Origin of the sequence: Aquimarina sp. RZ0 (assembly GCF_008370685.1) — a bacterium.
In the GTDB taxonomy this organism is placed as follows: domain Bacteria; phylum Bacteroidota; class Bacteroidia; order Flavobacteriales; family Flavobacteriaceae; genus Aquimarina.
In genome coordinates, this window is sequence record NZ_VTZU01000051.1 from 1 (window position 1) to 50,999 (window position 50,999).

Annotated in this window: 40 protein-coding genes; 21 read left to right on the plus strand and 19 right to left on the minus strand. The window is 32.8% G+C overall.

The features are described 5' to 3' along the window. Positions 1 to 158: 158 nt before the first annotated feature. The 3 genes from F0000_RS18335 to F0000_RS18345 form a co-directional block, all read right to left on the minus strand. Positions 159 to 584 (minus strand): response regulator, encoded by a 426-nt coding sequence (locus F0000_RS18335; protein WP_149626182.1) that lies wholly within the window; start codon positions 582 to 584, stop codon positions 159 to 161. A 39-nt stretch (positions 585 to 623) separates the two neighbouring features. Further along, positions 624 to 1,049, minus strand: coding sequence for a response regulator (locus F0000_RS18340; RefSeq protein ID WP_149626183.1), 426 nt, complete (start codon positions 1,047 to 1,049; stop codon positions 624 to 626). A gap of 238 nt (positions 1,050 to 1,287) precedes the next feature. Further along, entirely contained in the window at positions 1,288 to 1,740 is a 453-nt protein-coding gene (locus F0000_RS18345) for a hypothetical protein (RefSeq protein ID WP_149626184.1), read from the minus strand. A gap of 526 nt (positions 1,741 to 2,266) precedes the next feature. Between F0000_RS18345 and murQ the strand changes: the two genes are divergently transcribed. Both murQ and F0000_RS18355 read left to right on the plus strand, forming a co-directional pair. After that, positions 2,267 to 3,079: an N-acetylmuramic acid 6-phosphate etherase gene (gene murQ, locus F0000_RS18350; protein WP_149626185.1), complete on the plus strand. Its 813-nt coding sequence runs from the start codon at positions 2,267 to 2,269 to the stop codon at positions 3,077 to 3,079. After that, entirely contained in the window at positions 3,069 to 3,302 is a 234-nt protein-coding gene (locus F0000_RS18355) for a DUF6095 family protein (protein ID WP_149626186.1), read from the plus strand. Before murQ ends, F0000_RS18355 begins: the two co-directional genes overlap by 11 nt. A gap of 19 nt (positions 3,303 to 3,321) precedes the next feature. Here the strand turns inward: F0000_RS18355 and F0000_RS18360 are convergent, their stop codons facing one another. The 8 genes from F0000_RS18360 to F0000_RS18395 all read right to left on the minus strand — a co-directional run bounded on the left by F0000_RS18360 (position 3,322) and on the right by F0000_RS18395 (position 14,141). After that, on the minus strand, positions 3,322 to 4,392 hold the full coding sequence (locus F0000_RS18360) for a T9SS type A sorting domain-containing protein (RefSeq protein ID WP_149626187.1): 1,071 nt from the start codon (positions 4,390 to 4,392) through the stop codon (positions 3,322 to 3,324). Between the two features lie 100 nt (positions 4,393 to 4,492). Continuing rightward, a complete protein-coding gene (locus F0000_RS18365; RefSeq protein ID WP_149626188.1) occupies positions 4,493 to 5,539 on the minus strand; it encodes a DUF6340 family protein in 1,047 nt (348 codons plus the stop codon). 275 nt (positions 5,540 to 5,814) lie between these two features. Next, on the minus strand, positions 5,815 to 6,240 hold the full coding sequence (locus tag F0000_RS18370) for a hypothetical protein (RefSeq protein WP_149626189.1): 426 nt from the start codon (positions 6,238 to 6,240) through the stop codon (positions 5,815 to 5,817). A 137-nt stretch (positions 6,241 to 6,377) separates the two neighbouring features. Continuing rightward, positions 6,378 to 7,082, minus strand: coding sequence for a LytTR family DNA-binding domain-containing protein (locus tag F0000_RS18375; protein ID WP_188112183.1), 705 nt, complete (start codon positions 7,080 to 7,082; stop codon positions 6,378 to 6,380). A gap of 12 nt (positions 7,083 to 7,094) precedes the next feature. Continuing rightward, positions 7,095 to 9,344 carry an ATP-binding protein gene (locus F0000_RS18380; RefSeq protein ID WP_149626191.1) on the minus strand — a complete coding sequence of 750 codons (2,250 nt, stop codon included), beginning with the start codon at positions 9,342 to 9,344 and terminating at the stop codon, positions 7,095 to 7,097. 230 nt (positions 9,345 to 9,574) lie between these two features. Continuing rightward, entirely contained in the window at positions 9,575 to 10,009 is a 435-nt protein-coding gene (locus F0000_RS18385; RefSeq protein WP_149626192.1) for an Rrf2 family transcriptional regulator, read from the minus strand. A gap of 680 nt (positions 10,010 to 10,689) precedes the next feature. Continuing rightward, positions 10,690 to 12,903 carry an ATP-binding protein gene (locus F0000_RS18390; RefSeq protein ID WP_149626193.1) on the minus strand — a complete coding sequence of 738 codons (2,214 nt, stop codon included), beginning with the start codon at positions 12,901 to 12,903 and terminating at the stop codon, positions 10,690 to 10,692. Positions 12,904 to 13,631: 728 nt separating this feature from the next. Further along, positions 13,632 to 14,141, minus strand: coding sequence for a DinB family protein (locus F0000_RS18395; protein WP_149626194.1), 510 nt, complete (start codon positions 14,139 to 14,141; stop codon positions 13,632 to 13,634). Between the two features lie 286 nt (positions 14,142 to 14,427). On the opposite strand from F0000_RS18395, the gene F0000_RS18400 reads away from it, so the two are divergent. Then, positions 14,428 to 15,228, plus strand: coding sequence for a hypothetical protein (locus tag F0000_RS18400; RefSeq protein WP_149626195.1), 801 nt, complete (start codon positions 14,428 to 14,430; stop codon positions 15,226 to 15,228). A 557-nt stretch (positions 15,229 to 15,785) separates the two neighbouring features. On the opposite strand, the gene F0000_RS18405 is transcribed toward F0000_RS18400, so the two are convergent. After that, positions 15,786 to 16,208 carry a response regulator gene (locus F0000_RS18405; RefSeq protein ID WP_149626196.1) on the minus strand — a complete coding sequence of 141 codons (423 nt, stop codon included), beginning with the start codon at positions 16,206 to 16,208 and terminating at the stop codon, positions 15,786 to 15,788. Positions 16,209 to 16,469: 261 nt separating this feature from the next. On the opposite strand from F0000_RS18405, the gene F0000_RS18410 reads away from it, so the two are divergent. After that, positions 16,470 to 17,657: a hypothetical protein gene (locus F0000_RS18410; protein WP_149626197.1), complete on the plus strand. Its 1,188-nt coding sequence runs from the start codon at positions 16,470 to 16,472 to the stop codon at positions 17,655 to 17,657. Between the two features lie 2 nt (positions 17,658 to 17,659). Beyond that, positions 17,660 to 18,673 (plus strand): metal-dependent hydrolase, encoded by a 1,014-nt coding sequence (locus F0000_RS18415; RefSeq protein ID WP_149626198.1) that lies wholly within the window; start codon positions 17,660 to 17,662, stop codon positions 18,671 to 18,673. A 47-nt stretch (positions 18,674 to 18,720) separates the two neighbouring features. Here the strand turns inward: F0000_RS18415 and F0000_RS18420 are convergent, their stop codons facing one another. The 3 genes from F0000_RS18420 to F0000_RS18430 form a co-directional block, all read right to left on the minus strand. Continuing rightward, positions 18,721 to 19,221, minus strand: coding sequence for a DUF1761 domain-containing protein (locus F0000_RS18420; RefSeq protein ID WP_149626199.1), 501 nt, complete (start codon positions 19,219 to 19,221; stop codon positions 18,721 to 18,723). Positions 19,222 to 19,273: 52 nt separating this feature from the next. Further along, positions 19,274 to 19,873 (minus strand): LysE family translocator, encoded by a 600-nt coding sequence (locus F0000_RS18425; protein WP_149626200.1) that lies wholly within the window; start codon positions 19,871 to 19,873, stop codon positions 19,274 to 19,276. Between the two features lie 116 nt (positions 19,874 to 19,989). Then, positions 19,990 to 20,427 carry a carboxypeptidase regulatory-like domain-containing protein gene (locus F0000_RS18430; RefSeq protein ID WP_149626201.1) on the minus strand — a complete coding sequence of 146 codons (438 nt, stop codon included), beginning with the start codon at positions 20,425 to 20,427 and terminating at the stop codon, positions 19,990 to 19,992. Between the two features lie 763 nt (positions 20,428 to 21,190). Here F0000_RS18430 and F0000_RS18435 point away from each other — a divergent pair. The 4 genes from F0000_RS18435 to F0000_RS18450 all read left to right on the plus strand — a co-directional run bounded on the left by F0000_RS18435 (position 21,191) and on the right by F0000_RS18450 (position 26,471). Beyond that, positions 21,191 to 21,676 carry an acetyl-CoA carboxylase biotin carboxyl carrier protein subunit gene (locus F0000_RS18435; RefSeq protein WP_149626202.1) on the plus strand — a complete coding sequence of 162 codons (486 nt, stop codon included), beginning with the start codon at positions 21,191 to 21,193 and terminating at the stop codon, positions 21,674 to 21,676. 307 nt (positions 21,677 to 21,983) lie between these two features. Continuing rightward, a complete protein-coding gene (gene accC, locus F0000_RS18440; RefSeq protein ID WP_149626203.1) occupies positions 21,984 to 23,426 on the plus strand; it encodes an acetyl-CoA carboxylase biotin carboxylase subunit in 1,443 nt (480 codons plus the stop codon). A 4-nt stretch (positions 23,427 to 23,430) separates the two neighbouring features. Further along, on the plus strand, positions 23,431 to 24,972 hold the full coding sequence (locus tag F0000_RS18445) for an acyl-CoA carboxylase subunit beta (protein ID WP_149626204.1): 1,542 nt from the start codon (positions 23,431 to 23,433) through the stop codon (positions 24,970 to 24,972). A gap of 1,142 nt (positions 24,973 to 26,114) precedes the next feature. Then, positions 26,115 to 26,471 (plus strand): hypothetical protein, encoded by a 357-nt coding sequence (locus F0000_RS18450; protein ID WP_149626205.1) that lies wholly within the window; start codon positions 26,115 to 26,117, stop codon positions 26,469 to 26,471. Between the two features lie 87 nt (positions 26,472 to 26,558). Here the strand turns inward: F0000_RS18450 and F0000_RS18455 are convergent, their stop codons facing one another. Beyond that, positions 26,559 to 27,464 carry a hydroxypyruvate isomerase family protein gene (locus F0000_RS18455; RefSeq protein WP_149626206.1) on the minus strand — a complete coding sequence of 302 codons (906 nt, stop codon included), beginning with the start codon at positions 27,462 to 27,464 and terminating at the stop codon, positions 26,559 to 26,561. Between the two features lie 835 nt (positions 27,465 to 28,299). Here F0000_RS18455 and F0000_RS18460 point away from each other — a divergent pair. The 7 genes from F0000_RS18460 to F0000_RS18490 all read left to right on the plus strand — a co-directional run bounded on the left by F0000_RS18460 (position 28,300) and on the right by F0000_RS18490 (position 36,202). Then, positions 28,300 to 29,991 carry a GMC oxidoreductase gene (locus F0000_RS18460; protein ID WP_149626207.1) on the plus strand — a complete coding sequence of 564 codons (1,692 nt, stop codon included), beginning with the start codon at positions 28,300 to 28,302 and terminating at the stop codon, positions 29,989 to 29,991. Between the two features lie 11 nt (positions 29,992 to 30,002). Next, positions 30,003 to 30,638, plus strand: a complete 636-nt coding sequence (locus F0000_RS18465) for a gluconate 2-dehydrogenase subunit 3 family protein (protein ID WP_188112184.1) — start codon at positions 30,003 to 30,005, stop codon at positions 30,636 to 30,638. Between the two features lie 27 nt (positions 30,639 to 30,665). Beyond that, positions 30,666 to 31,661 carry a sugar phosphate isomerase/epimerase gene (locus tag F0000_RS18470; protein ID WP_149626209.1) on the plus strand — a complete coding sequence of 332 codons (996 nt, stop codon included), beginning with the start codon at positions 30,666 to 30,668 and terminating at the stop codon, positions 31,659 to 31,661. Positions 31,662 to 31,680: 19 nt separating this feature from the next. Next, on the plus strand, positions 31,681 to 32,910 hold the full coding sequence (locus tag F0000_RS18475; RefSeq protein WP_149626210.1) for a nucleoside permease: 1,230 nt from the start codon (positions 31,681 to 31,683) through the stop codon (positions 32,908 to 32,910). A 2-nt stretch (positions 32,911 to 32,912) separates the two neighbouring features. Then, on the plus strand, positions 32,913 to 34,058 hold the full coding sequence (locus F0000_RS18480; RefSeq protein WP_149626211.1) for a Gfo/Idh/MocA family protein: 1,146 nt from the start codon (positions 32,913 to 32,915) through the stop codon (positions 34,056 to 34,058). 95 nt (positions 34,059 to 34,153) lie between these two features. After that, a complete protein-coding gene (locus F0000_RS18485; RefSeq protein WP_149626212.1) occupies positions 34,154 to 35,206 on the plus strand; it encodes a sugar phosphate isomerase/epimerase in 1,053 nt (350 codons plus the stop codon). A 186-nt stretch (positions 35,207 to 35,392) separates the two neighbouring features. Further along, positions 35,393 to 36,202 carry a DUF1080 domain-containing protein gene (locus F0000_RS18490; protein WP_149626213.1) on the plus strand — a complete coding sequence of 270 codons (810 nt, stop codon included), beginning with the start codon at positions 35,393 to 35,395 and terminating at the stop codon, positions 36,200 to 36,202. 22 nt (positions 36,203 to 36,224) lie between these two features. Here F0000_RS18490 and F0000_RS18495 read toward each other — a convergent pair whose 3' ends face one another. The 3 genes from F0000_RS18495 to F0000_RS18505 form a co-directional block, all read right to left on the minus strand. Next, the gene (locus F0000_RS18495) at positions 36,225 to 37,337 is read right to left on the minus strand and encodes a hypothetical protein (protein WP_149626214.1); all 1,113 of its coding nucleotides are present in this window, start codon (positions 37,335 to 37,337) and stop codon (positions 36,225 to 36,227) included. Between the two features lie 137 nt (positions 37,338 to 37,474). Beyond that, entirely contained in the window at positions 37,475 to 38,581 is a 1,107-nt protein-coding gene (locus F0000_RS18500) for a T9SS type A sorting domain-containing protein (protein WP_149626215.1), read from the minus strand. 802 nt (positions 38,582 to 39,383) lie between these two features. Next, positions 39,384 to 41,090, minus strand: a complete 1,707-nt coding sequence (locus F0000_RS18505) for a BspA family leucine-rich repeat surface protein (protein ID WP_149626216.1) — start codon at positions 41,088 to 41,090, stop codon at positions 39,384 to 39,386. 660 nt (positions 41,091 to 41,750) lie between these two features. On the opposite strand from F0000_RS18505, the gene F0000_RS18510 reads away from it, so the two are divergent. The 5 genes from F0000_RS18510 to F0000_RS18530 all read left to right on the plus strand — a co-directional run bounded on the left by F0000_RS18510 (position 41,751) and on the right by F0000_RS18530 (position 50,739). Then, positions 41,751 to 43,583 carry a type VI secretion system Vgr family protein gene (locus F0000_RS18510; RefSeq protein WP_149626217.1) on the plus strand — a complete coding sequence of 611 codons (1,833 nt, stop codon included), beginning with the start codon at positions 41,751 to 41,753 and terminating at the stop codon, positions 43,581 to 43,583. A gap of 2 nt (positions 43,584 to 43,585) precedes the next feature. After that, positions 43,586 to 44,065 carry a PAAR domain-containing protein gene (locus F0000_RS18515; protein ID WP_149626218.1) on the plus strand — a complete coding sequence of 160 codons (480 nt, stop codon included), beginning with the start codon at positions 43,586 to 43,588 and terminating at the stop codon, positions 44,063 to 44,065. 12 nt (positions 44,066 to 44,077) lie between these two features. Beyond that, complete coding sequence (locus F0000_RS18520; RefSeq protein ID WP_149626219.1) at positions 44,078 to 48,751, plus strand: CHAP domain-containing protein; 4,674 nt, start codon at positions 44,078 to 44,080, stop codon at positions 48,749 to 48,751. Positions 48,752 to 48,758: 7 nt separating this feature from the next. Further along, positions 48,759 to 49,589, plus strand: a complete 831-nt coding sequence (locus F0000_RS18525) for a YARHG domain-containing protein (protein WP_149626220.1) — start codon at positions 48,759 to 48,761, stop codon at positions 49,587 to 49,589. A gap of 100 nt (positions 49,590 to 49,689) precedes the next feature. Next, positions 49,690 to 50,739 (plus strand): hypothetical protein, encoded by a 1,050-nt coding sequence (locus F0000_RS18530; protein ID WP_149626221.1) that lies wholly within the window; start codon positions 49,690 to 49,692, stop codon positions 50,737 to 50,739. Positions 50,740 to 50,999: the final 260 nt, after the last annotated feature.

The window sequence follows — 50,999 nt, forward strand, 5'->3', positions numbered from 1 at the left end:
TCTTGCCAGTCATAAACTGTTCTAGAGCTTTCTTTTCTAATTCTTGCTGTTCTGTCTTTGTCATCTTATCTGAATAATGTATAAATTAAAAATTTAGTATTCAGACAAGGTTATATTTACACTCTCATGAAAAATTAAGACAGAAAAATAACTCTCAATTAAATTTCACCCAAAACTGATTCGCATTTATTCAATAAAATGTTTTCATGAAACTTTGCTACAAAATCTGTAATTGCCTCCTGTGTTAGCATTTTCTCTGCACATCCTTTTATATAAGGAATGGTTTTTATTAATTCCTTCTTGTTTTCAGATAACTCCGCTCCAAGCATTAAAATGATCATAACATCTTTAAATCTGGCATCTGACTTTTGAAATTCTTCTAAAAATTCCCATCCATCCATTACTGGCATATTAATATCTAATAAAATAAGATCAGGGACGTAAGAATTTAAAACTTGAAGAGCTTCTGCTCCATTCTCCACATTTTGTATTTCTTCTGATACGGATATTTTTTCTATCATAACTTTATTAAAAAAGTTGGTAGAAGGGCTGTCATCAATGAGTAAAAATTTTAATTTTTTCATAAGTAGTAAGGTTATATAATCTAAACGTAAAAACTAAGTTTACTTTGTTATTTCATACGAAAAATGTTCTTGTATAATTTTGTCAATAATTGAGTACGTTAATGGTTTGTTTATGAAGTCATTTACATATTTATTATTAGAAGCTTTTTTAAGGTCATTTGGGTCGTTAGAAGTAGATAACATAACAACTTTAATGTTATCAATGATTTCTTCTTTTAACTTTGCAAATTCCTCTAAAAAATCCCATCCATTCATACACGGCATATTAATGTCTAAAAAAATCAATTCAGGCTTTAAGTTTAATTGATTATCTAAACTCTGAAGATACTCCAGAGCATCCTTGACTCCTTGAACTACTGTTACATTTTTAAACGCATCATGTTTCATTAACAAATACTTATTAAAAAAGTTAGTCGCTTTATCATCATCAATTAATAGTGAACAGGTTACTATGTTTTTTTTCATTCATATATAGTTTTAAGAGGATGAGTGAGATGTTTTAATTGTTTCTTTAGTAAATTAAGCACACTACTTGCATAAAATTTGATAAGATTATTTCAGCTTGAAAAACACTGGTTAACTAACAGTTTACTATATAAAAACCACCTGTATTTATCGGATTTTAATATTTGTTTGAATCAACAGAAATGGTTAAAGAGTACATTCTGGAAATCATATCAAACTTGCCTAGTTGAATTATCTATTAGAGACTGGCATATCGGGACGTATTTGTTACTATTTTTAAAAAGTCGTGATAACTGCTAAGTGCTTCTAAATTAAAACATTTCAGTAGAGGGTAATTTTGTTTTTGATACATTTTAGTAAAATCATCTACTCTGTAATATAAAAATTTTGCTGCTACCAAATCTTTTTTTGACTCTGTAACTCGTATTTTTGTGATTGATTTGTTTTGGATTCTTTCCTTCTGCTCTATTAATTTACCAGTAAACTCAATGTGTCTCCTAATCATAGCTTCATATTCTGCCAAAGAGCAAGGCTGTGTATATGTTTTAGATATACTCATCTCTTTATACGAATAATGTATTTTTACTTCAACTTGTTTCATAGTTGTTATCGGTGATGTATAAATTTCATCCTGCTGAGAGTATAGCCCTATAAAATTAAGAAACAATAAAATCATTAATATGCTTTTCATAGTTTTTAAGTTATTTAGTTAATCTGTATCAAACTTAAATAGGTCTTAAAGAAAAGTTATGGTCACTTAATAAATTAATCGCTGATTTTCGCTGAAAACCTATTTTTCAGGATCAAATACATTTTCATGTACCCAAACATAACTACATTATTACCAACTATTTAACTCATTAAATCATTGATTATGGTTTTACCATATGATACCTGGTAATTAGCCATATATTTTTCGGATTATAGTAATTAAAATTGAAAAATCGTTCTTAATATGGGATGATTATACTAAACTTATTTAAGAAACTTACAGTTGAAAAAACAGAGTAGAAAGACTATTCTCTAATTATTTCTAAAAATTTTGATGTTGTCTATTATAAAAGATTTCCTGATGTTTGTAAAGAAGATGTTTAAAAATTATTGGTGTTTTTTTACTCCTCATTGATACTAATTAAGTTATTCAATCTCTAATTCATTAGTACACTGATATTCTCATCTTATTTTAGAATTGCTCTTAAAAGTCGTATTTTTGAAGCATGGAATTCAACAAAACTACAGAGCAAGCTTCTAGCTATAATCATCTGGAAAAAATGACTATTCAGGAAGTATTGACCAATATCAATCAGGAAGATAAAACAGTCCCTCTAGCAGTAGAGAAATCCATCCCTCAGGTAGAAATATTAGTAGCACAAATTGTTGAAAAATTAAAAAATGACGGGCGCCTTTTTTATATGGGTGCAGGTACGAGTGGTAGGTTGGGTATTGTAGATGCCAGCGAATGTCCTCCTACCTTTGGCGTTTCTCATGACCTGGTTATCGGATTAATTGCAGGGGGAGATACAGCTATCAGAAAAGCCGTAGAGTTTGCAGAAGATAGTATTGATCAAGGCTGGGAAGACCTCAGTACCTATAATATTTCTGAAAAAGATGTTGTTATTGGCATTGCAGCATCTGGTACAACGCCTTATGTGATTGCTGCATTACAAAAATGTAAGGATCACAATATCATTACAGGATGTATTACCTGTAATGAAGGAAGTCCTTTGGCAAACACGGCACAATTTCCTGTTGTCGTCAATGTTGGTCCTGAATTCGTTACTGGCAGTTCCAGAATGAAAGCCGGAACTGCTCAAAAATTAGTCTTGAATATGATTTCTACCGCTGCTATGATTCAACTTGGCAAAGTAAAAGGCAACAAGATGGTCGATATGCAATTAAGTAATAATAAATTGGTAGATCGTGGTATTCGTATGCTTATGGATGAATTAAAAATCGAAAGAGTATTAGCTACAGAATTATTAGAAAAATTTGGTAGTGTACGTACTGCAATAAATCAGTATGGAGCCTAAAAGAACAGACAAAGAATTATTAGGTAAAGGTGTACAGCGAATGGCTATCGCACTCATCTTTATGTTTATTAGTCCCATAGTTATACATTCTGCTTTCAAAAATCAAGAGCATCCTTATTATATTCCTATCCTAAGTTTAGGGTTACTCGGAGCTGCATTTGCTATATTCATGGTTTTTAAAGGGTTAAAGACCATTATGGATGCTTTATTTGGTAAAAAATAGTCTCTTTTTTATACCTGGACTATCTTTTAACAAATCTTGCTGTACCCATATCTGTAAGTAAAAAATAGATTCCGGGAACTAAATCTGAGACATCCAAAGATTCTTTATTATTCATTTTTTTGATCAGTCTTCCCGAAAGTCCATAGATTTTATATACATCTACAACCAGATTCCCATGGATTTTTATACTATTAATAACTGGATTAGGATAAATAGTTATAGGTTCTGAAAGACTATGATCAGAGACTGATAATGTAGTCTCATCTATAACTTTTAACTCATAAGGAAAAGGAGCAGCCCGCACACTTCCTTCATTAAGAACTCTTACTCTGTAGGTTCTGCCTTCTGGTAAATCTTTACTCAAAACTGAAGGTGCTGTTATAGTAATATCCTGATCAATAATTCCTGAAGTTATAAAGATGGACTCACTCTGACTTACAAATACTTGAGAACCTACATCACCAATTTTAAGGATATCTGATTCATCTACCTCATGTATCTGAAAACGAATTTGTCCAAACTCATCTATATCCAGAGGTTCGGTATCAATTCTGGTTTTGATAATGAAATCCTCACTTTGCAATACCTGTTCTGATCTTTCCAGAATTGTTAGATCAATTTTGGATTCATAAATATTGGTACTAACTTTTATCTCCATTGGATCACCAGCATCCATATTTCCTAATTGTTCATTGGTATTTACATCAGTTATAATTCCACCTTGTGCATATATTCTATATATCCGTCCGGATGGCAATTGATCGCTGAAACTTTCTCCTTGATTAAGAGGAATCGCCTCTGTAAAATCAATAGCACCTTCTCCTAAAACAAAATTAAAGAAGCCCAGTTCAGTTCCTATAGGACCAAAAACATTTAAATCCTCTTCATCAATTTCTTCAATATAAAAAAATATAGACCCTACAGCCTCATTATTAGGAAAATCATCAATTATGCTGCTAAAATTTATAGTAACACTGGTAGCCCCAGGAGGAACGTTTTCTGGTTGATAATTAATAAATCCATATCCATCACTTTGTGCAAAAGTAGACTGGATTAATACCGAAAGTAATAATGTAAATATAAGTTTCATTTGTCAACTGTATTATGAAAGTTAAAATTCCCCTTTTCATTATAAAAACAACACATAATCAATAATTTATAGTACTCTACTTAAGTTCTAATGTATACGATCAATTTTCATTAATCATTTTTTGAGCATCTGTCCTTTCTCTAAGATCATCAATATATCGTAATGCATTTTTATTTTCATAGTCTGTATATGATTTGGTTGCCCATTCGATTGCTTTCGTATAATCTCCTTTAATTTCATTATAAAAAGCCATATTAAAACAAGCTTGTCCGGCAATCTCTGGGTCAGGATTAGATGTTTCTTTCTTCCATAACTCGGCTGCACCTTCCCATTGACCAGTTTCTACTTTTCGTTTTGCAATTTCAAAACTTGATGTTGCTTTTACGTAGTAATCTCTATATACATTATCTTTGTATGGTAATAATCTCAATGCGTAATCTTCTCCTATTTTCCTGCTTATTTGCAAAACAGATTGCTTTCTATTTTTAGCAGCTTCAATAGCTTTTATAGGATTAACACCTTTACCCGTTGATTTGGTTTTTTTATTTACAGTCAGTTGATCGCTTATTTTTTTTCTCATCGGATCATAAATGCGCCACCCTGTTTTTATTTTAGTATCTATACTTACATTATGAGAAATAGCAGGCACTTCCAGACCTAAAGGACCTTTAATCTTAGTGTTTTCTACTGTATAAGCGGCTTTAGCATCAGTATCGTATAATGCCAAGCTAAAAATAGCATCTACACTATGCTGTTTACATAACTCCCCTATTTTATCCCAACTCAGCGGTGACGGAAAAATTCCTCCTCCAAGGTTTTCATCCAATTTAACCGGTAATACGATACACTTTGTAAATTTTGGATTTTGTAAAACAGCTGTTTTTAATGCTAGTATAGCTTGTTCTGCACCTTCTTTGTCTAGTTTTGTTCCTTCTATAGATAGTATTTTATCAGCTTGATCTAATCCAGTATTTTCTGAAGAAGGTATACTTCTATCCAGAATACCCACCCTTTTAATCAAAGGATCAAGAGAAACTATGGGAGGTTTTACAACTTCTGTCCTTATTGATTTTTTACTTCCGCAACTAAGTAGCAGTATACAAAAAATAGAATGTATTATAAATTTATGTGCAGCTGTCGTTTTCATATATATACCAGAACTAATATTGATAAAAGTAATATTACATTTTTGATACCATTTCTATTCTAAATATACTGCAATGGCGTGCATCATTTTTTTGTTTAGGCAAAAAAGAAAATTAAAACATCATAAGAGCTCAGCTTATTTTATTTTGAAAATCAACAAAAAAACACAAATTTGAATGTGTAATTTTAAAACGAAAATGGTCGTATCGTAGATAATACAGAAATGATTTAATTAAATCATTTCTGTATTATCAAATTTTGCTTTTACTGATTAGATTAGTTTGGAACAAATGCCCAGGCATTACCATCAATTGCTGCTCCAACAGTGAGCTCATCATCATCTATAGAAATACCTGTTGCAGATCCATCAGTTCCTACAGATGCATAATTTCCATCGTCTTCGCCAATAAATCTTAGCCCCGTAATTGCAGGCACTTCATTACTAAAGCTAATTGTATAAGTTTCTCCCGAACGAGAGATTGTAGCTGTACCCTCTACTCCAGCCACAATTCCCATACCATCAGCGGGTGTATATGTTAACTCTCCATCATACGTGTCTAGTACATCGGCAGGAAGTGTTGCAAATACGTTTGCTATCACTGTTCCACCATCATCATCACTACCACAGGATGATATAAATAAAACTGATAATACTAATGTAACTTTCCCTAAATTTCTAAAAAATTTGCTTTTTGTTTTCATTGCTTAAAATTTAATATTCCTAAATTAATGTAAGCAAATGTATAAGGAATTCTTAGGGTAAGTTATAATTGTGGACTTACTACAGTATTTTGTGGATCTATTGTACTTATTTGAGGAAAAGGAGCTCTTGTAACGTGCTATATTACCTTAAGCCTATTGTATACTTCTTCTTTAAAAGTCCTGCCCAGAGGAATATGATGCCCTTGCACTTCTATAACTTGATCCGATTCATGAAAAAAATCGATCTTTTGCCAATTAACAATATAGGAACGATGTGTCTGAATAAAAATAGAACTACCCAATAACTTATGCAATCCTAATATAGAGTATCTTACTGATAATTTTTTATTATCAGATGTCACTATAGAACAATAATTTTTAGAATCCGTATGAGCAAAGAGAATCGTATTAATAACTACTTTTACCAGTTTGTTTCCGCTTTTCACAAAAATATCTGATAGTTCTTCTTTCTCTTCCTCTCTAATATTATTTTGAGCAAGTATCATTGCTGCTTTGAGATCATTTTTATTTATTGGTTTTGTTAGATAACCAATTGGGTTTATATCTACAGCTTCAGACATAATACCTGTATCCGTATTTGATGATGTAAACAGAATAGGAATACCATATAATGATTTGATTTTCTTTGCTAATGCAATTCCTGATTGTCTCCCTTGTAAATGAATATCCATCAGAACAATATCAGGTCTAATCGTTTCTATCTCTTCTTGTGCCTCAAAAGGGTCATCAGAACTATTCAACATATCATATCCCAATTCTTCTAAGGTTATCTTAATATCTTCTAAATGAAATAAATCATCTTCTACTATATATATATTCATTATTTCCATTTTTTATGTAGACAAAGGTTCTGAATCCTTGGTTCTATCTTTTGTTAATAATTCTAGAATAGGAAAACTTAAATCAAAACGTGTACCTGTACGTTTATTTGAAGAAACTTCAATAAGCCCCTGGTTCATTTTCACAAAACGATATACCAGATTGAGACCGAGTCCAATCCCTTTTTCTCCTCGAGTTCCTGTAGTAGATTGCTTTTTTTCTAATTTAAAAATAGTATTCAACTGATTTTCAGACATGCCTATTCCGGTATCAATAACTGAGCACAATAACCTATTAAAATCTTTTTTGAATTCTACTCTTATATTTCCGTTTTCGGTATATTTTAGGGCATTACCAATAAGATTTCTAAATATAACATGAAAAGCTCCTTTATCAAATAATAGACAGACTTCCTCATGCTTCATTATTTCAATTTTTGTGTTTTTATAGACCGCGTGTTGATTAAAACTACTACTAATTTCTTTGAGTTGTTTTCCAACTAAAATTTGCTCACGATTAATAGTATATCCATTCATTTGATCCAATGACCAGTTTAATAAATTATCCAACATACTGGATAAGCTATCCGAATTTTTTTCTATTTCCTGAGCCAACTCAATGGTGCGCTGATGATTTCCATTATCTATATGATATTTTAATATTTTACCTGACCGTTGAAAAGGGATAAGCATCCCTCTTAGATCGTGAGCTATAATTGAAAAAAGATGATTTTTAACATTGTTTAGCTCCGTTAGATTACTATGCGCTTTTATCAGTTTTTGTTTTTGTTTTTGCAACTTATAAAACCCCCAGCTGCCCGATAACAAAAACAATATTAAAACAATAGAAAAACCAAGAAACAAGTTTTGTTTAAGAGTCGTTTTTACTATCACTTTTTCTTGCTTCTCTTTTTCTTTACTAAGCGTTACAATCTCTAATTCCTTTTTTTTGGTATCGTATTTTTTTTCCAGATCAGCTACTTTCGTTTTTACCTCACTATTAGCTATAGAATCTTTTATGGAATGGTATTTTTTAAGATTTTTCAAGGCCAATTCAGATTGTCCTATATTCTCATAATATTCACTTTTATATTTATGCAAAGCTTCTTTAAAAATCAAGACATTAGACTCATCCACTTTTTCTTCTAATAAATCTATATATTTTTTTGCTTCAGTATACTTCTTTTTGTGAAGGTTAATTTTTGCCATCCCATCAATTGCCGAGATCAACATCATATCATCCATTCTCTTTACGGAGTGTGCATTTAGTACATTTTTATAAGCTTGCTTAAAATAAATTTCTGCATTCTCATAATCTTCTAAATTTTCAAAATAAATGGTCGCTCTGGTGTGAAGTCCGTCTGATATAAATGTTTGATCTCCTAACTCTCTGGCTATTGCTAATGTAGAATCTACAGATTCAAGAGCTTCTGTATGTAAATCATTTTTTCTTTGAGCATCTGCATACCGGGAATACGTGATCATACGTATATAGGTATTACCACTTTTATAAGTCTCTGTAATAGCTTTATTGAAATACTTTATTGCTGTATCATATTGACTAAATCTTTCATATGAGGTCGCCAACATACAATAATACAAATCCAAATCAGAAGGATTACTCTCTTTTTCCAGAACTGCAATTGCTTTTAAGAAACTGTCTGCTGCTTTTTCATATTGTGATACCCTAATAGAATAGGTTCCTAGGTTTCCATAGCAAGAGGGTAAATAATCACTAAAATTGTTGCGCTCTGATAAAATAATTGTAGAATCTGTATGTTTTAATGCTTTTTCATAATCTGCATCGATATCTGCCAGATGGGCTTGACTCTGATGATACAAAATCCAATGTTCACTTTTTGGATACTGAGTAAGTAGTTCCCTTGTTTTCTTCAATAGTCCCTCAGCCTTTTCTATTTCATTGTTCATTGCATATACATATGCTTTTTTTCCATACGCCGATGACAAAAGTTCTGTATTATCTATTTCTTTTGCTAACGTTATTCCTTTATCTAGATAATAAAAAGAAGAATCTATTTTTCTCTGATTTAAAAACATGTACCCTTGAGAGATCAATATTTCTGTTTTACATGTTGTATCTACTTTAGGAAGTATTTTTTTACAAAGCTTTAACGCTTTTTCATAATTCTGAATGGTATCCATTTGCCTATGCCACTGTTCACAATACTCTTTTTTGTCCTGAGCAGAAATATTAAAAATTGTTAAAAAGATAAAAATCAAAGAAGTAATTTTATAAGCCCCCATATACTTTTTTTTGTTAGTTACATCTGTTTATTTTTGTTATTTTTTGATTGTCTGATAGAATTCGCCATTGAACATTTTCGATCCGTATCAATTTAGCTGCTTTGGCTCATTTCTAATTATTTTTTCATTACGATAATAGAGATTCATCACAATATTCACTGAGTAAAATTCTCTAATATTCTCACAACTAAGTCAAAACATGTGCCAATTCTTTTTTATATCATTACTTCTCACCTATTCAGATAGGAAATTCCTACTTCCAGATCGTTGGTTAACTCATATAAATTGGTGTTTTCTAATATATTTTTTAAATTTTTTCTTACATCCAGAAATTTAGTGTGTAATGGACAAGGTTTCTGAGCATTACATTGTTTAAGACCCAATCCACAACCTTTATAAATAGAATCCCCATCAATTGTATATACAATCTCACTAAGCATTATTGTATACACGCTTTTGGGCTCAATTAAAAATCCCCCTTTAGAACCTTTTTTTGATTTTAAAATATTATTCTTTACTAATTCCTGTAGTATTTTGGCCGTAAATGCTTCTGGAGAACCTATTTCTTTTGCAATAGTTTTTAGGTTAACACATTTACCCTGTAATGATTGTTGTGCAATATAAATCGAAGCTTTAATAGCATATTCGCAGGCTTTAGAGAACATATTTTGCTTTTAAAAAACAATCAAATATATTGTATTATTTTTAATTCGGATAAATTCATCCGAATTAAAGCATTCTTTTTAAACCTTTTTTAAAATGGATTCTCCTTAATCAAAAGTTTACAAGACCATTAAAAAAAGCCAACTAATCTATAGATTGTCTAATACTATTGCCTACTTTACTCTCTTTGTAATACCTTTTCTGATATAAAACTATATCTCTTCACCTGATACTTTTTAGAGTATGTTTAAAAAGAATACAAATTGAAAATCAATAGTTTGAGGTTCTGAGGACACTTCAAATGATGAGAATATCGAGATATTTTAATTATTTGAAGTAAGTTCACGGCTCTTAAAATATTTGTTTTCAGGAAGTAAGGTTTTTAAACAAGCTCTTATACGATTTATAACTAAAAATTTCGCATATTCATCGTTTCTTTTTCCTTTCTACTTCGTTTAAAAAATAAACCGTAGCTATAGCTATGCTTGATTTTTTTGCCTTGCATAAAGAAAAAATAATTCAATGAATTTATACGAATTTTTTAATCACAAATCGTATTAGACAAAAGTTAATCGCAGTTTTGGCTACGTTAAATTTTTGCTTTTTTATAAGCAAATTCAACTCAAAACTAAATAAGTGAATGTTCTTTCTGAAAAACTAAAAACATTAGATCCTATCAAATTTAGGCAGATAATGATTCTGAATCATCTGTTTGATCTTTTGTAAAGGATTCAGATATAGGAAAACTTAGATCAAAACGAGTACCTATCCTTTTCTTTGAAGATACATTAATAACCCCTTTATTCATTTTCACAAAACGATATATCAAGTTAAGTCCCAGACCTGTACCTTTCTCTCCATATGTGCCTGCGGTTGTTTTCCCTTCTTTTAAAGTAAAAATATCCCTGAGCTGATCCTCAGACATTCCTACTCCTGTATCAATTACTGAGCATAGTAGCGTATTAAAATCTTTTTTAAACTCAATTCTTATCGTACCATTTTCAGTATATTTCAGGGCATTACCAATAAGGTTTCTAAATATGACATGAAAAGCTCCTTTATCAAATTTTATAGGTATATCCTCTTTATATTTTATCCTTATTTTTGTGTTTTTATAGGTTGCCTGTTGGTCAAAACCTTCACTAATTTCATTAAGTTCTTTACCTACAAAAATTTTTTCTGGATTCACAACATAGCCCTTCATTTGGTCTAGTGACCAATTTAATAAGTTATCCAACATATTAGAAAGACCCTCTGAGTTTTTTTCTAAAGCTTTGGATATTTCTATTGTTTTTTCATAATTCTCCCTATCTATATGATGCTTGAGGATTTTACCTGATCGTTGGAATGGAATGATCATACCGCGTAAATCGTGAGCAATGATAGAAAATAACCTGTTCTTGACCTGATTGGTCATTGTCAATTCCTTTTGTTGTTTTCTTAATTTTCGGAAAGCCAAAACACCTACAACTAACAGAAAAAACAAAAGCATCGCTATCAATAAATACAAATTCTGTTTTGCCTCAGCTTTTTGTGTGATCAATTTTTGTTCCTGCTTTTCTTTATTGAGATTAGCAATCTTTAATTCTTTTTTTTGGGTATCATATTTTTTTTCTAAAGCGGCAACTTTACCAGAAACTTCCGTATTTACTATAGAATCCTGAAGTGTATAATATGCTTTTAAATGCTTCAGAGCTTCGTACGGACGATTAATTATCTCATTGTATTTGCTATAGACCTTCTGCAAGTATGCTTTATTATGTGGGTCTTGCGTGTTTTTTGTGATTTCTGTTAATGAAGTAATATGATTTTTTAGATCCTTCGGATTATTTTTGATAATGCTTAATTCTATTAACTCTACCAATACATCATAGAGAAGATTCTGTAACTTGGCTTTTTTAGCGGCTTCATATGCCTTTAATAAAAACGTTTCTGCTTCATCATACTTTTTATGATTATATAAATATAACCTCCCTTTTTCTAAAAAAATTGCAGCAGTTATTTTGTCTGATTTTGTCTTTAGAGATAACGCTACAGCTTTATCTATAGCCATGTCTGCCTCTTCTATATTTTTTAAATATCTATTATAGCTTGCCAAATTTGTATAACAAGTCATCAAAATAAACTCATTATTATTTTGTAGCCCTAGCGCTATTGCTTTTTGGACATATTGTTTGGCTTTTTCATATTGTTTGAGTTTAAAAAAACTGTTAGACAAATATCTATAGGTAATTCCTATATTTTTTGTAGTATTATATTCTTCCTGATATTTGATAGATAAAAGATAATTCTCAGCAGACTTTTCATAATCTCCCAAATTTTTATATAGTACTCCTTTATTCTCATATGTGGTGTAGATAGTTTTTATATGCTTGCTTCGTTTTGCTGCAATAATTGTCGAATCCATATAATCCAGAGCAGCGTAATAATCTGACTCATAAAATGACATATATCCTTTTTTATCATAATAGTGTACCCAGGCAAAGCTATTAGGATAGCTTTCTAAAATAGTTCTGGATTGTTTAATCAGGCTCTGTGCTTCTTCAAACTTATTTTGAGCAAGAATAATATTTATTTTTTCGGTATACCCAAAAGCTAACTCTTCTTCTGCTTCCAGATTTTTTGCCAATGTAATTCCTCTATCTATATGATAAAGTGCTGAATCTATTTTGAGTTTACTTAAATACAGATTCCCTTGATCAAAAAATATTCTTATTTTACATTTTTCAGATACCTTGGCCATATAGAATTTATTTAATTCCATTGCTTTAGCTACATCTGTGATATTATCTGCTTGTTGCTCCCATTCATCGCAATTGTCATTTGCATCCTGACCTTGGACATAAAAAACTACAAACGATATAAGAATAAAGAATCTTAAATATAGTTTTTGCATATAAATAAGGGATTTGTGAGGTTAGTAATACTCAAAAATAAGCACTAATCCTTAGAATAATTAATTATTTATCAATAATTAAGGGGTTTTTATATACTTATTACAATCTAGAAACTTATTTATCATCAACCTGTTACGCACTTAGAAATAATTATGTTAAAAAAGCGTCAATTCGAGACATCTGATAAAAATTTTATCCCGTATATAAACTGATGAGTTAAAGAATACGTCAATAGTAGTGTTTCGTCTAAATGGCATGAAGACAAAATGTATCGAGAACAGCTTTTTTTGGATTAAAATTCTATTCTCGATACACTTCTCATCAATTAGAAGCGCGCCAACTGACAAATCTTATCCCAAAAATGCATAAATGTGAAATGGGTTTTAGTAAGTTATAAAACAATGAGATTGATTATAATTATCTATTTGATTTTTTTATCACTATTCCTACTCCAACATCCAACAGAAGAAAGATGCGAAGTACTAAAAAATTATAAGGATTTTTTCTAAAACATTTTAAAGAGAGAATGAATTCATCTCGAGTAGTGGTTTTCAAACGAAAAGGTTGGCTTTTGTACTATAAACGAAATAGGTTTTTTTCAGTATAGCCGTAGCTACGGTTAAAAAAATCAACAAAATTAGCGTGCAAAATGTAAATTTTGTAGGTCAAAGCAGTACTAAGATGAGTTCAATACCAAAAATTACTCAATGACAACTTTATACACTAATTAAATCCCTTCTCTTTTATTAACTGGTGTTGTGGGATTATAACCAAAACCAGGGATTTTTAACTCAATTCCCAGACTACTGAGTATATAACCTATAGTAGCATAATGATGTATTGCGTGGCTATTGGCATGCGCCAAGATACTTTCCAGTGTATAATTTACTCTAATTTTTCCTTGCCCCATATTATCCGTAACATGAATTAGATAATCTGTGTTTACGTCAACATACGACATTAACGTTTCCTGAAGTGCATAAATATGTGCTTTTGCAGCTTCCTTATCAGTAGATAAGACTTCATCTCTTTTGCGTAAAGTAAGATCGATATCATTCGTATCTAAACCATTAATAATACAATCAAAAAAATCTAATGTGTGCCTAATATGAGAACCAACACTTGAGTAATATGGACCTACAGATACATTGCAGTATGTATCTGAATCGATCACGTCTAATAAGGTAATCGCGTTATTGAGGTTATGATTAATCGAAGATATAATAAGCTTTTTCATAGAATGTATAGTCGAAAGATACGTAATTAACTAACAAAACGGCTTAATAATTGCACTAAATTTGTTTTTTACTGGAAATAAGATATCAATATGCACTTCATCGATTATCGTATAATACTACAACTTTTCCATACTTAAAAACAGTAGGATATATATCACTTTACTTATGGTTAAGCCATAAAAAATAAGACAAAGTGCGTATTTCGTCGATTAATGACGTTATTTTTTGGATGTTACTTAAGAATTATTGTATACTTGTAGTGTTCATTAATAAAGCCCCAATAAAATGAAAAGATTCACATTAGTTTTATTTTCAGCATGTTTCATCCTTCAAACAAATGCTCAAGATGTTTATGAAGATGCTATGACGGCTGCAAGTTATGCATATTCACATTCTAAAAAAGCACACAGTGCCAATAATGTTTTCCATACACAGGAGTATGCTGACAAAGCAGCAGAAGCTTTTGAAAAAGTAGAAAATCTAGCTGACAAATGTGGTTGCAGCGAAGCTAATGAGACTGCATATGAAGCCAAAACAAATATGATCAACTCTTTAGAAGAAGACACTTATGAGCGTAGTAGATTTTATGCGAAACAGGCTAAAGAACTAGGCCCTAAATTACTAGAGCAGTTAACTGATTGTCAATCTAATAACACTCCTTACACCGAAGATATAGCTATTGCAGATGATATCAATGAAGCTACCGAGGAAGTATTAATAAAGCAACAAGAATTAGAAGAAAAAAAGCGTCAATTAGAAATCGAACAAAAAAAATTAGAACAACAAATAGCTGAACAAAAAAAGGCTAAAGCGGCATTTGAAGCAGAACGCGCAGCAGAATTAAAAGAACAGGCAATTATAAAAACTAAAGCAGAATTAGCATTACAAAAGCTAGAAAATGCGCTTCAGGAATTAAGCATTGCCTTTGATAATGATTCTTTATTCGAAACTCAAAAAGATTATGTAAGAAGTGAAAACGAGCTAAAAAATGAAACACTTGACGATACAAAAAATTTCTATGTAAACAGAGCTAAAGAACTGACTAAAAGTGCAATGCTACAGTTTGCAAGTTTTAATGATAACTAATACTAGATTTTATTTTGTAGCCCCAAAATAAAATTTTTAGAACGACATCGTAATAGATGTCGTTTTTTTTTGCCCTATTCTTGACAAATAGCACTGTACCTGCAGTTACTTGTAACAAAGACATTACCTTTTTACTATACACAACAATCAAAAAATTCTTCTGGAGAAACTACTTTTTAAACGAAATCTTTATGGATCAAAAATATACTGTTCTATAATACGCTTTCAAGAAATCAACATGCAAACAGTATTTTCCCGCACCTGCATATAGCTCAAAAAACAAATAATCACGTCTTCATATTACGTATGTAGATAAAAATTCTTAAGCATATATACATCATAAAAGTACAATACGGCTTCTGATCCAAAAATTTACATAACAGAAGTGTTTCTTTTTACTAAATAAACTACCTCGGGGCAAGCCCACGAGGCATTTATTGTAAAAAAAAATCGATTTCGAGCTAAGCCTCAGAACATTTACATCTCGATTATCGAGTAAATTTTTAAGTCAGATCCAATAAACTGCATATTTAGTAAAAACAAATAATCACTACGAATTATACAGATATTCTTTGCGAAAAATGTTTTTCTACAATAGTATCCAATAAACCAAGAGATAAAGGTTTACTAATAAAATCATCAACAGAATGATTTTTAATAGACTCTTTAACATCATCAGGGTTAGATGATGTAGATAACAAAATTACTTTAATTCCGTCCGTAGTACTTTTATTTAGTTTAGAAAATTCTATTAAAAACTCCCATCCGTTCATCGCTGGCATATTAATATCCAAAAATATAAGGTCAGGTTTTTTTGCCGTGTTATTTTCTACAGCAGTTAAATACTCTAATGCAGCTTTCCCACTCTGCACCGTACTAACTTTACTGAAACTAGTATGTTTAGTTACTACCCTTTCATTAAAGAAATTAGTCGCCTTATCGTCATCGATCAATAAGACGAAATTAACTGATTTTCCCATAAGTATTTCCAATTACACTCAAAAAAACTAAACTTATTTAAAACTCTATCATTAATTTTAGTTAAAAATAAGCTACACTCAGAAATTTTCGTTCAAACACCCTGATTCAACGACAAAACAACACCTTATTCACACTCTTCTTTTATTCAACTGATTAAATACCTTAAATTACGTTTATTCTAAAATTGACAAACGTTTAACAAGATTCTGATAAAATAACTGTAATTTTGATCTGCTTAAACAGTAAATTAATAGGGATTAATGCTAGAAAAAATTAAAAACAGGTGTAAAACCTCCTCTATACAATATTCTTTTTATACTCAAATAAAAGACATCCCTACTGCAGATTGGAATACTATTAATCCTAATAATAATCTTTTTCTTTCGCTCATATATCTTAAAACTCTGGAAAACTCCTTGTCAGCGCATATTAGTTTTAGGTATATCATATTTTATAATAATGATATTCCTGTAGCAATTGCTGCCGCGCAACTCATTAAATTTAATCCTAACGAATTAAAACTTCAAGAATTTCCTTGTAAAATAAGTGATGCTGTCAGAAATCTTTTACTAAAAAACATGGATGTCAGAGTGCTTGTTTGTGGCAACTTATTTTCTTGTGGCGAACACGGTTTTATGTACTCTAATAAAATTGATGCTACTGAAGCATTTGAAAACTTATCATATGCGCTTCGTGAAATACGTAAGACAGAATCATCAGATAAGCCATCCTTTATTTTACTAAAAGAATTTTGGCCCGAATCATTTAACACGAGTGATTCAATAAAAAAACAAGATTTTAGAGAGTTTAGAATCGATGTTAATATGGTATTACAATTACAGGATGATTGGAATCATTTTGATGATTATCTATGTAGTATGAAAACTAAATTTAGAACCAGAGCAAAAAAAGTGTTTAAAAATTCTTCTGATATCGTTGTTAAAGACTTTAGCTCAGAAGACATCGCTTACTATAAAAATGACATCAATACCTTGTATCTATCTGTTATTGAGAAAGCAGAATTTAAAATAGGAAAGCTCGATGCTTCTACCTTCAAAAATCTTAAAAAAAATCTGACTGATACCTTTATTTTTAAAGGTTATTTCCTAAATAATAAATTAGTCGGTTTTACCACTTCATTTGTTTTGGAAAATGCATTAGAAGCCAATCATATAGGTATCGATTATCAATACAACAAAACCTACGATATTTACCAGAAAATGTTATATGACTATGTGGAAATTGCTCTTGCAAAAAAAGTATCAGCGCTAAGGCTCGGTAGGACAGCAGAAATTATCAAAAGCTGTGTAGGTGCTAAACCAATAGAAATGAAACTTTATGTTCGACATGGCAATCCAATTTCTAACAAGCTACTAAAACCATTGATCGATTTTATTTCTCCAAATGAATATGAAATAAGAAATCCATTTAAAATACAGTTAGACTAACGATGGATTCATTAACTCAGATTGTTTTAGGCGCTGCTGTAGGCGAAACGGCCATTGGAAAAAAAGTAGGTAATAAAGCAATGTTATGGGGTGCTATTGCTGGTACTATACCCGATCTTGATGTATTGTTCAAATATTTTGTAGATAATGTAACAGCCAATGAGCTGCATCGAGGGTTCTCTCATTCAGTTTTATTCTCTATCCTTATGGCTCCTCTCTTGGGCTCGATGGTTGCAAAATTATATAAAAACAAAGAAGCTGACTGGAAAGACTGGACAAAACTCATGTTTCTGGGACTCTTTACTCACCCCATACTTGATGCATTCACAACTTGGGGGACACAACTATTTTGGCCATTGAGCTACAAGGTATCGTTTAAAAATATTTTTGTAGTCGATCCTTTGTACACTATCCCATTTTTGAGTATGGTTATTCTTGCTATGTTTTATAAACGAACAGATCCTAAAAGAAGAAAATTAAATAACCTGGGATTAATTGTGAGTAGTATATATATGATAATTACAGTAGGATTTAAATGGTATACCTACCGTATATTTCAGAACAGTTTAGAAAACCAAGGTATTATCTACAAAGAAATTCAAACAAAGCCTACACCTCTTAACAGTCTATTATGGACAACAAATGTAGAAACAGAAAATTCATTTATGATCGGTTATTATTCTCTCCTGGATGATGATAATGCTATTAACTTTACTGAATATCCTAAAAACCATTACCTAATACAATCTATGAAAAATGACCCTTTAATTTCCAGATTAATTAAATTATCCCAAGGGTGGTATACCATTGAAAACAAAAACGGTAAGATTATATTTAATGATCTTAGGTTTGGACAATTAGGTATAAATACGGAGAATGGTCGTTTTGTATTTAGTTATGAACTTTACTACGATGCTAACGGAAAGTTACAGGCCAGAGAAAGAAAACCTGACATTCAAAAAGTTTCTCCTTTATTAAAAAAGCTTTTCACAAGAGTTTTAGGCAATAAATTATAAAAAAAGAGATGTAAAAACCACCTCTTTTATATATAGCATAAACATTTCTAAGCAAAATGACAGATCACACCTCCCATGAATGCAAGACAGACTACCCAGTAGCCTACATTAACCAATATGTACTTAAACCCTTTTCTTTCGAACATAGCATTTGTTCCCAATACAGGTAAAACTACCATAAGTCCTATCATAGTACCGTGAAGAGCTCCGTGACCAAAGGTTCTAAAATTACCTCCATATTTATTCATAAAATCTTGGGCATATTGATATGTTTCTGTGCCCTCTTTCATCAAATCAGGGTCATTCATTAAAGTAGAGAAAAAACCAAATTGATGAATTACAAAAGTGTTTAAAATAAAAGCTAAAAAAAAACTAAATACATAACTAAGACTAAAAATCAAAGCCATATTACTTCCTTTTAAATCTTCTTCAGTAAAACCACATGCGTTCATCCAAGCAGTACCAAAAACTTTTGGATTATACCAGATAAAACCTAAAATCATGGGTATGAGTGCTGCAATAGCAGTAATTAAAAAATTGAATTCCATATTGGTTTATTTTTAAAGTTGTAAACCAAATATAACCAAAAAGTTTGTGTTTTTACAAAACTGCTGATAGCACCCGCACCGCAAATACTAATAAAACAACACCTGTTATCTTAAAGAAGATCAGGAGTTTATTTTCTGAAACAAGTTTTTTTACCTTTTTTGACAAAAATACTTTGAACAAATCAGTAATCAGAATACCTAAAAGTACAGAGCCAATAAAAACCCCTAATAATCCAGGCTCATCATATTTGGTTTGCCCGTATTTAAATATCCATATCCAAACTATAAAAACGAAGGGATTAAAAAAATTCACGCTAAAACCTTTTATAAAAAAAGTACTTATCGCAGAAGAAGAAGTAGCTATTTCATTTATGATCTTAACTTTTTTAAACAGATAATAAAACCCTAGTGCAACTAATATAAGACTCCCCACAATTCCTATCCAAAATTGATTTTGTGATGCAATCATAAAAGAAGACAGGCCATAATAACATAAGACAGCACAAACAAGATCACTAATAATGATCCCCAACGCCACAGAAACGCCCGCTTTTACACCGTACTGAAGACTACTATTGAGCAACAAGAAGAATACAGGGCCTACAAAAATGATCATCCCTAATCCTATCCCAAAACCTTCTATAAAAGCCATAAACTATAAATAACTATTATATCTATTGTAAATATAGATATAATAGTTATTTATGAATGACTTATTACTTTAATTTCCAGCTGGAGCATTTTTACATCTCGATTATCGAATAAAATCTATTTCTTACATTGCTGAAGCCCATCGTAATAAATACGATAATCTATTTTAGAAATTACTTCTCCAATCTTGTCAAGAACAATAGCAGATCCATCTGCAAAATTAGTATACGGAACCACTTTCTTAGAATATCCCTTATACACAACCTCCAGGTAACTATCTTCTTTAATCTTTGATACATCCACCGCAAGTTCAAACTTACCTTTAGTATTAGAAGAAGTACCTACACATTGGTTCGTATCAATAACCAATCGTATGGCTGCATATGCCAATTTGGCTCTTTTCTTATTCGTTATCTTACCACTAATGATAATTTTACCTTGATCTTCATTAAGAACCTCTAAACTTTCTGTTTCGTTAACTGTTTCTTTACCCTGTTGCGATTTACAGGAAATAAGAAAAACACTAACTAAAGAAAATAAAATTACTGATTTCATAGGTTTGTTCATTTATTAATATATTTAGGTCATACTATTTTTAGGAAAATATTATCTTAAGCTTATTTCTATTTTTTATAACAAAGTATTTATAAATGTAAAATTATTGCCTACATCCAGGCATATTTATTAACTTAATTACATATCGCCGACAAAATACAAGAAAACTCTTTTAAAATCCTAGTTAAGTTACAAAAAAAACACTTCTTTGCAGTAATTTCTTGCAGATACGCAAAAAAATAAGTAAATCATAAATCACACTAATTTTAATCTTTATTTTATACAAATTATGTTGAAAATATATGGATTTCAAAAAAAAAGAATTAAACATACCAATGTACTCAATGGTAATGTGGTTTACTTTTTTATTCTACCGAAAAATAGCTTTTTTTTTGATTAGTTGTAGTATTTAAAAATGATAAAAACTAATATTATTAGTCATATAACTAATCGCTTCCAGATTTCATTTTAGTCCATCAGATTTTTTATCAAAATACTATATTCAATGAACTCATCTTGAGTAGTTGTTTTAAACCGAAAAAGTTTGGTTTTTGTACTGTAATGAAGTAGTTTTTTTCAGTATAGCCATAGCGTTAAAAAAAACGACAAAATTAGAGTGTAAAATGTAAATTTTGTAGGTCAGAGCATTACTCAAGATGAGTTCAAGAGTATAAAACTCTCAATAAACTCATAATTAATTTGTTTTTTTCTAATAAATAACCCTATTTAGCTATACTATTCAAGTATTAAATACTACATTATCATGGGCGACAACTATAAGGTAAAGGTCAATAATAGTATCAAAATTGATATTAATGAAGAAGATGTGAATAAATTAGATATACTATCTACCTCATTATCAAAATATCACATACTCGATAATAATAAATCTTTTCATACAGAAATTATAAGTTCTAATTTTAATGACAAAAGCTATACGGTAAAAGTAAACTCTAATGTCTATGATGTTACTATTGCCAATGGATTAGATCAGATGATCACGGATATGGGGTTTTCTATTGGTGTTTCCAAACAAGTGAACATCATTAAATCCCCCATGCCAGGTCTCATTATTGATATTCAGGTAGAAGTAGGACAATCAGTAAAGCAGGACGATTATCTGTTGATATTAGAAGCTATGAAAATGGAAAATATTATTACTTCTCCCAGAGAAGGTATTATTAAATCAATCAATGTTGTTACAGGAGAAGCCGTAGATAAAGGGAGGCTATTAATAGAATTCGAATAATTCCAGTATTTCAATGCTTACTAGAATGTACTCAAAAGAGAACAAAAAATTTTCAGATTAGACCAAAAAAAATTCAACATAGCCTTACGGTTAATTTTATTTTGAAGAACCCCATAAAAAAAATATGATTTGATTGGGTAATTTAAGTTGAAAAATGGTATAAAATATAATGCATTTATAGAGAGGTAGTAAACTATCTCGGGGCAAGCCCACGAGGCATTTATTGAAAAAAAAATTTTGATTTCGAGGCAAGCCTCGGAGCATTTAAATCTCGATTATCGAGTAAAACGAAAACAAAAGTAAACTGATGAAAAAAATATTAGTAGCTAATAGAGGTGAAATTGCTATCAGAGTAATGAAAACAGCCAAAAGCATGGGTATCAAAACTGTAGCTATATATTCTACAATTGATAGGAATGCACCCCACGTAAGATTTGCTGATCAAGCAATTTGTGTTGGTGAAGCTCCCTCTAGTCAATCATATCTGTTAGGGACTAAAATTATTGAAGTTGCCAAACAACTTAATGTAGATGCTATACATCCTGGTTATGGCTTTTTGAGTGAAAACGCGGATTTTGCTGAACAAGTCACACAAAATAATATCATATTTATTGGACCTAAACCCAAAGCTATACGAGTTATGGGTAGTAAATTAGCAGCAAAAGAAGCTGTAAAAGCCTATAATATCCCAATGGTTCCTGGAATAGATCAAGCAATAACTGATGTCGTAAAAGCTAAAGAAATTGCAAACAAAATTGGATTCCCAATCTTGATAAAAGCATCTGCTGGTGGTGGTGGAAAAGGAATGAGGATAGTAGAAAAGGAAAACGACCTCGAATCACAGATGCAACGTGCAATTAGTGAAGCTACCTCTGCCTTTGGAGATGGTTCTGTTTTTATTGAGAAATATGTGGCATCTCCAAGGCATATAGAAATCCAGATAATGGCAGATAATTATGGGAATACAATTCATTTATTTGAGCGAGAGTGCAGTGTACAGCGACGTCATCAAAAAGTGGTCGAAGAAGCACCTTCGAGTATTTTAACCCCCGAACTAAGAGCCAAAATGGGAGAAGCCGCCATTAAGGTAGCAAAAGCCTGTGATTATGTAGGAGCGGGAACCGTTGAGTTTTTACTAGATGAACATAATAACTTCTACTTCCTGGAAATGAACACACGATTACAGGTAGAACATCCTGTAACAGAACTTATTACTGGTATCGATTTGGTAGAACAACAAATACGAGTTGCAAGAGAAGAAAAACTTTCTATACAACAAAAAGAGCTACAAATTCAGGGACACGCCTTAGAATTAAGAGTATATGCAGAAGATCCCCTGAACGATTTTTTACCCAGTGTAGGAAACCTTAGCACCTACAAAATCCCGGTAGGAACAGGAATTAGAGTAGATAATGGCTTTGAACAAGGAATGGATATTCCTATCTATTATGACCCTATGCTTTCAAAATTAATTACTTATGGAAAAACACGCGAAGAAGCAATTGAACTAATGATAGAAGCTATCCAGGAATATCATATAGAAGGAATACAAACAACTCTTTCGTTTGGTAAATTTGTTTGTGAACACGAAGCTTTTCGTTCTGGAAAATTTGACACCCATTTTGTAAAAAAACATTATACTCCAGAATCTTTACAAATTGAAAAAGAAAAAGAAGCTAAAATAGCTGCAATGATAGCCATGAAACAGTATTTTAAAGATCAAAAAACAGTAAGAGTACCCATAAACTAAGCCTATGAATCCTAAAATAACTGCATTACAAGAAAAAATCGAACAAGCTAAGTTAGGTGGTGGCCAAAAACGTATAGCAAAACAACACGAAAAGAAAAAATTAACAGCAAGAGAACGTGTATCTTATTTCCTTGATGAAGGATCTTTTGAAGAGATCGGTATTCTGGTAACACACAGAACTACTGATTTCGGAATGGAAAAAGAGCTCTATTATGGCGATGGAGTTATCACTGGTTACGGTACTGTGCGTGGTAGACTGGTATATATCTTTGCTCAAGATTTTACAGTTTTTGGTGGTGCATTATCAGAAACACACGCAGAGAAAATATGCAAAGTGATGGATCTTGCAGTTCAGGTTGGTGCCCCCATTATTGGATTAAACGACTCTGGTGGTGCACGAATTCAGGAAGGAGTACGATCATTAGGTGGATATGCTGATATTTTTTATAGAAATGTAAGAGCCTCTGGAGTTATACCACAAATTTCTGCAATCATGGGACCTTGTGCAGGTGGAGCTGTTTATTCTCCGGCAATTACCGATTTTACTTTGATGGTCGAAGATACAAGCTATATGTTTGTTACAGGTCCTAATGTTGTCAAAACGGTAACAAATGAAGAAGTAACATCAGAAGAATTAGGAGGTGCCAGCACCCATTCCTCTAAATCAGGAGTTGCTCATATTACATCTCCCAATGATATACAATGCCTGGAAGATCTAAAAAAACTACTCAGTTATATCCCGCAAAATAATAAAGAAAAACCAAAAAAAATATCATATCCCCTAACAGATGAAATAAGAGATGTACTAACGGATATAATTCCGGATAATCCTAATAAACCTTATGATATGCATGAGGTAATTCACGGAATAATTGACACAGATTCTTTTTTTGAAATTCATCAAAACTATGCAGAAAATATCATTGTAGGTTTTGCCAGAATCGGAGGTAGAAGCATCGGTATTGTTGCTAATCAACCTATGTTTCTCGCTGGAGTTCTGGATGTGAATAGTTCTAAAAAAGCAGCTAGATTTACGCGTTTTTGTGATTGTTTTAACATTCCTTTATTAGTAATAGTAGATGTTCCGGGATTTCTACCAGGTACCGATCAGGAATGGAATGGGATTATAGTACACGGGGCTAAATTACTATATGCACTAAGTGAAGCGACAGTACCACGTGTCACCCTTATTACTCGCAAGGCATATGGTGGAGCATATGATGTGATGAATTCAAAACATATTGGTGCTGATCTAAATTTTGCCTGGCCATCTGCAGAAATTGCTGTAATGGGAGCAAAAGGTGCCAGCGAAATTATCTTTAGAAAAGAAATTAAGGCTGCCGATGATCCAACTGCTAAACTTTTAGAAAAAGAACAGGAGTATGCAGAAAAATTTGCAAATCCGTACAGAGCGGCACAACGTGGCTTTATTGATGAAGTGATACTTCCAAAAAACACACGACGAAAATTAATCAAAGCTTTTACAATGTTAGAAAATAAAGAAGCCAAACTCCCTAATAAAAAGCACGGTAATATTCCGTTATAAATATTAGCTGTAGTTCATTTAATCTATATTGCTAATTTTTCATATTCTAAATTGATATCACTAACATCTGAAAATCTGTAAGTAATACGCATATCTTAGAGCTTGTTTAAAAACCTTACTTCTTGAAAACAAATATTTTAAGAACCGTGAGTCTACTTCAAATAATGTAAATATCTCGATATACTCATCATTTGAAGTGTACTCAGAACCTCAAGCTATTGATTTTCAATTTGTATTCTTTTTAAACATACTCTTAGTCACTTTACATGAGAAATGGTACACCAACTTATTAAAATAATTATTTTTTTTAGGGTATATATGTGAGGTAAGTGTTTTTATAATATAGAACAACACCTACATAAACATTAATTTAAGGAATAGTTATTTTAAATCAATCTAAATTTAGTCTGATACGATTTGTGATTAAAAAATTCGTATAAATTCATTGAATTATTTTTTCTTTATGCAAGGCAAAAAAATCAAGCATAGCTATAGCTACGGTTTATTTTTTAAACGAAGTAGAAAGGAAAAAGAAACGATGAATATGCGAAATTTTTAGTTATAAATCGTATGATATGCCACGAAGAAGAAATCAAGTAGTACCTACTGCACCTAGACAAATACCAAGAAGAAATTCACGAAGACGAGATAGGCTTCGACCCTAATGATAAAACTGTTGATCAAAAGAAGAGTCTGAGTCGAATAAGAAAAGATAAAAAAGATTCTTTTAAAGAAGAATATTTATAAAACCTACTATTTCCTAAAAATATATTTCCAACATTTTAGATTTCAAGACATTGAAAAATAGGTTTATAAGATTTTTTGTTTAGGCTACCCACTTAAGTATTTATATGTTATACCAATACTGATCATCTTACTATATTCAGTATTTTCACAAAGTATAATTAAAAACCAGTACTTTGAAATTTAAAAAGGGTAGCCTTATTTTTTATTTGAGAAAAATGCAAACCACTTTATGATATATTCAAGTTGTATTCTTTGATTTTGAATGGTTTTGATTAATTTTGAAATTAGTAAACTACTTCGGGTAAGCCCGCGAGGAATTTGTTTGAAAAAAATTCAATTTCGAGGCAAGCCTAGAGGCATTATACCCTTTGGCGGTGTCAATAAAATATAGCTCAGTGAATAATCGACAAATTACCAAATATGCAATTTATACAGTAGCTGTACTCTGCGCGGCATTGATTAATGGATTTATTACTCAATACATAAAAAAACATATCCACGAACAGGGATACCTGCTAGTGTTAATCGATATGCTCATAATAGTGCTTATTTTTGCTCCTGCTTTTGCCCTCGTTTCTAAATACACCAAAAAACTTTCTAAAGTCTATATTAAAACCTCAAAAAAAGTTTCTAATAGTAAGAATAACACCTTATTGGGTTTTACTGTCGCTTTTATTATTTTATTTATTCTTTTTGCACATATTAGACATAATATCAATATCATTAATGACATCAAAACGTTGTTTCCATAACTATCTACATAGTGTCTGATCAGAAATAGACACTACATAGTTTGTGCATAACAGTATTGATAAAGTTTTCAGAAAAAGTATTACCGCCTACACATCACAGATCGTTATTCCTTCTTGTAGTGATTGTAACTTATCCTCATAGGTAGGAATAAACTCTTGGGCAACATATCCATTAAATCCATTTGCCAGAATAGCTTTCATGATCGCAGGATAGTTCAACTCTTGAGAATCATTAATTTCATGTCTGCCAGGAACACCGCCCGTATGGTAGTGAGAAATATAATCTTTATAGGTATTAATTGTAGAAATAACATCCCCTTCCATAATTTGCATATGATAGATATCATACAGTAGTTTAAAATTCTGAGAACCTATTTTATCAGCCAAGGCAACACCCCAGGGAGTATGATCACATTGATAATCTTTATGATCCACTCTACTATTGAGTAGTTCCATTACCAAAATAACATTACTCTTTTCAGCTAGTTTCACAAGAGGTTCCAGTCCATTCGCACAGTTCTCTATACCTACTTCATCAGAAATTCCAGCGCGATTCCCAGAAAAAACAATTACCTGTTTAATTCCGGACTGTGAAGCTTTAGAGATCAGACCTGTATATTGCTTTTGCAAAGATTCATGATTCTTTGGATTGTTGAACCCATCAGTAATACTAGCAAAAGTATCTGTAGCCAATGAGCATACAAGCCCTTGACCCTCTATAACCTTCCATTCGTCTGGTTTTAATAAATCAATAGCCTGAATTCCTATATTTTTTGACTTTTTTGCAAATTCTTCTAATGGAATGTCTTGATAACACCATCTACAAACAGCATGATTTATATTTCCTTTTAGACTTGTCTGATACGCATCAGAGAAATGCTCTATTTTAGTATCTGAATAATTGGTCATAGCAGAAACACCCATTGGAATTGCACTAAGACCGAGTGATATATTTTTAACTGCCTCTCTCCTATTAATATTTGATTTTGACATTTTGTAATTAGAATATGTGTGTTAATGAATATGCTAGCGGATAAAATCACCCAAATATACTACCTGCTATTTTTTATATAGTTCTAAAACTTTTATGTTTTATGCTAAAGTCAACAGTGGTTTAGACTTTCTTGATTCTGGTAAAAAATAGTTGTTTTTTGATCAATTGAAGTGTAAAAAACACTTCATAGCAGAGCTACTAAGTAAAAAAAAGTCGAAAATTGAGTCAAAAAGAGCATTTTTGTAGCGAATTCAAAAAAAGTTTAAACCATTTCAATACTATATTGAAAATTATATTGATTAAAGATATTAATTTACAATGAATATAAGATACATGTGATCTCATATTCCCGTAGACTAAAACAAAAACGGCAATTAGTAATTCTATCAAAGTAAGCTTCCTAAACCTTAAGAAGTATAAAATTTAAACATTTTCATTAATGAATTGTTAATTTTAGTATTAAAAAACAAACAAACTCCTTATATTTAAAAGCTAGATATAAATACTATATCCTAAAGCAAGATCACTATTGAGTTCTATTATTTTTTGTAAGAACATTTTATAGAAAAACTGATAAACAAAACTAGCTATCAAAACTAAAAAAAGTAAACTACCTCGGGGCAAGCCCACGATGCATTTATTGAAAAAGACATTTCGATTTCGAAATTTGCCTCACAGCATTTAAATCTCGGCTATCGAGAAAAATAGTACTGGATAAATTTTATATATCTTCTGATTCTTAAATATGAAAGTAATTGATAATTCGTCTGATGTATCCAATGTTTAACAAAAGAAATCTTTAAGGCTATAGATTATTGGTAAACACCTAAATATATGAAACAAGAACCTAAATATGACGCAATCGTTGTAGGAACTGGAATAAGTGGAGGTTGGGCAGCAAAAGAACTTTGTGAGAAAGGACTTAAAACACTTGTACTGGAACGTGGTCGAATGGTCACCCATATCGATGATTATATAACTGCAAATGATGATCCCTGGGATGATGAACTTAAAGGTGAACCCTCCAGAGAAGATATTAAACAACAAACTAAACAGCACCGTACTGGCTACGTTACAGACAAAGCCAGCAAACATTTCTTTGTTAACGACCTCAAACACCCTTATAATGAAACTAAAAGATTTGATTGGATTAGGGGGTATCATGTTGGTGGCAGGTCTCTGACGTGGGGACGACAAAGCTATAGACTCTCTGATATCGATTTTGAAGCTAATAAAAAAGAAGGGATTGCGGTAGATTGGCCTGTAAGGTATAAGGATATTGCTCCGTGGTATGATAAGGTAGAAGAATTTATTGGCGTTAGCGGAGAAAAACTTGGATTAGAACAATTACCTGACGGACAATTTCTTCCTCCAATGGAATTAAACTGTGTAGAGGATCATTTAAAAAAAAATATTGCCAAAAATTATAAGGATCGACTACTCACCATAGGAAGAACAGCACATATTACAGGGACTAAAACATTCGAAAGCAGAATGAATTGTCAGTACCGTAACCGTTGTATGCGAGGATGTCCATTTGGAGCTTATTTTAGTAGTAATTCCTCCACGCTACCTGCTGCCGAGCGAACAGGAAATATGACCCTCAGACCCAATTCTATTGTACATCGCGTCTTATATGATGATAAAACAACAAAAGCTACTGGGGTAGAGGTTATAGATACCCTTACAAAAGAAAAAATTCAATTTAAAGCAGAAGTTATATTCTTATGCGCTTCTGCCATTGCTTCTGCCAGCATTTTAATGCAATCTACATCAGAACGTTTCCCTAATGGAATGGGTAATGACTCTGGAGAACTGGGGCACAATATTATGGATCATCACTTTAGAGCTGGAGCGTATGGTATCTATAATGGATTCCATGATAAGTATTATAAAGGTCGGAGGCCTAATGGGATTTATATTCCTCGTTTTCGGAATATAGGAGGTGATACTGATCAGAAAAACTTCAAAAGAGGGTATGGATATCAAGGTTCTGCCAGTAGAAGTAACTGGGAAGATGCTGTCGCCGAATTAGGGTATGGAACTGCATTGAAAGAAAAAATTCTGGAGCCCGGAGCCTGGAGAATTGGTCTTACCGGATTTGGAGAATGCCTCCCATACCACGAAAATAAAATGACGCTGGATTATACTAAGCTGGATGAATGGGGGTTACCCACTATTACTTTTGATGCAGAATTCAAAGAAAATGAATTAGAAATGCGTAAAGATATGATCGGTCAGGCAATTACAATGTTACAAAAGGCTGGCTTTACCGATATTGTCCCCAGAGATGATATAGGTGCGCCAGGATTAGGAATTCACGAAATGGGAACTGCCAGAATGGGAAGAGATCCAAAAACATCTGTCCTAAACAAGCACAATCAAATCCACACAGTACCCAATGTTTATGTGACTGATGGAGCTTTTATGACTTCTGCCAGCTGTGTAAATCCATCGCTAACCTATATGGCTTTTACAGCTAGAGCGGCAGACCACGCTGCCAAACAAATACTAAAAAACGCTTAATTCTTATGCATATGAACAGAAGAAAAGCTCTAAAAAACATAGGATTATCAGCAGGATATATTGCCGCTACTCCTGCATTAATTAGTCTGCTACAAAGCTGTCGACAGGAAATTATATTAGATTGGCTTCCCGAACTCTTATCTGTTGATGAGGGTAAAGCCTTAGAACAAATAGTTGACCTTATTATTCCGGAAACTGATACTCCGGGAGCAAAATCATTGCATATACCTATGTTTATTGACAAATATGTAAATAATGCTTTTGAAAAAGAAAAATCACAAATATTCTCACAAGGAATGATAACTATCTTCAAAGAACTTGGGATTACTACAAAAAAAACGATTGATGATGTAGCGATAGAAGAGTATGATGCACTTTTGGCTAAATATTTAAGACTTCCTAAAGAAAAACAAAGAGAGTATCGGAAAGAAATCAATAAATTAAAATCTGTAAACGATATAAAAACTCTTTCAAAAGAGTCTATTTCTTTTAATTTTTTATCTTCTGTTAGAAGTTTATCTATATTTGGGTTCAAAACCTCAGAAGAAATAGCAAAAAATGTACTTAATTACCTCCCTGTTCCTGGAGAATATGTCGGTTGTGATTCAGTTAAAAATCTTACTGGTGGAAAAGACTGGGCTTTGTAAACATTAATGTAACCTAACCAAAAAATTATGCACAAAACGATCATTAAAGGGCTTATATATTTAGTACTCTTAAGTGCTTGTAAAAACAAAACAACTGAAAACATTTCTCCTCCTGATCAGGAAGAAACAAAAAATAATATTGAAGAGGTAAAAGAATCTCCTCCATTTTTTGAATTATCATTAGCGCAGTGGTCTCTGCATAAAAAAATGATGTCTGGAGAAATTGATCCTATAGATTTTGCAAAAAAAGCTAAAGAATTAGGATTCACAGGACTTGAATATGTAAGTCAGTTGTATAAAAAAGAATTAGAAAAAGGACCAACTCCCGAGAAAGCACTACAGACACTTCTGGATACGTTACAAGCAAAAAGTAAGCAATACAATGTTCAGAATCTATTGATTATGGTAGATGGAGAAGGAGATCTGGCTGTTATCGATGAAAAAGAAAGAAATCAAACAGTTGAGAATCATAAAAAATGGGTGGATGCAGCACAATTTTTAGGCTGTCATTCTATCCGGGTAAATTTATTTGGCACTAATGATCCGGAAAAGTGGATTGAAGTCTCTACAGATGGTTTGGGTAAATTATCTACATATGCTGCAACCAGAGGAATTAATGTAATCGTAGAAAATCACGGATCTTTATCATCTGATGCTTCCTTACTTGCTAAGGTGATGCAAAACATCAATAAACCTAATTGTGGTACACTTCCGGACTTTGGAAATTTTTGCCTGGAACGTGAAGACGGCAAACGTTGGGGATCAAAATGCATTAAAGAGTACCCAAGATACAAAGGCATTGAAGAAATGATGCCCTTTGCCAAAGGAGTAAGTGCTAAATCTTACGATTTTGATAGTGACGGGAATGAGACTACTATTGACTATAAAAAGATGCTGAATATCATCAAAAAGTCTGGATACCAAGGATATATAGGAGTCGAATATGAAGGAGAACGACTGGATGAAATAGAAGGCATCATAGCTACACGTGATCTACTTATAAATCTATCTAAAGAACTATAAATCACCTATTTTTTTTATTATGAATAAATCTATTCAGTTTCAGTTATCTCTGATGATGTTTTTAGAATTTTTTATCTGGGGTGGCTGGTTTGTAACCCTTGGTACTTTTTTAGGAAAAAATCTAAACGCAGGTGGTGGAGAAATTGCTCAGGCATTCTCTACACAATCCTGGGGAGCTATTATTGCACCTTTTATTATTGGTTTGATTGCAGATCGATATTTTAATGCTGAACGTATCTTAGGAATTCTTCATCTTATCGGAGCTTTTTTGATGTATCAAATGGCAAATACTACTGATTTTGCAGCTTTCTATCCGTATGTTTTGGGATATATGATTACATACATGCCCACACTTGCATTAGTTAATTCTGTTTCCTTTAATCAAATGAATGATCCAGCTAAACAATTCTCTTTTGTTCGCGTTTTTGGTACCATTGGATGGATTGCAGCAGGCTTGTTGATAAGTTATGCATTCCATTGGGATTCTGAAGATGGAATTTCTAACGGACTCCTTAAAAATACGTTTATTATGACTGCTATTGTATCAGCAATTTTAGGTGTTTTTAGTTTTACACTGCCCAAAACTCCTCCTAAAATCAGCAAAGGCGAAAAAGTCACAATTTCAGAATTATTAGGGCTTGATGCCTTTAAACTGCTTAAAGACCGAAATTTTCTTTTATTCTTTATTGCTTCTATACTTATCTGTATCCCACTAGCATTTTATTATGCACAGGCAAATCCATTTCTGGTAGAATCGGGAGTAGAAAATGCAACAGGAAAAATGACAATTGGTCAGGCTTCAGAAGTTCTTTTTATGTTACTCCTCCCCTTTTTCTTTAAGAAGTTTGGATTTAAAAAAACAATACTGGTAGGTATGATTGCCTGGACAGTAAGATATATGCTATTTGCCTATGGTAATTCTGGTGAGCTGGCTTTTATGCTTATCATTGGTATTGCACTGCATGGTGTTTGTTATGATTTCTTTTTTGTATCAGGTCAAATTTATACTGACACCAAAGCAGGTGAGAAATTTAAAAGTTCTGCACAAGGTCTTATCACATTAGCGACCTATGGGCTGGGAATGCTTATTGGTTTTTATATAGCAGGAAAAATAGCAGATGCGAATCTATTAGAACAAGGTCATAACTGGACCAGTATTTGGGTCTTTCCGGCTATATTTGCTGCAGCCGTTATGATTTTATTTGCCATCTTTTTCAAAAACGAAAAAATAGAATATAAAGACAAGTAAATATGACTCGATTAAAAATGGGAATGGTTGGCGGTGGTATTGGTTCTTTTATTGGGGATGTACATCGTAAAGCTGCTAGTATTGATGGTATGATAGAACTGGTTTGTGGTTCGTTTTCTTCTAGTAAAGAAAAGAGTCTGCAATCTGCAGCAGCATTAGGAATATCTGATGATAGAGCCTATGGTACATTTGAAGAAATGATTGAGAAAGAAGCTAGACTTCCTGAAGACAAAAGAATGGATTTTGTGGCGGTTGTCACCCCTAATCATATGCATTTTCCTCCAGCTAAAATGGCGTTGGAATATGGGTTCCACGTGATCTGTGACAAACCACTTTCTTTACATATAGATGAAGCTTTGGAGCTAGAAAAAGTTGTCCATTCTTCTGGAAAAATATTTGCATTAACTCACAATTATACTGGATATCCTATGGTAAAACAAGCCAAGGCTATGGTCGCCAAAGGTGATATCGGGGAAATCAGAAAAATCAATGTACACTATTTGCAAGGCTGGTTATCAACATCAGTAGAAAAAACAGGTCAAAAACAGGCTGCCTGGCGTGTAGATCCCAAACGATCTGGTATGGGTGGCGCTTTGGGAGATATCGGTACGCACGCAGAAAATCTGGCAGAATATATTGCAGGAATCAAAATCAATGAACTTGCTGCAGATCTTACTGCTTTTGGTGAAGGGCGTATCCTGGATGATGATGGAAATATTTTAATTCGTCTTGAAAATGGAGCAAAAGGCATTATTACTTTCTCTCAAATTGCTACGGGAGAAGAAAATAATCTGGGCATCAAAATCTATGGTACCAAAGGGAGTCTGGAATGGCATCAGGAAAACCCTAATGAGCTAATTGTTAAATGGCTGGATCAGCCAAAACAAATATTTACACCTGGAGGAAACGGAGGATATCCAGAATCATCAGAATATGTAAGAGTTCCTGCTGGTCACCCTGAAGGATATCTCGAAGGTTTTGCCACTATTTATAGAAGTTTTGCAAAAGAAATATTCTCTATAAAAGATGGAAAAAACCCATCTTCAATTCCGGATTTCCCAACAGTTGCTGACGGTGTGAGAGGAATGAAGTTTATTCATGCTGCTGTAGAAAGTAGCCAACAAAATGCAAAATGGGTACCATTATAAAAAAGAGCCAAGAATTTAAGAAATGACTATTTTGAGCGTATAATTTTAATCATTACAGATACTATATACGATCCCTAAAATAATAAATATAACAGATGAAAACAATTAAAGGGCCTGCAGTATTTCTGGCTCAGTTTATAGATGATAAAGCTCCGTTTAACTCTTTAGATGGATTATGCAAATGGGCTTCAGGATTAGGATATAAAGGTATACAAATCCCTACCTGGGAAACTCGATTAATAGATCTCGATACTGCTGCAACAAGCCAAACCTATTGTGATGAATTAAAAGGTAAAATCTCTGATTACGGACTAGAGATTACAGAACTATCAACACATTTACAAGGACAATTAGTCGCTGTACATCCTGCATATGATTTAATGTTTGATAATTTTGCCCCCGATCATTGCAAGAACAACCCAAAAAAACGTACAGAATGGGCAATTGAGCAAGTTAAAAATGCTGCCACAGCAAGTAATCGCTTAGGTATTAAAGTACACGCTACTTTCTCCGGATCTTTGCTATGGCATACGATGCATCCCTGGCCACAACGACCAGCAGGCTTAGTGTCTATGGGATTTGAAGAGTTAGCAAATCGATGGCTTCCTATTCTAAATCATTTTGACACACAAGATGTAGATGTCTGTTATGAGATACATCCTGGAGAAGACTTACATGATGGAATCACCTTTGAACGCTTTCTGGAAGCTACAGGAAACCATAAAAGAGTAAATATTCTTTATGATCCCAGTCATTTTGTACTACAACAACTAGACTACATCACATATATTGATCATTATCACGAATTTATCAAAGCTTTTCATGTAAAAGATTCAGAATTTAATCCTACAGGGAAAAAAGGAACTTTTGGAGGCTATAGCGATTGGATAGATAGAGCCGGGCGTTATCGCTCTCCCGGAGATGGACAAATAGATTTTAAAACCATTTTCTCCAAACTTACTCAATATGGTTGTGATGTCTGGGCAGTGATGGAATGGGAATGTTGTATAAAATCACCAGAGCAAGGAGCTCGAGAAGGGGCTCCATTTATACAAAAGCATATTATTGAAGCAACCGAAAAAGCTTTTGACGATTTTGCAGGGGCAGCTACTGATAAAGAACAGCTAAAAAAGATATTAGGCTTGTAATTAAATTTTTGTGTCAAGTAAAATACCTCGGGGCAAGCCCACCTTTAGATTTGTATTTATAAGAAAAATAGTTTGATTTAGAGACATGCCGGAGCATTTAAATCTCGATTATCGAGTAAAAAATAATTTGATTCAGTTTACAGTGATTTCATCTAAGAATTAATATAAGACGTTAACCCCAACATTATGAAAAAACTCACATATCTGCTACTGATCGGTTTTAGTATCTTTTCTTGTACCAAAAAAGAAGCTAAAAAGAAGGAGGTACTTCCTAATGAAATGGTAGAAGAAGAGATTGCGATACCAACTACTAAAAAAGAAATTACTGATCCTAAAGAAACTGAGATCTGGGAACCAGAGCCAAAAGTTGTTTCGTTTACTAAAAATAATACTCCGTCAGATGCGATTGTTTTATTTGATGGTTCAAATTTAGATCTTTGGATTACTGCAAAAGATAGTACTGATGCTTCCTGGACACTTCAATCTGACGATTCCATGACTGTAAAACCGGGGGCGGGTGATATACAAACAAAACAAAATTTTGGTAGTATTCAATTACACCTGGAATGGAGTGCTCCTAATCTTGTACGGGGAAAAGGTCAGGAAAGAGGGAACAGTGGTATTTTTTTTCAAAACAGGTATGAAGTACAAATTCTGGACAGTTATCAAAATCGTACCTATGCTAATGGTCAGGCTACAGCAATATACAAACAGCATATCCCATTAGTAAATGCAACAAAAGCTACAGATCAATGGCAAACCTATGATATTATCTTTCACGCTCCTGTGTTTGATCCAGAAGGAAAAAAAGTAAAATCCGGATCATTTACCGTACTTCATAATGGTGTTTTGGTACAGGATAATGTAGAGATTCTGGGAACGACAGAATATATCGGTTTTCCTAAAAACGAAGCACATGAAAAAGGCCCTATTAAACTACAGGATCACGGTAATCCTGTACAGTATAGAAACATCTGGGTAAGAGAATTAGATTAGAATATTAGTTCTGAAAATCGTATTATTCTTTTATCAATCTCAAATATTTCTGATCTCCGCATTCTTCCAGCAATGTAAAAGAATTCATTGCATTGCCATAATTCTGTATCGTAATCTCGTTTTCGGTATAGGTTCCTTGAATTTCTATTTTAGGATCATCTCCCAAAAGCTTCCTAAATGTAATCTCCCCTTCCTTAATGCTAAAAGTACCTTTTTGCTCTCTTTTTGTCGTTTTTATATGATATTGATTTCCTTTTAAAGTTATTTGCAGTTGGCAGGGAGATTTGCTTGCTAAAACATATGACTTCTCAAGTGTAGTATAGCTTCCGTTTTTATACTGTAATATTTCTTCATAGTTAGAATCAGTTTTCTTTTCCTCACAATTATCTACACTTTTTTCTGTAGCAATAGTGGTAGTCATACCTGCTTTAACTAAAATATCAAAATATCCATAACTCTGCTCATCTTGTATAATCAATTTCTTATCTACAGAAATGAATTCTCCTTCACATCGGGTATCCCATTCTCCAGAAAAAGATGCTGTTTCATAGGCATTCAATATTTTTCTTAATCCATTCTTTTCCGGAACGAAGAGTGATAGCGAATTATAGTTATAAGGATTAACTTTAGAGGCTCCTATGAACAAAAGTTTAACTCCAAAGGCTCTTAGATCTTTAGTGACCATATATTTTGCTGTATCAATTGATATTTCTGCGAGCCTGACTGCATCAGAACTCCACCCATTGGTAGCATTACTCTCATAAAACTGTTGCTGTATGACAGCTGTTTCAGAATCTACTACAAGAATATAGCTATCCAGAGAAAAAGATGTTCCATCGGCATCCAATTTAGCTATTTTTGGAATCACTACTATGGTACTATTGGAGTCATAAGGCATTTTCTTTTGTACTAATAACTCCTGATACACTTCTACAGGTTTAATCTGTAATTGAGATAAAATTGAAACTATAAAATCTGTTGGTATAAAAGCTTCTCTTTCTACTTGTTTTGTTGCTGCTTCACTCTTTTCTTCCTGATCTTTTGTGACATCTTTGTTTTCTTCCTGTTTTTTTTGACTACTATTACATGCAATAAACAAGAAACAACTTACTAAAACTAAATTTAATCGATTCATATTTTTCTTTACTATCGTATTTTTAGAACTGAAATGGTTTAAACTTTTCTCTATTCGTTATCAACTTGTCTTTTCCCGTTAGAATAAAAAAAAGTCTAAACCACTTCATAATGAAAAATTTATTTTTTGATTATTTTTTATAATACAACGATCTTTAGGACTGTTTCTTCTTTATCCGAAGCCATATTTATAAAATAAACACCTGAGGGTAAATTTTCAGTATTAATGCGGTTATTTTCTTCATATAAAGATCCATTAATAACATGTGCTCCACCAACGTTTACAACTTGATACTTGTATGTTTTGCCTGTCTTTAGGCCTTTTACTGTTGTATAATTTGTGACAAAATTAGGTGCTACACTAATTTTTTTTGAAGCACTTAAGTCTGAATCTGAATTCAAAGTTTTATAGCCAACAGGAATCGCTTTCCAGGTACGTACATAGTCTACATACATTGTATTTATAGCATGATTATATAAATCCTCACGATTAGCGATACCCCCAGTATACCAGTTGTCAGAAGTCCATATATCCCAATTAAGGAACATAGGTCTTGATAGATATATAGAATGAACGGTCTTGGTAGGAGATCCATCTAAATAGAATGTCATTTTGTATGGACTTTCCCAATACACACCAACAGTGTGATAGTCTTGAAACCATGTTACATTACGCTTCTCGTAATCTGGCCAAAATTGCTTATCAAAATCACCTTTATTTCTTCCGATTTCGTTACCATTTACAACTTTAAAATACTGTGAGTTCATCGTATATGGAAAACGAGGAACACAGCAACTTGGGTTTGCATTGGCTTCTAAAATATCAATTTCTTCTCTATTGTAAGCATCTCCTGCATTCATCCAAAAAGTATTAAACGCAGAAAGATTGGAAGCTTTTATTCGACATTCTGTATACATAGGATAAATTATTGGAGTTTTAGAACTTACTCTAGAACCTAGAAACCATTTGTTTCCGCTACCTGCTGTGGCACGTATCCACATATTTCCTCCTGATACTCCTGAATTTGAAGTTATCATAGCTGTAGGTGTATTGTCATAAGCCCATAAAGGTTTTGTCCATTTCTCACTATCAAAAGCTTCATTGAATTCATCAGTTAATGCAGGAAATAATGACCAGTAATGACCATTTGGAGCTGCTACAGGTTGAGCGTTAATTACTTTTAGGCCTAATAAGAGTATAGCCAGAATGATTAGTGAATGTTTACTTGTGTTTTGAATTTTCATAATTGGTAGTTTTGTGTTTTTTTGAGTGTTTAATGATATTGATTTCCTTTTAAAATTATTTGTAGTTGATAGGGAAATTTCAGTGTTAGCACATATTAATTTATCAAGTGCAGTATCGCTTCCATATTTTAAAATAAAATATATCGAAAGTCACGCTATTCAAGAGTTTTTTTCTCATCTGAGATCGCGCAAAAGTAAAACAAATACAATAATTATAGCTTTTTTGTTCTATCAAAATAAGACGATTTTTATACCATCCTGATTTAAAATTATTTATCAGAAAACAAAAAAAGGCTAAGGCAAAACCACCTTATTTCAGCATAAAAATTAAAGCGTAAACTATCTTGGGGCAAGCGTAGCATTATTTATTGAAAAAGAACATTTTCGATTTAGAGGTAGTTATTTAGAAAAAAACAATTCGATTTAGAGGCAAGGCTCGGAGCATTTAAATATTGATTATTGAGTAAAATCAAATAACAACTGGTATGCAAAGTTTTTATAATTCAATTCTGTTTAAAAAAAATACTCAAATAGAAATAATACTATTTCTACCTTAAAATTACCCACTGAAATTTGTTCTTTTCCCCTTATGCTTCAAAATAAAAATTAACCGTAGCTTAGGCCATTCTGAACTTTTCTTTTTTGCCTAAAGAAAAAACAACTGTATTTTATTTGGGTAATTTTAAAGCAAAAATAGTATAATATAAAAGAAAAACCTCCAAGGATACATTATCCCTGGAGGTTTATAAAATATAAATCCATCTTATTACTCAAAGTATGGAATCATTTTTATACACATTTACTACATAACTATTTTTTTTGATATGCTTTTATTACTTTCACCACTTGTTAGTCTAAAAATATACAAGCCAGAACTTGCTATTTCGGACAAATCGATAATTGTTCTACCTTTTTCTACATTTTTAGTATTTATTTTTCTTCCTGTGATATCAAAATAAGAAAGAATACTCTTTTCTGAACTAGTAACTTGCAGTTGTTTTGTAGTATAATCAAATAGTATTCGACTTGTTTCAGAATTCTCAAATTCACCTGCGCTTAATGTTGTACAAGATGTATCCAATCCATCATCAAAAAATCTCCAATTAAACTTACTTATGATCAGATCTTTTGCATCCTGCCCTGTCTGGCAATGTGTTATTCCAGCTGCTCCCAACCTAACAGAAAAATTAGCGGTCGTCATTGCAGACCAGCCTACCAAAGTTGCGTCATAGTTTTGTGTAGACATCCCACTACCATCAAAAAAGTTTGTCAACGCTTCTACTTTTTCTAATCTCCAGTTTGATAACGATTGATTAAAAGATGATGCATTTTCGAATACAGCTTCAAACTCACCCTGTATATTACGTACATCCCAGCTATTTAATGGTTGATTAAAAGAAGTGGCTCCGAGAAAAAGAACACTGGCTGAAGTTACACTGCTTACATCCCAATTATCTATATTTTGATTAAAACTAACAGCCTCGGCAAACATGGAAGACATATCAGTTACATTACTCATATCCCATTGATCTAGCGGTTGATTAAAAGATACTGCATTATCAAAAGCTCCTGAAGTATTTTCTACCTTACTTGTATTCCAATTATTAATATTTTGATTAAAATCTACAGCTCCATTAAACATACTTGAAATATTAGTAACATTCTCCATATTCCAATTGCTCAGAGATTGATTAAATTTCTGTGCTACCATAAACATAAAACCGGTATTGTTAAATTTGTCTGTGATCCAGTCATCCAGATTTTGATTAAAAATCAATGCTCCGCGAAACATTTCAGACACATCTTCTACATTAGACATATCCCAATCGTCTAAAGGTTCATCAAAAGTTATAGCATCTCTAAACATAGCAGCCGTAGTAGTTACGTTACTTGTTTTCCAGTTATTTATATTCTGATTAAAAGATCTTGCTCCAAAAAACATATTAGATAGGTTCATAGCATTGCTTACATCCCAGTTATCCAATGGTTGATTAAATATAGCTGCTCCTCTAAAAACTCCCTCAAAATTGATGACATTATTTACATCCCACGTATTTATATTTGCATTCATAGAAGAACATAGATTAAACATATTTCTCATAGAGGTAACATTAGTTAAATCAGGAGTATCGGTTGCTGTAATATTCATATTTTGACTTCCGGCAAACATTAATTCTGTAGACTGCCAAGGATTTGTTCCCCATTGAACTACTTCGTCTAAGAGTGATGATTGTAATCTCAATGCAGGAAACACTCCTGTAATCACAACCTGATAATCATCAGCATTAACATACTCATGTGTTACATCATCGGTAGCATTTGTCGTTGTCTGACCATCCCCCCAGTCTACCGTAAAATTATAACCAGAAAAATTATTGCTAATTGTAATCGTAATAGATTGATTAGGATCGGTTGTCGTCCATTTGGTAATAAAAGCATCAGCAGATGTTCCTTGCGAAAAACAAATGCTAATCATCATAAAGGCTAGTAGAAAAATTACTTTTTTCATTTCTGTTTTTTTTTTGTTTTAAAAAATGATTTATTTGTTATAAAACGTATAACCTTGCATTGCCCCTACCCTTATACCTATGCCAATATTTACTAAACAAATGTTAATTATTTATCAATACAATTACACCCCATCTTCCAAAAAAAAACACACACAAATACACACAAATACACACATAATCAATCACTTGCAATAGCTATTAGATAAAATCACCGTATACTGAATCAAACTATTTCTTTAATTCAGAAGAGAAAGAAAATTCATAAGTCGCAAGGCTATCGATGTTTTTTATCTTGAAATATGAAACAAAAAGAAATGATTTAAGCAGATAAGTTCAGTTGACAATTGCAGTAAAATCAAAAGTTGATCATTATTTTTAAAAAAGAACAACAAATTCATCATCAATAAGATGCAATTTTATATAAAGTATAAAGGCAGTTACATGAGGTATACAAAGAAAACAACGTATTTTGATGAGAAAAAGATATCATGCTGTCCAAAAAACGCTTAAATAGTTGCAAATAGGGGATTTATCCCCTGACAACCCTATTGCATACCAAAGTATATTGCCGTATGTTTGGGATTATTTTAAGAAAAACAGGTAACAATTAACCAAAATCTAACACTAAGTAATATAGAACCCTAAAACATATAGATCATATGGCATTACAAACTACCGTAGAAATCAGTCTGGCAGGAACAATCATCAGTGCCTATAAAAGCATATTTATCGTTCAGGATCTAGCCTCCCATCATGAGATGGAACTCATCTGTAGAATGGACGTGCTAGAGAATATGAAGGAGGAACTGGCAAACTCCTCCAAAAACTTTTTAGGAGAAACTGTTATTGTACGAGTAGCTTCTGCCAGTGAACTCTTAGACTATCAGGAGCTTCGTTTTAAAGGACTGGTGACTGCTGTGAATATGACCAAAGGGTTTCACCAGAAAGGTGGGGATCTGGTAAAAATAAAAATCCAGGGATGTAGTATCCTTGCTGATGATGGCGCACATTTTACCTCCTTCTCAGAAGTAGATCTTGCCACTATTCTAAACAATACTTACAGTGGCTATGATGTGGGTAAACTGGAAACCAGCTTCAATCCTTCTCTGACGGATACTTTACTCTATAGCGTCTGTTCTAATGAGAGTGCTTTTGAATATACCAAACGACTGGCAGCACAATATGGAGAATGGTTCTATTATGATGGACAGGCATTGATTTTTGGATTACCAGAACAGACAGACCCTATAGTTTTATCCTATGGAGTTAATCTTATGGAATTCTCATTGAACCTAAAACCGCAACCCAATAGTTTTAAATATGTTACCAATGATTACTTAACAAATCAATTTCATGAGCTGGGCACAAAAGAAGTAACAAGCAATACTCAGGGGCACACCAATTATACCAGTGGTAAAAGTAATGAGATCTTTGGCAAAGAATCCACCGTATTCTTACACGGATATGAAGATGCGCAGTCCAAGCAAAGACTGGACAATCAGGTTGCTAAACAAAAGAAAGCACGGGAAAATGGTCAGGTGTTTATCATAGGGATAAGTGATAACCCAGGTATCCAGCTGGGAAATGTTGTACAGATAAAGGATGAAACAGAAGGATATGGCAGTTTCAGGATTACCAAAGTCTCCCACCAGTTAAACGAAGGAGGAAGCTATGTTAATAATTTCGAAGGTGTGAGCGCAGATATTGCTGCCTACCCTTTGACAGACATACTGGCATTCCCAAAAAGCGGTTCTCAAGTCGCCAAAGTTTATGATAATAACGACCCGGATGGTCTTGGTCGTATCAAATGTCAATTTCAATGGCAACTCGCTACAGGGCAAACAACTCCATGGATACGCATACTCACGCCTCATGCAGGATCAGGAAAAGGATTTCATATGCTCCCCGAAGTTTCTGAAGAAATTTTGGTCGGTTTCGAAAATAACTCCGCAGAACGTCCCTATATGATGGGATCTTTATATAATGGAGTAGCCTCCCCTTCTGATTGGCAAACAGACCAGAATAATATAAAAGCATTACGATCCAGAAGTGGGCATACTATGGAGCTGGATGATACCAAAGGCAATGAAGAATTAAGAATCTATGATAAAGATCGCAACAGTATCATTACCTATAAGAGTCACGAGCAATCTCTGCAAATATATGCAACCGAAAATCTGGAAATTATTGCTAAAAACATTCAGATTACAGCCGAAGAAAATATCAATATTCAGGCGAAACAAAACATAGAATCTGCTGCCGAAGGAGATGTCAAAATCCTGGCTCAAGGAATGATTTCTACCCAATCAGACAGTGACACCAATATAAAAAGTAAAGCAGCATTAGCGATAGAAGCTACCAGCGATCTAACTGCCAAAGGCATGAATGCTGTTATAGAAGGAAAAACAGCAGCAGAATTAAATGGAGCACAGACAAAAGTAACAGGAAAAGCCTTAACAGAAGTCTCTGCAGGAATCGTAAAAATCAATTAAGTATGCCAGGATCAGCAGCAACTATAGGAAGTATGCATGTATGCCCGATGTGTTCGGGTACCGTACCCCACATTGGTGGCCCCATTGCGGGACCAGGAATTCCGACCGTATTGATAGGCAACAAACCCGCAGCAGTCATAGGAGATCTTTGTATCTGCGTAGGGCCACCAGATACCATCGCTATGGGATGCAGTAATGTACTCATCGGGGGGATGCCCGCAAGTACCGTAGGAGATATGACAGCACACGGAGGCGCTATTACCGCTGGAGAACCGACTGTTTTATTAGGTACTTCTATGGCAGTACCCAGTGCAGTAATGCCGATTGCAGAAATACCATTTCCCAAGATCAATGCTTTTGCCAAAATGCAGGCAGCCTTATCAGGGAACTCCCTAAAAGAAGCACAAGCCAATCAGGAAGAGCTTAAGAAAAAAAGTGAAGAACAGCATGGATATTTGTATGAGTTTAATGTGAGTTTTTAATTAAGAAGTACTATGAATATTACATTTCCAGCAGAAAAATTAAAGGTCAAGAAATTTGATTCTACCACCCAATTCGGAAACTTCTTAATCGGTGGTGAGAATACATGGCACGGAGGAATCCATATCGAAGGAAAAGATGTTAAGATAAAAGCGATTGCCGATGGAAGAATTATCGCCTATCGGTTAGAAGATGGATATAAAAAAGTAATAAAAAACGAGGGAACCGATACAGAATTTACCTATAAGTATTCTAACTGTTTTATGATAATTCAACACGATTTTGAATTGGTAAAACACATTACAAAAAATAAAAGAAAAGAAAATGAAAGCACCGAAAAGAAAGTAGAAAACGTAACTTTTTATAGTCTGTATAACCATTTGTTACCAATTAACCTCTATAACCATAAGGACACGTCTAAAAATGTTAAGTTTCCTGCCTTTCTTGCGAAAAAAGAATATCAAACAGGTGAAAATCAAAAAATAAAAGGTTTAGGAGTCTATAAATTTGAACAGGACCAACAGACAAAAAAGTTCAAAAAACTAAAAGATACCGAAGTTGTATTGCCCGTTAATACAGAATTTACGCTGGCTGATGACTCCAAAAAAGAAAATACGATTGTCTTAAGTTATAAGCGTAATGGCAAAACCAAAACAAGTACGTATAAAAAGCTCACTCCGTTTAAAGACTTACACGGAGAGAACCATACGGATTATTATGCTAATGTTAATAGCGGAATTAGCAAAAAACTTACCAAAACCACCTATAAAGTTACTTACAAAAATGACATTTCCAATATTGAGGGGATTCCGGTACGTAACCAACCATCAGCCAATGCACCAATTATAAAGGTGCTAAAAAGTAAAAAATCCTTACTAACAGAGGCTAAGGCAAAAAACGGATTTATTGCCATCAAAGGGAAGAATGAATTTGTAAATCGTAAACATATAACCGCGGTATATACTCTTGATGAATCCAAGTATACAAAAAATGCTATTGTAGCCTGTGATATCCCTGTAAAAGCAGATCAGTTAATAGGCTACACCGGTTTAAAACAGAGTAAAGCAGCCCAAAGTCAGTATTATGTATGCCATCATGAAATATTTATGGCACCTGATAACGAAGATACGATCAAAAAATTTCTGAACAATACCTTCGATATTTACTCTGAAGAAGAAAAACCTCTGGAAAAAAAGCAATACTATAAATTACCAGAAGGTGCTACCCTTTATAAATCTTTAAAAGCCCCCAATAATCCCACTCTAAAAGCCAAAACTCCTTTAAAGGTACTAGCCAGAAAAGATAAGTTCTGCAAAGTAAAAATGCTAACTACCGTAGAACGTACTGTAGAGAAAGGCGCACTATCCGTAAATAAAGAAAAATCAAAAGGCAAAAAAATAGTCTATGACATTGTAAATTTTGACTATATCTCTAAAATATTTGATGGTACGGTTTCCAAAAAAGATACACTGATCCATATAGCAGATGTAAAAAATACGCTGGTCAAAGTTCAGTACGCATCAAAAGAAAAACCGTGGGCGTATGATTTTTGGATTCCGTTTTCGGATTTGTCTAAAAATTACAAGTTTACCACAGAAAGTACTCCAACCAAAGTATACAAGAGTGTTAGAAATGAAGAAAATATTCTCAATTATATCATTACCCCTATGAAACCTATTGAGGCTGATAATACTAGGGTGAGCGTATCGAATTTTATTCCTAATGATGAGTTGGACGAGGAAGAGGGGCCAGAAAATGAAATTGAAGAAGTAGGAAGAAAAAATGTAACCAAAACAACTTATAATAGAGAAATTGAAAAAAAAGTAACAGGTATTCTTAAACGTAGTCTTATGGAGACTACAGATGGAACATTGATAAAATGGGAAAAAAATGATCCCAAAGAACCCAAACATCATTATCTGGTAAACCCAAAAAAAACCCTAAAATTTAATGAGATAAATGCGGTATTTAAGGGGAAATTAAGTCTTACAGAAGTATCTCGTTTATTTTCGAACGGGTCTTTTTACTGTAATAAAAATGGGATTGAAGGAGATAAAGATTCTTTATACAGGGGATTAACATATATCTACACAGAAAAAGAAGAAGTACCTATAGTTCCCAATATCATCCACGAAGACGAACACGTCATACAAGCTATCCTACCTGTAGAGGTATATAAAAAATTTGAAATCAGTCCAAGCAATTACAAAATCTTACCGGTTGACAATACCGGCAAAGACCCCAAAGTACACGAGGATGTAGATACGCTGTTTGCTTTTTTTAAAAATAAACTGCCTAATGTATCCGGTTTTGAGCTAAAATGGAAAGGCGCCTGCAATAAAAACGGAGATGAGCTAAAATCCACCAACAAAGATGCTACCCATAGAATCGTAGAGTTTAATATCGATGAATTTAATAAAAAGCAAGAAGTACAAGACCATATATTAGACAGAGGATATACTCCCAAAATCAATGATGAAGTCGGTCTGATAAAAGATGTAACCGATATCTGGCTGGCAAGACCAGCCAACAAAAAAGATATAGATTTTCTATTAGAAAAGCCTACTGTGATAAAGCGCACTAAAGAAAAAGATATTATTATAGGCGAGGAAGGTGGCGATTTTCATTACAGACAGGTTAAAACCCTTAATCTATATCTGGGTAACGACCTAGAAAACGTACAGACAGGCTGGGTAAAGATTGATAAGTTCGAGGATAAGAAATTTTTTAGCCCCTACAATTGGGAGCAATTTGGCTTTACGATATTAGACGGAGGCGATGAGTATATTTATGAAATAAAAGATACACTGGGTTTTACAGAGACCAAAAGTGATTTTATTAAAAAAATATGGGAGAATTTTAATATCGAAGGGGCTACCATAAACGCAGACGAAGTAAAATTGGCAATGGGGCTAACAGAAATTCGTTATGAAATGAGTCGGGTAGTTGCCAAACACAAAAGCGAATGGAGTTATACCTATGAAGCAGTAAAAGCCGATGTAGAAAAGTTTTATGATGCACAAATTAACCTTGCCAAAAAAAATAAGCGCGAGCAAAGTGTAATCGATGCCATGAAAAGCCAAAAAAAAGCATATCTTAGCAACCTAAACACTCAAGTAACAGATCTTATGTTTTGGGAAGAAACTGCTGGCAAACCCTATACTCCACCCGCTCCAAAAACCAAGAAAACAAACGCTAAAAAAAGAGATTTTGGGGTGACGGATCAACATAGAGCAATGTATCAACCTGCAGAATCTACGGCTACAACGATAGCTGTTGCAACCCCTACAAAACCTGCAGAAACAGAATCTGTTGAAACAAAAAAAGAAACACCCCAAACACCAGCACGTATTTTTCCTGGCGACAGTGCGATCTATCATTTTCATCCAATCGCTTTTATTAATCAAATGAAATTGATGTTCGAAGAAGGAAAAACTGGAGAGTGTTTTTGTAATAAACCGTTTACTGCTGAGGACTTAAAAAGGATTATTACTTATGTTCGTTATAATACTTTTTATAAAGATGCTAAAGGAAGGAAACAGCATATTTCTTTAGTTCATAAAGATCACATGTTATTCCACAGCAGTCACGATATTCCTTCATCAGATCAAAACAACTATGAAAAACTTGCCGAGGTCTTAAACGCTTCTTTTGCTAAGCGCGGAATTACGAAGTGTTCTCATAAGATTCATTATTTAGCCAATATGTATGTGGAAACACAATATTTTTCTAAGCTGGAAGAAAGTGGAAATAATCATAGATATATGCCTTATAAGGGACGTGGTTTTATTCATATAACACATGATTATAATTACAAAGCGTATTCCGATGTGTCTGGACATGAAAATATTGTAAGTGGGACGAATTATAAAAAAGTTACTAGTAGTTTAGAATTGGCTGCTGATACAGGGAGTTGGTTTTGGGAGAAAAATAAAGTAAATGAATTTGCAGAAAAGGATGATATTTTTGGAACTTCTAAAAAGATAAATGCTCCAAACGCTACAAAAACATCTCAGGTTAATGGTTATAAAATGCGACGTGCTGCTTGGATAAAATTTAAAGAAGCATTTAATAACTATCCATACAACTGTGTTACCGATACTAGTAAAAATCCTCGTGAATATGGAGAGGGTGTATTGGAAGAAATGCGTAAGTGGGCAGATCAACATGTGCAGTATAAACAAGAAGGAGAATGGGCTGGTACTAAAAGAACTGGTTTACGTTCCAATCAAACAGAAGATGCACTAGGAAGAATGGATTGTTCTGAATTTGTATGCCGTTACTTATTCAAATTGGGAGTTACTGATAAAATGAAAGTTATTGTAACTAACCAGATGAAAACTCAAGAAAGTTTTAGAAAAAAACTTGGTAATGACAATATTGAATTTATAACAGGAAGTGATAAAACAGACTTTATACCTCAAGCTGGAGATATTTTCGTTTGGTCTAGATCAGATACTGATGGGCATACGGGTATTGTACATAGTGTAGATGGTGATAATATTACTATTCTAGAGGCTATTGGAATGGGTGGTTCTTCGGATGAAAATCACAATAGAAATAACGAAGGATATGAAGGATATAATTGTACCCGTACTTCTGTATATCAAAGAACAGGAAGAGCATTGGCAAGTCATGGTGGTTGGATAGGTTATTACAGACCTAAAAATTACACAAAACAATTATAAAGATATAATGAAGAATTTTTTATTATTCCTGTTATTATGTGTTTTCTTGTCTTGCAAAGGACAAAACGGAACAACTGAGCAAACTGATCAAATAGCTACTTCTTTTCAATTCTTATCAGAAGAAGTATTAAAGACAAAAAACAAAGAGGAATTACGTCTAATTAGAAACGAAGTTTTTGCACGTAAAGGGTATGTTTTTAAGAGTGAAGACTTAAATACGTATTATAAAACCAAATCTTGGTATACACCTAATACTTCGGTAAAAGTTACTTTATCTGATGAAGAGCAAAACTATATTGATAAAATAAAAACTTTAGAAGGGCAATTTAACTTAAAAGGAAACAAAAATTGTCTGTATTATTTTGGCTTAGATAATTTAGACTTTTTTCCACTAACAAGTGATAAATTTTTGACCCATAAATATAGTAATGATTTAGATAAGATTAAACTTGAGGAATTAAATGAGGTAGTTGAGGGTAATCTTTGTGGAGGAGGGACAGTATGGGATATTATGTACTATGAAAATATAAAATATCAATTAATGTTTTATACTTGTGACAGTGATAATTTATATTTAAAAATGGCTATATTGGATGACAATGAAATAAAAGATTTTATTCAGCTTTATGGTTCTTCTACAGCATTATATGGGGATGCTGTTACAAGTGGTTATCATGATATCGATTTTAAACTAGATAAAGATGATTTAGAGGTTTATAAGATTTTTAAAGTGTGGGATGAAGAAAACAGTACAGAAGAAAATATGTATCCAGTTAAAGAAGTTCGTAGAGAAGTATCCAAATACAAGCTTACGGATCAGGGATTGGTGGAGTTGTAGTGATAAGAAACTATAAATGATCTCGCTCTCAAGCGCCACACTTGTGCCAGTTAACAATAATATCGGTAGCAATAAGTATGAAAAAATTCATAACAAACTAATGAAAAAATTATTATTAATCTTATCTATAATATTGTTCTCTTGTGACCAAGATAAGGAGACTATTGCTAGACTAGAACAAAAATTGAAGGTTGCGGATTCCTTAAATGATGTTTTACAAACACAAAATGAGACCATCTATGCTCTATCTGAGGCTAAGAAAAAAACTATTATCGAACCAGAAGATTCAGTTACACGAAAATTTAATGCTATCCAAGGATATAAGATAAAATTAAATGATATTATTGGGCATAAATTTTATCAGGTACATATTACAGATACATTAGATTTTATAACTACAGATGTTTATGAGACAGGTGATACTTATTTTCTTGATTTTAGCAATAAAAATATTTTAACACCTGGTTTAGAAGAAGAAAAATTAAAAATAGAGAGCTACTCGAAGGTAAGTGATTACGAATTTTCTTTTACTACTAAATCAGCATATGGAGCTGAAATTAATTTTAATTTAAAATTAATTGATCCGGAACGTGATTATTGGGTAGTAAAAAACCTTGATGATTTACCTTACATACTAACATTTGTAGAAGCTAAATCTAAAAATGAGTTACCTTATATTCATTTACCACGTGATGAATATTATGAAATAGAAGGGTATCAAGAAGATCAAAAATATTTAGATAGTATCAATCTTATAGGTTATTCCTCAGAATGGATAGGTAATTATTATTTTTCTATAGAATCCAAAGATCTCGAAGAATGTAACGGTAAGCAAGACTTTGAAATCCGTATTACAAAGGATAGTGCTTTTATAGAAAGGACTGAATATCATTATAAAGAAAAAATAGCTTGTAGACCTTGGAGTCATAACGATACACTTAATTTTAACCCTAATCCTAAGATTAATGTATTATTAAGTAGCTGGAGGGTCTTTTTTATGATGTATAAAACCGATAGTGGCTTTGAAGCACGTACTTCTATTGCTAGAGGCGTTGATGATGATACACCTATCAAAATAATTAAAAAACAGCCTATAAATATACCTAAACAAGAAAGTATCAAAGAAGGGCAAAAAGCAGAAACTTTTTAATTCTCTATGTTACTAGTATGGCTAGTATTTACTAAGAATACCCCTCGCTGCTCCTAGTATTTGCTACCGCTAGTTTGCAACTAGTGGCGGTAAGAGTAAGCGGTAAAGATATAAGATAATCCACAGCAGTAGAGTTGTGGATTTTTTTGTTACATAATACTCTGCAACTTGGTTTGTTTTATAAAAGCATCTAATAAGGCAAATACATGACTTTTATTCTCCGGTGATAATTGCTGTATATCTTGTAGTCGTTTTAAGGT

Bases quoted from the DNA above. Each gene is read 5' to 3' on its own strand.
- F0000_RS18530 (WP_149626221.1), top strand. From the start codon at position 49,690: ATGAAAAAATTATTATTAATCTTATCTATAATATTGTTCTCTTGTGAC.
- F0000_RS18430 (WP_149626201.1), bottom strand. From the start codon at position 20,427: ATGAAATCAGTAATTTTATTTTCTTTAGTTAGTGTTTTTCTTATTTCC.
- F0000_RS18495 (WP_149626214.1), bottom strand. From the start codon at position 37,337: ATGAATCGATTAAATTTAGTTTTAGTAAGTTGTTTCTTGTTTATTGCA.
- F0000_RS18360 (WP_149626187.1), bottom strand. From the start codon at position 4,392: ATGAAACTTATATTTACATTATTACTTTCGGTATTAATCCAGTCTACT.
- F0000_RS18415 (WP_149626198.1), top strand. From the start codon at position 17,660: ATGGATTCATTAACTCAGATTGTTTTAGGCGCTGCTGTAGGCGAAACG.
- F0000_RS18380 (WP_149626191.1), bottom strand. From the start codon at position 9,344: ATGGGGGCTTATAAAATTACTTCTTTGATTTTTATCTTTTTAACAATT.
- F0000_RS18400 (WP_149626195.1), top strand. From the start codon at position 14,428: ATGAAAAGATTCACATTAGTTTTATTTTCAGCATGTTTCATCCTTCAA.
- F0000_RS18525 (WP_149626220.1), top strand. From the start codon at position 48,759: ATGAAGAATTTTTTATTATTCCTGTTATTATGTGTTTTCTTGTCTTGC.
- F0000_RS18425 (WP_149626200.1), bottom strand. From the start codon at position 19,873: ATGGCTTTTATAGAAGGTTTTGGGATAGGATTAGGGATGATCATTTTT.
- F0000_RS18405 (WP_149626196.1), bottom strand. From the start codon at position 16,208: ATGGGAAAATCAGTTAATTTCGTCTTATTGATCGATGACGATAAGGCG.
- F0000_RS18355 (WP_149626186.1), top strand. From the start codon at position 3,069: ATGGAGCCTAAAAGAACAGACAAAGAATTATTAGGTAAAGGTGTACAG.
- F0000_RS18515 (WP_149626218.1), top strand. From the start codon at position 43,586: ATGCCAGGATCAGCAGCAACTATAGGAAGTATGCATGTATGCCCGATG.
- F0000_RS18375 (WP_188112183.1), bottom strand. From the start codon at position 7,082: ATGAATATATATATAGTAGAAGATGATTTATTTCATTTAGAAGATATT.
- F0000_RS18395 (WP_149626194.1), bottom strand. From the start codon at position 14,141: ATGAAAAAGCTTATTATATCTTCGATTAATCATAACCTCAATAACGCG.
- F0000_RS18460 (WP_149626207.1), top strand. From the start codon at position 28,300: ATGAAACAAGAACCTAAATATGACGCAATCGTTGTAGGAACTGGAATA.
- F0000_RS18470 (WP_149626209.1), top strand. From the start codon at position 30,666: ATGCACAAAACGATCATTAAAGGGCTTATATATTTAGTACTCTTAAGT.
- F0000_RS18490 (WP_149626213.1), top strand. From the start codon at position 35,393: ATGAAAAAACTCACATATCTGCTACTGATCGGTTTTAGTATCTTTTCT.
- F0000_RS18345 (WP_149626184.1), bottom strand. From the start codon at position 1,740: ATGAAAAGCATATTAATGATTTTATTGTTTCTTAATTTTATAGGGCTA.
- F0000_RS18510 (WP_149626217.1), top strand. From the start codon at position 41,751: ATGGCATTACAAACTACCGTAGAAATCAGTCTGGCAGGAACAATCATC.
- F0000_RS18500 (WP_149626215.1), bottom strand. From the start codon at position 38,581: ATGAAAATTCAAAACACAAGTAAACATTCACTAATCATTCTGGCTATA.
- F0000_RS18445 (WP_149626204.1), top strand. From the start codon at position 23,431: ATGAATCCTAAAATAACTGCATTACAAGAAAAAATCGAACAAGCTAAG.
- F0000_RS18390 (WP_149626193.1), bottom strand. From the start codon at position 12,903: ATGCAAAAACTATATTTAAGATTCTTTATTCTTATATCGTTTGTAGTT.
- F0000_RS18485 (WP_149626212.1), top strand. From the start codon at position 34,154: ATGAAAACAATTAAAGGGCCTGCAGTATTTCTGGCTCAGTTTATAGAT.
- F0000_RS18410 (WP_149626197.1), top strand. From the start codon at position 16,470: ATGCTAGAAAAAATTAAAAACAGGTGTAAAACCTCCTCTATACAATAT.
- murQ (WP_149626185.1), top strand. From the start codon at position 2,267: ATGGAATTCAACAAAACTACAGAGCAAGCTTCTAGCTATAATCATCTG.
- F0000_RS18435 (WP_149626202.1), top strand. From the start codon at position 21,191: ATGGGCGACAACTATAAGGTAAAGGTCAATAATAGTATCAAAATTGAT.
- accC (WP_149626203.1), top strand. From the start codon at position 21,984: ATGAAAAAAATATTAGTAGCTAATAGAGGTGAAATTGCTATCAGAGTA.
- F0000_RS18465 (WP_188112184.1), top strand. From the start codon at position 30,003: ATGAACAGAAGAAAAGCTCTAAAAAACATAGGATTATCAGCAGGATAT.
- F0000_RS18370 (WP_149626189.1), bottom strand. From the start codon at position 6,240: ATGAAAACAAAAAGCAAATTTTTTAGAAATTTAGGGAAAGTTACATTA.
- F0000_RS18365 (WP_149626188.1), bottom strand. From the start codon at position 5,539: ATGAAAACGACAGCTGCACATAAATTTATAATACATTCTATTTTTTGT.
- F0000_RS18385 (WP_149626192.1), bottom strand. From the start codon at position 10,009: ATGTTCTCTAAAGCCTGCGAATATGCTATTAAAGCTTCGATTTATATT.
- F0000_RS18420 (WP_149626199.1), bottom strand. From the start codon at position 19,221: ATGGAATTCAATTTTTTAATTACTGCTATTGCAGCACTCATACCCATG.
- F0000_RS18505 (WP_149626216.1), bottom strand. From the start codon at position 41,090: ATGAAAAAAGTAATTTTTCTACTAGCCTTTATGATGATTAGCATTTGT.
- F0000_RS18340 (WP_149626183.1), bottom strand. From the start codon at position 1,049: ATGAAAAAAAACATAGTAACCTGTTCACTATTAATTGATGATGATAAA.
- F0000_RS18455 (WP_149626206.1), bottom strand. From the start codon at position 27,464: ATGTCAAAATCAAATATTAATAGGAGAGAGGCAGTTAAAAATATATCA.
- F0000_RS18475 (WP_149626210.1), top strand. From the start codon at position 31,681: ATGAATAAATCTATTCAGTTTCAGTTATCTCTGATGATGTTTTTAGAA.
- F0000_RS18335 (WP_149626182.1), bottom strand. From the start codon at position 584: ATGAAAAAATTAAAATTTTTACTCATTGATGACAGCCCTTCTACCAAC.
- F0000_RS18520 (WP_149626219.1), top strand. From the start codon at position 44,078: ATGAATATTACATTTCCAGCAGAAAAATTAAAGGTCAAGAAATTTGAT.
- F0000_RS18480 (WP_149626211.1), top strand. From the start codon at position 32,913: ATGACTCGATTAAAAATGGGAATGGTTGGCGGTGGTATTGGTTCTTTT.